At 40.3% G+C, this 57282-nt stretch carries 66 protein-coding genes and 2 pseudogenes (2 of these 68 only partly in view); 16 read left to right on the forward strand and 52 right to left on the reverse strand.

Annotated elements, in window-relative coordinates:
- The 5 genes from ACS125_RS01630 to ACS125_RS01650 all read right to left on the reverse strand — a co-directional run.
- A protein-coding gene (locus tag ACS125_RS01630; RefSeq protein WP_443270201.1) for a TRAP transporter large permease subunit crosses the window boundary here: on the reverse strand, positions 1–1068 show its start. 1128 nt of this gene lie to the left of the window's left edge; only the first 1068 of its 2196 coding nucleotides appear in the window; the start codon lies at positions 1066–1068; its stop codon lies beyond the left edge, outside the window.
- A 178-nt stretch (positions 1069–1246) separates the two neighbouring features.
- A complete protein-coding gene (gene rrtA / locus ACS125_RS01635; RefSeq protein ID WP_004789598.1) occupies positions 1247–1822 on the reverse strand; it encodes a rhombosortase in 576 nt (191 codons plus the stop codon).
- A gap of 83 nt (positions 1823–1905) precedes the next feature.
- Entirely contained in the window at positions 1906–2994 is a 1089-nt protein-coding gene (locus tag ACS125_RS01640) for a hypothetical protein (protein ID WP_004789599.1), read from the reverse strand.
- A gap of 769 nt (positions 2995–3763) precedes the next feature.
- Entirely contained in the window at positions 3764–4153 is a 390-nt protein-coding gene (locus tag ACS125_RS01645) for a hypothetical protein (protein WP_151963920.1), read from the reverse strand.
- A 6-nt stretch (positions 4154–4159) separates the two neighbouring features.
- Positions 4160–4417 (reverse strand): FAD assembly factor SdhE, encoded by a 258-nt coding sequence (locus ACS125_RS01650; RefSeq protein WP_005301304.1) that lies wholly within the window; start codon positions 4415–4417, stop codon positions 4160–4162.
- Between the two features lie 189 nt (positions 4418–4606).
- On the opposite strand from ACS125_RS01650, the gene ACS125_RS01655 reads away from it, so the two are divergent.
- Positions 4607–5779: an acyl-CoA dehydrogenase family protein gene (locus ACS125_RS01655; protein ID WP_151963919.1), complete on the forward strand. Its 1173-nt coding sequence runs from the start codon at positions 4607–4609 to the stop codon at positions 5777–5779.
- A 51-nt stretch (positions 5780–5830) separates the two neighbouring features.
- On the opposite strand, the gene ACS125_RS01660 is transcribed toward ACS125_RS01655, so the two are convergent.
- The 30 genes and pseudogenes from ACS125_RS01660 to ACS125_RS01805 form a co-directional block, all read right to left on the reverse strand.
- On the reverse strand, positions 5831–7321 hold the full coding sequence (locus ACS125_RS01660) for a flavin-containing monooxygenase (RefSeq protein WP_151963918.1): 1491 nt from the start codon (positions 7319–7321) through the stop codon (positions 5831–5833).
- Between the two features lie 181 nt (positions 7322–7502).
- Entirely contained in the window at positions 7503–7880 is a 378-nt protein-coding gene (rplQ, locus tag ACS125_RS01665) for a 50S ribosomal protein L17 (RefSeq protein ID WP_002049717.1), read from the reverse strand.
- An 18-nt stretch (positions 7881–7898) separates the two neighbouring features.
- Positions 7899–8906, reverse strand: coding sequence for a DNA-directed RNA polymerase subunit alpha (locus ACS125_RS01670; RefSeq protein ID WP_003653641.1), 1008 nt, complete (start codon positions 8904–8906; stop codon positions 7899–7901).
- 17 nt (positions 8907–8923) lie between these two features.
- Complete coding sequence (gene rpsD / locus ACS125_RS01675; RefSeq protein WP_005301294.1) at positions 8924–9550, reverse strand: 30S ribosomal protein S4; 627 nt, start codon at positions 9548–9550, stop codon at positions 8924–8926.
- A 12-nt stretch (positions 9551–9562) separates the two neighbouring features.
- Positions 9563–9949, reverse strand: a complete 387-nt coding sequence (rpsK, locus tag ACS125_RS01680) for a 30S ribosomal protein S11 (RefSeq protein ID WP_001040166.1) — start codon at positions 9947–9949, stop codon at positions 9563–9565.
- 19 nt (positions 9950–9968) lie between these two features.
- Positions 9969–10325, reverse strand: a complete 357-nt coding sequence (rpsM, locus tag ACS125_RS01685) for a 30S ribosomal protein S13 (RefSeq protein ID WP_004789609.1) — start codon at positions 10323–10325, stop codon at positions 9969–9971.
- A gap of 105 nt (positions 10326–10430) precedes the next feature.
- Positions 10431–10547, reverse strand: coding sequence for a 50S ribosomal protein L36 (gene rpmJ / locus ACS125_RS01690; protein WP_000867907.1), 117 nt, complete (start codon positions 10545–10547; stop codon positions 10431–10433).
- A 20-nt stretch (positions 10548–10567) separates the two neighbouring features.
- Positions 10568–11887, reverse strand: coding sequence for a preprotein translocase subunit SecY (gene secY / locus ACS125_RS01695; protein ID WP_171056864.1), 1320 nt, complete (start codon positions 11885–11887; stop codon positions 10568–10570).
- 45 nt (positions 11888–11932) lie between these two features.
- Entirely contained in the window at positions 11933–12373 is a 441-nt protein-coding gene (gene rplO, locus ACS125_RS01700) for a 50S ribosomal protein L15 (protein ID WP_004789613.1), read from the reverse strand.
- Between the two features lie 3 nt (positions 12374–12376).
- A complete protein-coding gene (rpmD, locus tag ACS125_RS01705; protein ID WP_000849088.1) occupies positions 12377–12553 on the reverse strand; it encodes a 50S ribosomal protein L30 in 177 nt (58 codons plus the stop codon).
- 6 nt (positions 12554–12559) lie between these two features.
- Positions 12560–13057, reverse strand: a complete 498-nt coding sequence (gene rpsE, locus ACS125_RS01710; RefSeq protein ID WP_003653653.1) for a 30S ribosomal protein S5 — start codon at positions 13055–13057, stop codon at positions 12560–12562.
- 2 nt (positions 13058–13059) lie between these two features.
- A complete protein-coding gene (gene rplR, locus ACS125_RS01715) occupies positions 13060–13410 on the reverse strand; it encodes a 50S ribosomal protein L18 (RefSeq protein WP_003653654.1) in 351 nt (116 codons plus the stop codon).
- A 14-nt stretch (positions 13411–13424) separates the two neighbouring features.
- The gene (gene rplF / locus ACS125_RS01720) at positions 13425–13958 is read right to left on the reverse strand and encodes a 50S ribosomal protein L6 (RefSeq protein WP_005301272.1); all 534 of its coding nucleotides are present in this window, start codon (positions 13956–13958) and stop codon (positions 13425–13427) included.
- Positions 13959–13971: 13 nt separating this feature from the next.
- A complete protein-coding gene (rpsH, locus tag ACS125_RS01725; RefSeq protein WP_004789617.1) occupies positions 13972–14367 on the reverse strand; it encodes a 30S ribosomal protein S8 in 396 nt (131 codons plus the stop codon).
- Between the two features lie 11 nt (positions 14368–14378).
- Positions 14379–14684, reverse strand: a complete 306-nt coding sequence (rpsN, locus tag ACS125_RS01730) for a 30S ribosomal protein S14 (protein ID WP_004789619.1) — start codon at positions 14682–14684, stop codon at positions 14379–14381.
- Between the two features lie 9 nt (positions 14685–14693).
- Positions 14694–15230, reverse strand: a complete 537-nt coding sequence (gene rplE / locus ACS125_RS01735) for a 50S ribosomal protein L5 (protein WP_004789621.1) — start codon at positions 15228–15230, stop codon at positions 14694–14696.
- A 15-nt stretch (positions 15231–15245) separates the two neighbouring features.
- Positions 15246–15563: a 50S ribosomal protein L24 gene (rplX, locus tag ACS125_RS01740; RefSeq protein ID WP_002116820.1), complete on the reverse strand. Its 318-nt coding sequence runs from the start codon at positions 15561–15563 to the stop codon at positions 15246–15248.
- 9 nt (positions 15564–15572) lie between these two features.
- Positions 15573–15941 carry a 50S ribosomal protein L14 gene (rplN, locus tag ACS125_RS01745; protein ID WP_001982634.1) on the reverse strand — a complete coding sequence of 123 codons (369 nt, stop codon included), beginning with the start codon at positions 15939–15941 and terminating at the stop codon, positions 15573–15575.
- A 92-nt stretch (positions 15942–16033) separates the two neighbouring features.
- Complete coding sequence (gene rpsQ / locus ACS125_RS01750; protein ID WP_151963917.1) at positions 16034–16291, reverse strand: 30S ribosomal protein S17; 258 nt, start codon at positions 16289–16291, stop codon at positions 16034–16036.
- A complete protein-coding gene (rpmC, locus tag ACS125_RS01755; RefSeq protein ID WP_000849928.1) occupies positions 16288–16485 on the reverse strand; it encodes a 50S ribosomal protein L29 in 198 nt (65 codons plus the stop codon). The genes rpsQ and rpmC overlap by 4 nt, the downstream gene beginning before the upstream one ends.
- Complete coding sequence (rplP, locus tag ACS125_RS01760; protein ID WP_002049688.1) at positions 16485–16898, reverse strand: 50S ribosomal protein L16; 414 nt, start codon at positions 16896–16898, stop codon at positions 16485–16487. The genes rpmC and rplP overlap by 1 nt, the downstream gene beginning before the upstream one ends.
- Positions 16838–17654: pseudogene (gene rpsC / locus ACS125_RS01765) on the reverse strand (30S ribosomal protein S3). Before rpsC ends, rplP begins: the two are co-directional and overlap by 61 nt.
- 1 nt (position 17655) lies before the next feature.
- Positions 17656–17985 carry a 50S ribosomal protein L22 gene (rplV, locus tag ACS125_RS01770; RefSeq protein ID WP_004639524.1) on the reverse strand — a complete coding sequence of 110 codons (330 nt, stop codon included), beginning with the start codon at positions 17983–17985 and terminating at the stop codon, positions 17656–17658.
- Positions 17986–17996: 11 nt separating this feature from the next.
- Entirely contained in the window at positions 17997–18272 is a 276-nt protein-coding gene (rpsS, locus tag ACS125_RS01775; protein WP_001138119.1) for a 30S ribosomal protein S19, read from the reverse strand.
- 13 nt (positions 18273–18285) lie between these two features.
- Positions 18286–19110 (reverse strand): 50S ribosomal protein L2, encoded by an 825-nt coding sequence (gene rplB, locus ACS125_RS01780; protein ID WP_004789629.1) that lies wholly within the window; start codon positions 19108–19110, stop codon positions 18286–18288.
- A gap of 11 nt (positions 19111–19121) precedes the next feature.
- A complete protein-coding gene (gene rplW / locus ACS125_RS01785; protein ID WP_003653662.1) occupies positions 19122–19442 on the reverse strand; it encodes a 50S ribosomal protein L23 in 321 nt (106 codons plus the stop codon).
- Complete coding sequence (gene rplD, locus ACS125_RS01790; RefSeq protein WP_003653663.1) at positions 19439–20041, reverse strand: 50S ribosomal protein L4; 603 nt, start codon at positions 20039–20041, stop codon at positions 19439–19441. Before rplD ends, rplW begins: the two co-directional genes overlap by 4 nt.
- An 11-nt stretch (positions 20042–20052) precedes the next feature.
- Positions 20053–20691, reverse strand: a complete 639-nt coding sequence (rplC, locus tag ACS125_RS01795) for a 50S ribosomal protein L3 (protein WP_004639526.1) — start codon at positions 20689–20691, stop codon at positions 20053–20055.
- 58 nt (positions 20692–20749) lie between these two features.
- Entirely contained in the window at positions 20750–21061 is a 312-nt protein-coding gene (gene rpsJ / locus ACS125_RS01800; protein ID WP_000070912.1) for a 30S ribosomal protein S10, read from the reverse strand.
- Between the two features lie 252 nt (positions 21062–21313).
- A complete protein-coding gene (locus ACS125_RS01805; RefSeq protein WP_174738808.1) occupies positions 21314–22042 on the reverse strand; it encodes a type 1 glutamine amidotransferase in 729 nt (242 codons plus the stop codon).
- A gap of 168 nt (positions 22043–22210) precedes the next feature.
- Here ACS125_RS01805 and ACS125_RS01810 point away from each other — a divergent pair, with 168 nt between their 5' ends.
- The 7 genes and pseudogenes from ACS125_RS01810 to ACS125_RS01840 all read left to right on the forward strand — a co-directional run bounded on the left by ACS125_RS01810 (position 22211) and on the right by ACS125_RS01840 (position 28376).
- On the forward strand, positions 22211–23401 hold the full coding sequence (locus ACS125_RS01810; RefSeq protein WP_443270229.1) for a PLP-dependent transferase: 1191 nt from the start codon (positions 22211–22213) through the stop codon (positions 23399–23401).
- A 43-nt stretch (positions 23402–23444) separates the two neighbouring features.
- Complete coding sequence (locus ACS125_RS01815) at positions 23445–24992, forward strand: helicase HerA-like domain-containing protein (protein WP_004789637.1); 1548 nt, start codon at positions 23445–23447, stop codon at positions 24990–24992.
- 30 nt (positions 24993–25022) lie between these two features.
- Positions 25023–25135: pseudogene (locus tag ACS125_RS01820) on the forward strand (hypothetical protein); the annotation flags it as partial.
- Between the two features lie 2 nt (positions 25136–25137).
- Positions 25138–25902, forward strand: coding sequence for a globin domain-containing protein (locus ACS125_RS01825; RefSeq protein ID WP_111855010.1), 765 nt, complete (start codon positions 25138–25140; stop codon positions 25900–25902).
- An 85-nt stretch (positions 25903–25987) separates the two neighbouring features.
- Positions 25988–26425, forward strand: coding sequence for an RrF2 family transcriptional regulator (locus ACS125_RS01830; protein WP_005301222.1), 438 nt, complete (start codon positions 25988–25990; stop codon positions 26423–26425).
- A gap of 100 nt (positions 26426–26525) precedes the next feature.
- Complete coding sequence (gene yihA, locus ACS125_RS01835) at positions 26526–27302, forward strand: ribosome biogenesis GTP-binding protein YihA/YsxC (protein ID WP_004789642.1); 777 nt, start codon at positions 26526–26528, stop codon at positions 27300–27302.
- A 123-nt stretch (positions 27303–27425) separates the two neighbouring features.
- Positions 27426–28376, forward strand: a complete 951-nt coding sequence (locus ACS125_RS01840; RefSeq protein ID WP_174738811.1) for a metal-dependent hydrolase — start codon at positions 27426–27428, stop codon at positions 28374–28376.
- A 44-nt stretch (positions 28377–28420) separates the two neighbouring features.
- Here ACS125_RS01840 and ACS125_RS01845 read toward each other — a convergent pair whose 3' ends face one another.
- On the reverse strand, positions 28421–29686 hold the full coding sequence (locus ACS125_RS01845; RefSeq protein ID WP_151963948.1) for a dicarboxylate/amino acid:cation symporter: 1266 nt from the start codon (positions 29684–29686) through the stop codon (positions 28421–28423).
- Between the two features lie 108 nt (positions 29687–29794).
- The gene (locus tag ACS125_RS01850) at positions 29795–30667 is read right to left on the reverse strand and encodes an acyl-CoA thioesterase (RefSeq protein ID WP_003653674.1); all 873 of its coding nucleotides are present in this window, start codon (positions 30665–30667) and stop codon (positions 29795–29797) included.
- Positions 30668–30943: 276 nt separating this feature from the next.
- Between ACS125_RS01850 and plsB the strand changes: the two genes are divergently transcribed.
- Entirely contained in the window at positions 30944–33511 is a 2568-nt protein-coding gene (gene plsB, locus ACS125_RS01855; RefSeq protein WP_151963914.1) for a glycerol-3-phosphate 1-O-acyltransferase PlsB, read from the forward strand.
- A gap of 46 nt (positions 33512–33557) precedes the next feature.
- On the opposite strand, the gene ACS125_RS01860 is transcribed toward plsB, so the two are convergent.
- Together ACS125_RS01860 and ACS125_RS01865 are read right to left on the reverse strand one after the other, a co-directional pair.
- A complete protein-coding gene (locus ACS125_RS01860) occupies positions 33558–34541 on the reverse strand; it encodes a putative solute-binding protein (protein ID WP_004789649.1) in 984 nt (327 codons plus the stop codon).
- 79 nt (positions 34542–34620) lie between these two features.
- Positions 34621–35436, reverse strand: coding sequence for an NAD-dependent epimerase/dehydratase family protein (locus tag ACS125_RS01865; RefSeq protein ID WP_443270234.1), 816 nt, complete (start codon positions 35434–35436; stop codon positions 34621–34623).
- Positions 35437–35456: 20 nt separating this feature from the next.
- On the opposite strand from ACS125_RS01865, the gene recG reads away from it, so the two are divergent.
- Both recG and ACS125_RS01875 read left to right on the forward strand, forming a co-directional pair.
- Positions 35457–37502 carry an ATP-dependent DNA helicase RecG gene (gene recG, locus ACS125_RS01870; RefSeq protein WP_004789653.1) on the forward strand — a complete coding sequence of 682 codons (2046 nt, stop codon included), beginning with the start codon at positions 35457–35459 and terminating at the stop codon, positions 37500–37502.
- Positions 37495–38124, forward strand: coding sequence for a ComF family protein (locus ACS125_RS01875; RefSeq protein ID WP_443270236.1), 630 nt, complete (start codon positions 37495–37497; stop codon positions 38122–38124). Before recG ends, ACS125_RS01875 begins: the two co-directional genes overlap by 8 nt.
- Positions 38125–38129: 5 nt before the next feature.
- Here the strand turns inward: ACS125_RS01875 and ACS125_RS01880 are convergent, their stop codons facing one another.
- Positions 38130–38528, reverse strand: a complete 399-nt coding sequence (locus ACS125_RS01880; RefSeq protein WP_174740511.1) for an NUDIX hydrolase — start codon at positions 38526–38528, stop codon at positions 38130–38132.
- A gap of 14 nt (positions 38529–38542) precedes the next feature.
- A complete protein-coding gene (locus tag ACS125_RS01885; protein WP_005301199.1) occupies positions 38543–39124 on the reverse strand; it encodes an LOG family protein in 582 nt (193 codons plus the stop codon).
- A 158-nt stretch (positions 39125–39282) separates the two neighbouring features.
- Here ACS125_RS01885 and ACS125_RS01890 point away from each other — a divergent pair, with 158 nt between their 5' ends.
- Positions 39283–40296, forward strand: coding sequence for a CorA family divalent cation transporter (locus ACS125_RS01890; protein WP_004789661.1), 1014 nt, complete (start codon positions 39283–39285; stop codon positions 40294–40296).
- A gap of 72 nt (positions 40297–40368) precedes the next feature.
- Here ACS125_RS01890 and ACS125_RS01895 read toward each other — a convergent pair whose 3' ends face one another.
- The 9 genes from ACS125_RS01895 to dxs form a co-directional block, all read right to left on the reverse strand.
- Entirely contained in the window at positions 40369–40656 is a 288-nt protein-coding gene (locus ACS125_RS01895; protein WP_004789663.1) for an STAS domain-containing protein, read from the reverse strand.
- A gap of 10 nt (positions 40657–40666) precedes the next feature.
- The gene (locus tag ACS125_RS01900) at positions 40667–41308 is read right to left on the reverse strand and encodes an ABC transporter substrate-binding protein (RefSeq protein WP_312824246.1); all 642 of its coding nucleotides are present in this window, start codon (positions 41306–41308) and stop codon (positions 40667–40669) included.
- A gap of 26 nt (positions 41309–41334) precedes the next feature.
- Positions 41335–42018, reverse strand: a complete 684-nt coding sequence (gene mlaD, locus ACS125_RS01905; protein ID WP_307012173.1) for an outer membrane lipid asymmetry maintenance protein MlaD — start codon at positions 42016–42018, stop codon at positions 41335–41337.
- Positions 42018–42797 carry a lipid asymmetry maintenance ABC transporter permease subunit MlaE gene (gene mlaE / locus ACS125_RS01910; RefSeq protein WP_004789669.1) on the reverse strand — a complete coding sequence of 260 codons (780 nt, stop codon included), beginning with the start codon at positions 42795–42797 and terminating at the stop codon, positions 42018–42020. The genes mlaD and mlaE overlap by 1 nt, the downstream gene beginning before the upstream one ends.
- Positions 42794–43612, reverse strand: coding sequence for an ABC transporter ATP-binding protein (locus ACS125_RS01915; RefSeq protein WP_217487347.1), 819 nt, complete (start codon positions 43610–43612; stop codon positions 42794–42796). The genes mlaE and ACS125_RS01915 overlap by 4 nt, the downstream gene beginning before the upstream one ends.
- A 90-nt stretch (positions 43613–43702) precedes the next feature.
- Positions 43703–43912, reverse strand: coding sequence for a hypothetical protein (locus ACS125_RS01920; RefSeq protein ID WP_443270242.1), 210 nt, complete (start codon positions 43910–43912; stop codon positions 43703–43705).
- A 107-nt stretch (positions 43913–44019) separates the two neighbouring features.
- Positions 44020–45957: a DEAD/DEAH box helicase gene (locus ACS125_RS01925; RefSeq protein ID WP_116772709.1), complete on the reverse strand. Its 1938-nt coding sequence runs from the start codon at positions 45955–45957 to the stop codon at positions 44020–44022.
- Positions 45958–46365: 408 nt separating this feature from the next.
- Positions 46366–47196, reverse strand: a complete 831-nt coding sequence (locus ACS125_RS01930) for an inositol monophosphatase family protein (RefSeq protein ID WP_004789677.1) — start codon at positions 47194–47196, stop codon at positions 46366–46368.
- Positions 47197–47313: 117 nt separating this feature from the next.
- Positions 47314–49218 (reverse strand): 1-deoxy-D-xylulose-5-phosphate synthase, encoded by a 1905-nt coding sequence (gene dxs, locus ACS125_RS01935; RefSeq protein WP_151963908.1) that lies wholly within the window; start codon positions 49216–49218, stop codon positions 47314–47316.
- Between the two features lie 303 nt (positions 49219–49521).
- Between dxs and ribA the strand changes: the two genes are divergently transcribed.
- The 3 genes from ribA (at position 49522) to aroE (ending at position 52170) form a co-directional block, all read left to right on the forward strand.
- Positions 49522–50124: a GTP cyclohydrolase II gene (gene ribA / locus ACS125_RS01940; RefSeq protein ID WP_004789681.1), complete on the forward strand. Its 603-nt coding sequence runs from the start codon at positions 49522–49524 to the stop codon at positions 50122–50124.
- 126 nt (positions 50125–50250) lie between these two features.
- Positions 50251–51201, forward strand: coding sequence for an oxygen-dependent coproporphyrinogen oxidase (gene hemF / locus ACS125_RS01945; protein ID WP_443270246.1), 951 nt, complete (start codon positions 50251–50253; stop codon positions 51199–51201).
- A gap of 180 nt (positions 51202–51381) precedes the next feature.
- On the forward strand, positions 51382–52170 hold the full coding sequence (gene aroE / locus ACS125_RS01950; protein ID WP_443270248.1) for a shikimate dehydrogenase: 789 nt from the start codon (positions 51382–51384) through the stop codon (positions 52168–52170).
- 47 nt (positions 52171–52217) lie between these two features.
- Here aroE and ACS125_RS01955 read toward each other — a convergent pair whose 3' ends face one another.
- On the reverse strand, positions 52218–54560 hold the full coding sequence (locus ACS125_RS01955; RefSeq protein ID WP_443270250.1) for a hypothetical protein: 2343 nt from the start codon (positions 54558–54560) through the stop codon (positions 52218–52220).
- 257 nt (positions 54561–54817) lie between these two features.
- Between ACS125_RS01955 and ACS125_RS01960 the strand changes: the two genes are divergently transcribed.
- On the forward strand, positions 54818–56641 hold the full coding sequence (locus ACS125_RS01960) for an acyl-CoA dehydrogenase C-terminal domain-containing protein (RefSeq protein ID WP_004789687.1): 1824 nt from the start codon (positions 54818–54820) through the stop codon (positions 56639–56641).
- 66 nt (positions 56642–56707) lie between these two features.
- Here ACS125_RS01960 and ACS125_RS01965 read toward each other — a convergent pair whose 3' ends face one another.
- Positions 56708–57282, reverse strand: partial view of a hypothetical protein gene (locus ACS125_RS01965; RefSeq protein WP_443270253.1) — the 3' portion only. 73 nt of this gene lie beyond the right edge of the window; the window shows 575 of its 648 coding nt (coding positions 74–648); its start codon lies beyond the right edge, outside the window; it ends in the stop codon at positions 56708–56710.

Below are 57282 nucleotides of genomic sequence, written 5' to 3' on the forward strand. Positions count from 1 at the left end.
CGCAGCTGCAATTAGAATCAACCATGTTAAAGTTTCTGGTGCCAAATTCCATGGGCGAAGCACATTAAGGAACAAGTCCATAACGCGTGTTTGAGTTAAAAGCATACCTGCCCAAATAAACAAGGCAAGGTTTAAGAAAATACCTGAGAATTCAACCAATAAACCAAGGTAAATCCCTTGCCCCATTGGATAATCCATAAAGAATGTGAATACTATGCCCGTAATCAAAGCCATGTAAGCATATAAAGGCACACTTAGTAGAGCTAAGCCAATATTACCGCCTTCACGTTTTGGTGGAGGTGAAATAAATAATTGATAAAGACTAATCAAAGTCAGAACAACAAATAAAATCATCCATATCCAGTAAATAGTTACTGTTTCATAGGTAGGTGTCACCCCAGAATTGATAACTGAACGATACTGGCTAATTACAGAGAAACTGAGTAGAGCATTAGCAACCACCATAAAGATGGAATAGACTTTATAATCTATTTTTGTTGCCGGATTACGTAAGCCAATATGGTGAAATTTTAACGATGCGGTAATCGCAGAAATTAGAACCATAAAAATCAGTAAAATTGCTCGATTTTCTGTACCAAATTTAAAAATACCAAAGAAGCCTGTTTCGATGGCGCGATAAGTACGTACCCCTGGGTTAGCTTCGATATATTTAATTGTCTTGTCATACGCCTGATATTTCTCATCACATTGTTGCTGCGCTGCGAGAAGCGATGCACGGACATCACTTTCTGAAGCTGCACCAAAGAAACTCGAAAAATCGTCAGATGCATTCGCTTTCATTTGTTCTTTGACTTGAGCATCGATATTTGGATGTCGATCACAAGTCGGTTTTTCAGGTTCAGCACGCAAAAATGAATATTGCATGCCTATCGCAGGATCACCATAAAGACGTTCCCCGATACGTAATAATTGCCCGTGGATCATCTCCCCGGTACCAATGATTAGTGTCATTAATAGTAGAATGAGGATAACGAATGTTGAGATCCATTCGTTCCAGATATAACCCAACAGACCTAATCCAGATCTTTTTTCTTGATGTTCTTGCATAAATATTCCAATTTTGTTCTCCCAAAAACCTGAAAAACAGGAGTTTGAGTCATGCAATTTTCTTGGTCAGGGGTTAATTCCTTCCCCCTTCTACCAATCCCTTTATTCAACGATCAAATTTGCATCAAACTTTATTAATAAAGAATGACTAAAATCACTTTTTTAACAGTTTGTATTGTCAATATTTCTTTTTTAATCTTTGAGCAAGCCAATAGCAGCCCCCAAAGATTGCTCCACCAATTGCTCCATATAAGTGAGCTTCAGTTAAAACTGGGCTCCCTATTAACTGGGCAGTTCCTGTTTGCCCAAAAGTATTTTCCCATATCAGTTTTGCAATAATTAATCCTAAGACCAGAAAAGCAAAATTCCGTTCTTTACGATATTGCAAATAAACTAAAGCAACTGCTGTATAGAGCCCATGTAAAACACCTGACAAACCAGCATATGCCTCGATATAAGGTAAATAAAAATAGAAGACCAAGCTAATGAAAGGTGGCAACAGTAAAAGTAGACTTAAAAGATGCCACGCTTTGGTGTGCGGAAAAATAAACGGTAAACAGGCGAATGCCATCATATTTAAAAGGAAATGAATCCACCCAACGTGTACCCAATGTGCAGTCCATAAACGCCAGAATTCACCAAGTAAACTTTCCCGCCAATAAATAAAAGTATCAGGAAATACTTGTAGACATGCAGATATGGAAATGCACACTGCGACCAAAAGCACTTTATTATTCAGTACATGATCTTTCATGGCACACTCCTTGAAATTAAACTTCTTACAACTATTGTAGAACTTAACAATAGACTCGCAAGAAGTTAGTCTTCCAAATATGTTTACTGTGCTGCTGGTGGAGCAGATGAATCCGCAGGAGCTTCAGATGCGGCTCCGCCATCAAATAACTCATCTAGCTCTGCTGCACCTTCGTTCTTATCATCCCAGAAATGTGACATGCCATCATCTCCAGTACGCACACCAGTATGCTCAGTCCAGTAGCGGTCAGAAATACCGCGTACAATCAGACCTGCCATACTATCGATTAACTTAAAGTTCGGATTAACAGGCTTATCATCAGCTTGAGAAGCGGCATATGATCTTAATGCATCACGGATTTTTGCATCATCACCACTTGCTTGAGCAGCTACTGCATATAAAGCATGAGATAAGCGAACACCTTTTTGCTCGCCAATCTGCATTGACTGTTTTAGAGTTTGGTATGGATCAGGTTTCCCTTCATCTGCCCCAGGTAATAAAGTCCAGATAACAGCACGCGTTGCGTTAGGCGCTCCCCAAAATTTTTCATTATCTAGACAAACCATGCCACGCTCTACAATAGCGGCGATATCCTTTGGAACATTGACTGCGCCACCAGAGTTAATATCATTGGTCACAGCCTGAAGGCCACTAATCATTCCAAGTAAATAAACTGTTTGATCAGTATCACTACGCATTGTTGGACAAGAATCACCTAAATGGTATTTATATTTAGATTCCCAACGATCAGCAAACAACTTATAGCCTGTATATTGACGCTCAGCAGCAATTGCTGCCCAACGCTTTTGTGCAATACGTGCATCTTGAGCTTCAGTTACTTGCCCTGCTTTTGATGCACGCAAATAACGTAATTCCTGTTCTAATGCTTGATTCTCAGCACATACACCTGAAGCCGCATACATTAATACCGCAACACGCGTTGGATCTGCACCCATACCTTTAGTAGACATGATTGCTGGTGTTAAAGCACTACCAGTATTACAAACCATTTCAGCATCTTGCATTGCCAGAATAGGCGGAACGACGTGCTTTTCCGTAAAACCTAAAGCAACATTTGCTCCGGTTTTCACGACGTATGAACAACCTGATAAAACTGAAGCTGCAAGAAAACTCATCGCCAAACCTTGGCTTATTTTTTGGACTTTAGACATCTTCCTGTCCTCTATGTAATTTGTTTTTTCCTTTTCAGATGTACATTAGCAGATGCATATCTTGAATAAAAGAGTAATTACTCTAATTGTAGCGCTTATACTTTGACACACTTCACAGCAGATAAAATTGACAGTTTTTCAGGGAAACAGAAATTTTAGGCAAAAAAAAGTAGCATTGCGACGGTTCAGCACATGCTACTTATTAACTGAGATAAGCTTTTAACGGCTTATATTATTTTTGTTCTATATAATCCTTAAGTAAAGTTCCTGCTCTTCCTACTACCACAGCCATAACTACTGCAATTAACAGAAACATCCACATTGAAATCTCCATGAGAGACCTCCTTACTACAATCGCACCCAATTATAAACTGGACACTTGATGAAATTAATCGACTAACCAATTTAATAATTGACTGATCGACGACCTTGCATCCTCTGTCTCTTAACTTTGTTAAAATTAACTCTGTTAAGATGTTCCCTGAGTAAAGTTCCTGCTCTTCCGATCACCACTGCCAAAATGATGGCAATGACCAAGAACGACCATGTTGGCATCTCCATTTTGAGACCTCCGACACACTTTACGTTGGTGTTTGTACTTTAACCGATCAAATAGATACCCATAGGTGAAATTGTCAGACAATTGTATTTCCTTAGCTTTTTTCTATATTTTAATTAGACAATCCTGATCTCAAATAAAAAAATAAAGATTAAGTTATTGTTTTTTATAATTTTTAAATAAATATACAAATGTAGAATTGTCTAACAATTAATGAAGTTTCTGTAAGACTTTTAACTTTTTCCAATACTGTAAAGGAAGTTGATCAAACCAAATTATGGCTACCTTCGTAAGTGCCCCCTCAAAATAAACAATCATAAATAGCTGATAATCAATTATTTTATTAATTTCTACACGGTGAATCACTTTTTTAGGAAGATAAACAACTGACCAAGATTTTTGATCTAAATATGCAATTTGAGAAATTCGTGATTGTTTTAAAAACAATAGAAAACCAATAGATAAAAGGATCAGGCTAACTAGCCACCACATAGGTGATAACAACTGATAAAGTAGGATTGCTAAACTCAAGCCAATAAAAAGCTGAAATATTATCGAGAAACGACTATATTTCAGCTCAAAATTCAATTCTTTTATCAAAACAGTTTAGCCATGTACGTACTGTTTTAATTTATAAATAAATTCACGTAACTCTGTGCGTGGAGGTTCAGAAACTTCCATGAACCAATCTAGCAAATCTGGATCTTCTTGTTCCACTAATTCTGCAAATAAGGCCTTCTCTGCCGGATCCGCAGTTAGATAATAGTTTTTTACATAAGGGTCAAAATAGACGTCAATTTCTTTTAAGCCGCGGCGTGCTCGATAAATTACTTTACGTTCTTCCAAGGTCATTTCGTCAGACATTTATTTCCCCATCTGCGTTGATAGTGCGCCTAGTTTACCTGATCACATTCCAAAGATCGCTAAAAATATCAAATTGACCAAATTTATCATCTTGTCCTCATAATTGAGCATTCATCACATTGTTCGCTATGAAATGCTTCCGTATGTTTAAGGAAATAACATCACACCTGAACCAAGGAAGAAATACAAATGCAATCTGGTGCCATCCGTCCTATTCCAAATATGTTACCGAGAAAACTATTTAACGAAGAGCATGAAGCTTTCCGCGAGACAGTACGTAAATTCTATGAAAAGGAAGTTGTTCCCAATATTGAAAAATATGAAAAACAGCAACATGTTGATCGAGACCTTTGGAATAAGGCCGGAGAATTAGGTCTTCTTTGCACCACAATGCCAGAGCAATATGGTGGGTCTGGAGTAGACCGTTTGTACAGCATGATCTTAATCGAAGAACAAGCTTATGCTATGGACTCAAGTACGGGCTTCTCTTTGCATTCAGATATCGTTGCCAATTATGTAAATAACTTTGGTAATGAAGAACAAAAACAAAAGTGGCTACCGAAAATGGCAACCGGAGAAGTGGTCACGGCTATTGCCATGACTGAGCCTGGTACTGGTTCTGATTTACAAGCAGTGAGAACCACCGCTGTACTTGATGGTGATGATTATGTCATTAATGGTTCTAAAATTTTCATTACCAATGGCTACTTATGTGACATGGTCGTGGTTGTTTGTAAAACGGGTAATAACGACAAAGGTTCAGCGAACTTATCACTCATTATTGTTGAAGCAGACAGAGCTGGTTTTAGCAAAGGTAAGCCTCTTAATAAAATTGGAATGAAAGGCCAAGATACGTGCGAATTATTTTTTGATAATGTTCGTGTTCCTAAAGAAAATCTCTTAGGTATGGAAGGCATGGGCTTTTTCATGCTCATGAAAGAATTGGCTTGGGAACGAATGCTAGTCGCTATTATTTGTCAGGCAGGCGCTGAAGCTGCATTTGCACATACTGTCCAATATACAAAAGATCGTAAAGCATTTGGCAAACCTGTTAGTGCATTTCAAAATACGCGTTTTAAACTTGCTGAACTGAGAACAGAAATAGATTTCTGCCGTACCTATCTAGATCGTTGTATGGAATTACAACTTGAAGAAAAATTGAGTGTGGAAGCGGCCGCAGCTGCTAAATATAAAATTTCAGACATGTTCTCAAAAGTTGTAGATGAATGTCTTCAATTACATGGCGGTTATGGTTACATGCTTGAATATCCAATTGCACGTGCCTACATAGATCACCGAGCAAATCGAATTTATGCAGGTACCAATGAAATTATGAAAGAATTAATTTCTAGAACACTTTAATAAATTCAATATAAAAGGGGCATTACGCCCCTTTTATTTATCTAATATCTATTAAGATACTAGTTTTGGCTTACGCTCATTTGCTTCTGAACGTTTATGAAAATGTAGAACACCATCTTCAAATTTTGAATTTTTTAGCGACTTTCTATCTTCTAAATAGTTATTAGTAACTTGCCATGGAGCATGCTTACCTTGTTTTGGAAGTTCATGTGCCGCACGACTGATATAACCTGAAGATAATTTACCCATTACAGTATCTTCTTCCATTTCAGTCTTATCACCAGACGGAACTACTTCATCATAACTATTTTTGTCCATATAGTTTAACAAGCGACAAATATATTCCGCAGCGATATCGACCTTAAGCGTCCATGATGCATTTACATAGCCAATAATCATGGCCATATTTGGTACATCACTCAACATCACGCCGTTATAAAGCATATGTTCAGATGAATTAAGAGCTTTACCATCAATAGTAGCCTGAACCCCACCCATAATTTGCACTTGCAAACCAGTTGCAGAAATCACAATATCTGCATCAAGATGTTTACCAGATTTAAGTAAAATACCTTTTTCAGTAAATTTCTCAACTTGATCTGTTTCTACACTGGCTTTGCCTTCACGCAAAATCTTAAATAAGTCACCATCTGGTACAACACATAGACGTTGATCCCAAGGATTGTATGAAGGTGTAAAATGCTTCATATCAACTTTACCCTTTAACTGCACTTCAATTGCTTTTAAGAGTAAACGACGTACAGTCTTTGGATGCTTCTGAGACAATGCATAAATAGCGCGCTGCATACCAATATTACGTGCACGGGTAAATTTATACGCCGCTTCTTCTGACATAAATTTACGCGTTTTTTCATAAATAAAGTCGATAGACGGTACACTAGCAATATACGTTGGTGAACGCTGCAACATCGTTACATGACCAGCTCCACCTTTCGCCATTGCTGGTACTAAAGTAATCGCTGTTGCGCCACTACCAATAATAACGACCTTTTTACCTGTGTAATCTAAATTTTCAGGCCAATGCTGCGGGTGAATAAGTTGCCCTTTAAATGCTTCTTGATTTGGGAAAGAAGGTGCATATCCTTGATCATAGTTATAGTAACCAGTACACCCTACAACAAAATTAGCAATCCAAGTCTGTTGTTTTTTCTTGCCATCTTCGATTACAACCTGCCATTTCTTTGATTCAGAATCATAATTAGCAGAAAGTACACGATGACCAAAGTGAATTTTTTCTTTTAATTTATATTCATCAATAACTTCGCCTAGATATCCTTTAATAGAAGCACCATCAGCTAATACATTCGCTTTACACCACGGCTTAAAATTAAAACCAAATGTGGACATATCTGAGTCTGAGCGAATACCTGGATAACGGAAAAGATCCCATGTTCCACCAAAAGATTCACGACGCTCTAAAATTTCAAATTGGCGTTGTGGAGAATTTTTTGATAAGTGGGCAGCAACTCCAATTCCTGAGATACCTGCGCCAATGATTAAAATATCAACTTGCTTTTCCATTTTATTTTTATACCCATTGTTGAGAATATAAGTTTATTAAAGCACAATTTTGACAATACACAATGTCAAGTTTGACCGTTTATCCGTTTTTTTATGTCACTTGAGGACATTTTTATAATTTTACTACTTATCAAAAATAAAAAAGACCGGTATAAAACCGGTCTTTTTTGAATAAAATCAATTATTCAGCTGAAGTATTCACTTCACGATCTACTAGCTCAACGTAAGCCATCGGTGCTGCATCACCAGCACGGAAGCCCGCTTTAAGAACACGTAGATAACCGCCGTTACGTTCTTTGTAACGAGGGCCGAGTACGGTAAATAATTTACCTACAGTTGCAGCATTACGAGTACGAGCAAATGCTAAACGACGATTTGCTACAGTATCGTTTTTTGCTAGAGTGATTAAAGGCTCAGCAACACGACGTAATTCTTTAGCTTTAGGAACAGTTGTTTTGATCAACTCGTGTTCAAATAAAGAATTAGCCAAGTTTTGGAACATCGCTTTACGATGGCTGCTTGTACGGCCTAATTTCACACCACTATTACGATGACGCATGGTGATAGTCCTACTTAATTAACGGCTACGATAGGCAAAACGGTCGTCCATACGAAGACTAGCTGGTGGCCAGTTTTCAAGACGCATACCGAGTTGTAAGCCTTTCGATGCCAAAACATCTTTGATCTCTGTTAACGATTTTTTACCAAGGTTAGGAGTTTTTAACAACTCAACTTCAGTACGTTGAACAAGATCACCAATGTAGTAAATATTTTCTGCTTTCAAACAGTTAGCAGAACGAACAGTAAGCTCTAGATCATCTACTGGGCGAAGCAAGATTGGGTCAACTTCTTCACGAGGCTCTTGAGCAACTGGAGTTTGGTCTTTCTGAAGATCAACAAAAATTGCAATTTGTTGTTGCAAGATTGTTGCCGCTTTGCGGATTGCTTCTTCAGGATCAACCGTTCCATTTGTCTCGAGGTCGATTACCAGTTTATCTAAATCGGTACGTTGTTCTACACGCGCATTTTCAACGGTGTAAGAAACACGCTTAATCGGGCTATAAGAAGCATCTAATTGCAAACGACCAACAGGACGTGTTTCACCTTCAGGGAAACGAGAATCAGATGTTTCATAACCACGACCTTGAGCAACCTTCAAGCGCATTTTTAATGAGCCTGAAGCACTCAAAGTACCGATCAAATGTTCTGGGTTAACCACTTCAACATTATGAGGTAAACGAAGGTCAGCAGCAGTAATTTCGCCAGGACCTTGTTTCTCTAATGTTAAATATGCTTCATTTTGATCGAACAGCTTAATAGACAATCCTTTTAGGTTCAGCAAGAGCTCGACGATGTCCTGCTGCAAGCCTTCTAAAGTACTGTACTCGTGCTCGACACCTTCTATCTCCACTTCAACCACAGCAGCGCCAGGTAAAGAAGACAATAGAATGCGACGTAAAGCATTACCTAGAGTATGGCCAAAACCACGCTCTAAAGGTTCTAGAATCACTTTTGCCGAGGTCCCGCTAACCGCTTCGACCTTGATCGCTTGCGGAGTTAGAAACTCGTTTGCAGTACGCGTCATTATTGCTACCTCAAGGATTATTTAGAATACAATTCTACAATCAAGCTTTCATTGATTTCAGCAGGTAAATCAGCACGATCTGGTGCAGCTTTAAACGTACCTTCAAGCTTAGAATGATCAACATCGATCCAAGCTGGAATACCACGTTGTGCAGCTAACTCAATCGCGTTTTTAATACGCAATTGTTGTTTAGCACCTTCGTGAACCGCAATTACATCACCAGCTTTAACTTGAATAGATGCGATGTTTACACGACGACCATTCAAAGTAATGCTACGGTGACTTACTAACTGACGAGCTTCTGCACGTGTAGAACCAAAACCCATGCGATAAACAACGTTATCAAGACGGCTTTCAAGCAATTTCAACAAGTTCTCACCTGTTGCGCCTTTAACACGAGCTGCTTCTTTATAGTAGTTACTAAATTGACGTTCTAACACACCGTAAATACGACGGACTTTTTGTTTTTCACGTAATTGTAGTGAATACTCAGATTGCTTACCACCGCGTGCCTGACCATGTTGACCAGGTGCTTTGTTAGCTTTTTTAGTTTTGACGTCAAAAGGTTTAACGCCAGATTTAAGTTGCAGGTCTGTCCCTTCGCGGCGAGAGAGTTTGCATTTTGGACCAATATAACGAGCCATGAATGTTTCTCCTTACACGCGACGTTTTTTAGGTGGACGGCAACCGTTGTGAGGAATTGGCGTCACATCGGTAATGCTGTTAATTTTATAACCCACTGCGCCTAATGCACGAACCGCAGACTCACGACCTGGACCAGGACCTTTTACAAGGACATCCAGATTTTTCAAACCGTAATCCAAAGCTGCTTTACCAGCAACTTCAGCAGCTACCTGAGCAGCAAACGGAGTTGATTTACGTGAACCACGGAAGCCTTGTCCACCAGAGGTGGCCCAAGCCAATGCATTACCTTGACGATCAGTAATCGTAACAATGGTGTTATTAAAAGACGCGTGAATGTGTGCAACACCTTCAGAGACGGTACGAGTGACCTTCTTGCGTGTGCGAGTATCTTTAGCCATCTTTTAGCTTCCAGAAATCTTACTTTTTAATCGGTTTGCGCGGACCTTTACGGGTACGTGCGTTAGTTTTGGTGCGTTGACCACGGACAGGCAAGCTGCGACGATGGCGAAGGCCGCGATAGCAACCCAAATCCATTAAACGTTTAATGTTCATGGAAATTTCGCGACGTAAGTCACCTTCGGTAGGAACCTTAGCAACTTCTGCACGAATCGCATCAAGCTGAGCATCGTCCAACTCACGGATCTTAGTAGTTTCAGTAATACCAACTGTAGCTAAGATATTCTTAGCAGTATGGCGACCGACACCAAAGATGTAAGTGAGGGAGATAACAGCATGCTTGTTATCCGGAATGTTTACACCGGCAATACGAGCCATTCACTTTCTCCAAAAAGGCAGTAGAGATAATCAACCGCCCCACAAAATCTTGAGGGGCGGATATTAACCCAATTCGCCTACTGAAATCAACAGGTCTTGATTAGATTAACCTTGACGCTGCTTATGACGAGGTTCTGCGCTACAAATTACGCGAATAACCCCATTACGACGGATAACTTTACAGCTACCACAAATTTTCTTTACAGAAGCTTGTACTTTCATGATGAAACCTCTAAGTGCGCTTATCCCTTAGGATGAGCAGTCGTTTTTCTCATTAATGTTTGATTATCATATTGATGAGATGTTAAGTGCGCTTGTAGCTGAGCCATAAAGTCCATAACAACGACAACTACGATTAGTAATGATGTACCACCCAAAGAGAATGGAATACCAAAAGAACTTTGTAGAATCATTGGCATTAAACAAATGACCGTAATATAAATCGCACCAATAAACGTCAAACGATTAAGAATATGATCTAAGTAACGAGCAGTTTGCTCACCTGGGCGAATACCAGGCACATAAGCTCCGCTGCGTTTTAGATTTTCTGATACTTCCTTAGGGCTAAATACTAAAGCCGTATAAAAGTAACAGAAAAAGATAATTAACGCACCAAAGAGCACCAAATACAAAGGCTGTCCAGGCGACAATACTAAAGCTAAATCTTGTAAGCTACGCTTAATTAATCCAGCATTTGCATCTGCACTTCCCACCCATTGACCAAGACTCGCTGGGAACAATAGTAAAGAACTTGCAAAAATCGCAGGAATCACACCAGCCATATTAATTTTTAATGGTAAATGTGTCTGCTGTGCTGTAAATATACGACGACCTTGTTGCTTTTGTGCATAATTCACTGGAATACGACGTTGTGCTTTTTCAATAAACACAATGGCAGCCAGCACACCTACAGACAAAAGACCAAAGATCACAAGACCAATTAAGCTTGTCTGACCATTATCTACTGATGAAACTGATTGCATAATTAATTTAGGCAAACCAGAAACAATACCAGCAAAAATAATCATTGAGATACCGTTACCAATACCTCTTTCAGTGATTTGTTCACCTAGCCACATTAAGAACATAGTTCCAGCGACAAGTGAAGTAACTGCTGGTATATAAAACTCAAGACCAACTGACAGAGTAATACCCTGACCAATCAAACCTGCGCACATACCAACTGCCTGAACCACTGCAAGCAATAACGTACCCTGACGCGTATATTGATTAATTTTACGCTTACCTTGCTCACCTTCCTTTTTCAAGGCTTCTAGTGAAGGAATTACCGTAGACATTAACTGCACAATAATTGATGCAGAAATGTAAGGCATAATTCCTAAAGCAAGAATAGACATTCGCTCTAAAGCACCGCCAGAAAACATATTGAATAGCCCAAGAATAGTTCCTTGGTTCGCATGAAATAAATTTTCTAACGCAGCATTATTAATGCCTGGTACTGGAATATGCGCTCCTAGTCGAAAGACCAGCAATGCACCGATTAGAAAACTCATCCGGCGAATAATTTCACGATATTTCACGTGAAATGGCTGACCTTTCATCATGTTGACATGACCTGAAGAACTAGGAGACATAGACACTCGAGATTACTCCTCGACTTTGCCGCCAGCTGCTTCAATTGCAGCTTTAGCGCCTTTAGTCAATGCAACACCTTGAACAGTGAATGCACGAGTGATTTCACCAGAAAGTACGATACGAGCACGAACTTGGTCACGACGAACAACATTCGCAGCTTTCAAAGTTTCTAGGCTAACGATGTCGCCTTCAACTTTGCTTAACTCAGATAAACGTACTTCAGCAGTTTTTAAAGCGATTTGGCTAGTGAAACCGAATTTAGGTAAACGACGATAAATCGCTGTTTGACCGCCTTCAAAGCCTGGACGAACGCCACCACTTTTACGTGATTTTTGACCTTTGACACCACGGCCACCAGTCTTACCAACGCCAGAACCGATACCACGGCCTAAACGACGGTTTTCACGTTTTGCACCTTCCGCAGGCGCAAGCTCATTTAAACGCAGAGTCATGGCTTATTCCTCTACACTAACCATATAGTAGACTTTGTTGATCATACCGCGGTTAGAAGGCGTATCTTGCACTTCTACAGTATGACCAATACGACGCAGACCTAAACCTTGTAAGCAAAGCTTGTGATTTTTCAAGCGATGTGAAGAAGATTTAGTCTGGGTAACTTTAATCGTTTTCATGATTGATTACCCTTGAATTTCTGCTACTGATTTACCACGTTTCGCAGCGACTTTCTCAGGAGAAGTCATATCACGCAAACCTTTGAAAGTTGCGTTTACTACGTTTGCAGCATTAGTAGAACCATAACATTTAGCAAGTACGTTATGCACGCCCGCAGCTTCTAGAACGGCACGCATTGCGCCACCAGCGATTACGCCAGTACCTTCAGAAGCAGGTTGCATGTATACACGGCTTGCGCCATGACGAGCATTCACAGGGTGTTGTAAAGTAGTACCTGCAAGGTCTACAGTAATCATGTTGCGACGTGCAGCTTCAAGTGCTTTAGAAATAGCAGCTGGAACTTCACGTGCTTTACCACGACCAAAACCAACACGACCATTACCATCACCCACAACAGTTAATGCTGTGAAAGAGAAGATACGACCGCCCTTAACAACTTTGGCTACACGATCAACGGCAACCAGCTTTTCAACAAGACCTTCGTTTTGTTCAACTTTAGCCATGATTAGAACTCCAAGCCGTTTTCACGAGCAGCATCAGCCAAGGCTTTGATACGACCATGATATTTAAAACCAGAACGGTCAAATGCAACTTTAGTTACACCAGCTGCTTTCGCGCGCTCTGCGATTAAAGCACCTACTTTAGTAGCAGCATCTACATTACCTGTAGTACCGCTACGTAAAGATGCATCCAAAGTTGAAGCTTGTGCTAAAACTTTGCCACCATCTGCTGAAATAACTTGAGCATAGATGTGACGCGGAGTGCGGTTTACACACAAACGAGTCGCACCCAATGCACGGATGTGCAAGCGTGTGCTTTTCGCACGACGCAAACGGGTTTGTTTCTTTTCGTTCATAAGAACCTCGCGCCTTATTTCTTCTTAGCTTCTTTACGAAGAATGACTTCATCCGAATAGCGAACACCTTTACCTTTATATGGTTCAGGAGCACGATACGCACGGATTTCTGCCGCTACTTGACCTAACAACTGCTTGTTTGCTGATTTCAAAATGATTTCAGTTGCAGTTGGAGTTTCCGCTGTTACACTTTCAGGTAAAGCGTAGTCAATTGGGTGTGAGTAACCAAGGTTAAGGTTTACAACAGTACCCTTAACCGCAGCTTTATAACCAACACCAACTAGCTGCAACTTACGTTCGAAGCCTTCACTAACCCCTTTTACAAGGTTATTCAATACAGCGCGAGCAGTACCAGCTTGCATCCAAGCATCTTTCGATTCTTTAACTGGAGCAAGTTGAAGTTTACCTTCTTCCTGTTTTAGCTCGACCAGCGCATGCAGGTTGAAAGACAACGTACCTTTGCTGCCTTTCACTTCGACCTGCCGGCCGTTCTGAGTAACTGTTACACCATTCGGTACAGTTACTGGGGCTTTAGCCACACGAGACATGAGGAATCACCTATTAAGAAACAAAAGCAATAACTTCACCACCAACGCCCGCAGCACGTGCAGCGCGATCAGTCATGATGCCTTTGCTTGTAGAAACAATTGCAATACCTAAACCTTGCTTAACGCTTGGAAGTTTATCTTTACCACGGTATTGGCGAAGACCTGGACGGCTTACGCGCTTAACCATTTCGATAACTGGTTTGCCTTCGAAATATTTTAAAGTAATTGTCAAAGTAGATTTTGTCTCTTCTTGAGCAACTTCTACGTTTGAAACATAACCTTCTTGTTGAAGTACGTTTGCAATTGCAACTTTCAACTTAGAAGAAGGCATAGAAACAGTTTGTTTCTTAGCCATTTGTGCGTTACGAACACGTGTTAGCATGTCGGCAACGGTATCTTGCATACTCATTTAGTCGCTCCTTACCAGCTTGCCTTAACAACGCCTGGTACATCACCCTGCATTACTGTGTCACGTAATTTGTTACGGCTTAAACCGAACTTACGGAAGTAACCATGAGGACGACCAGTTAAACCACAACGGTTACGAAGACGTACCGGAGATGCATTACGTGGCAACGCTTGTAACTTTAACATCGCTTCGAAACGTTCTTCTTCACTTGCATTTACGTTTGCAATCGTAGCTTTTAATTCAGCACGTTTTGCAGCGTATTTAGCAACTGTTTTTTCGCGTTTCAATTCGCGATTAACCATACCTTTCTTAGCCATATCGACCTCTTATTTGAACGGGAAGCCGAATGCACGCATAAGCGCACGGCCTTCGTCATCGGTGCGAGCAGTCGTAGTAATAGTAATATCCATACCACGAATACGATCAATCTTATCGAAATCGATTTCAGGGAAAACGATTTGCTCTTTCAAACCCATTGAGTAGTTACCACGACCATCAAATGATTTCGAAGAGAAACCACGGAAGTCACGGATACGAGGGATTGCGATTGAGATCAAACGGTCCAAGAATTCGTACATTTGGTCGCCACGTAAAGTAACTTTACAACCAATCGGCCAACCGTCACGGATTTTAAAACCAGCGATAGATTTGCGAGCAAGTGTAATTACTGGTTTTTGACCAGCAATTAATTGCATGTCGACTACAGCGCCATCTAATAATTTCTTATCAGTTGCAGCTGCGCCTACACCCATGTTTAGGGTAATTTTTGTGATGCGTGGAATTTCCATCACGTTCTTAATGCTAAGTTCTTCTTTTAACTTTGCTTTAAGTTCATCATTGTAACGTGCTTTAAGTCTGGCCATTGCCTTTTCAACCTATTACTTCGCTACCGCCACTGATTCACCATTTGATTTATAAACGCGAGTTTTCACGCCATCAATCACTTGGTAACCAACACGGTCAGCCTTCTGGGTTGTAGCATTTAAAATTGCCACGTTTGAAATATGAAGCGAAGCTTCTTGAGTAACGATACCGCCTTCAGCGCCAGTTACACGATTCGGCTTTTGATGCTTCTTCACTAAGTTAAGGCCTTCAACCTTAACGCGGTCTTCAGAAACAGACAATACAGTACCCTGTTTGCCTTTTTCTTTACCTGCGATCACGATAACTTGATCGCCTTTTTTAATCTTAGCCATGATTGCCTCTTATAGAACTTCAGGAGCCAATGAAATGATTTTCATGAACTGTTCAGTACGAAGTTCACGAGTCACTGGTCCGAAGATACGAGTAGCAATCGGAGCTTTGTTGTTGTTCAGGATAACTGCAGCATTATCATCAAAACGGATCACAGAACCATCTGGACGACGAATGCCGAATTTAGTACGAACTACAACCGCATTCATCACGTCACCTTTTTTAACACGTGCGCGTGGGATTGCTTCTTTTACAGTAACTTTAATAATGTCGCCAACAGAAGCATAACGACGATGTGAACCACCAAGTACTTTAATACATTGTACGCGGCGAGCACCACTGTTGTCTGCTACGTCGAGCATAGTTTCGGTTTGAATCATTGCCCTACTCCAAAACCGAGCATCACCGGTCACAATTTCGAAAGGCTCAAAGAGTACTCGAAATTGACCGATGATGCAACAAGAACGTCGAATTACTCAGCAGCTGCTTCAACTACTTCCACTAAAGCCCAAGCTTTAGTTTTAGAAATTGGGCGGCTTTCTTTGATTGTCACAACATCACCAATTTTAGCGACATTGTTCTCATCATGAGCGTGTAACTTAGTTGAACGGCGAATTGACTTGCCATACAACGGGTGTTGAACGCGGCGTTCAATAAGAACAACAATAGATTTATCCATTTTGTCACTTACGACTTTGCCGGTTAACGTGCGGACTGTTTTTTCACTCATTGTCCGTTCCCCTGTTTTTCGGTAAGGAGTGTCTTAATACGAGCAATTGTCTTACGAGCAACTTGCACTTCGTGCGATTTACCCAACTGACCAGTTGCTTTCGCCATACGAAGACGGAATTGGTTAAGCTGTTGCTCATCAAGCAAAGCTTTCAACTCTTCTACCGACTTTTCACGTAAATCTTTAGTTTTCATTACATTACCGTCCGAGTCACGATAGTGGTTTTAAACGGAAGTTTAGCAGCAGCTAAAGCAAATGCTTCACGCGCTAATTCTTCGTTCACACCTTCAATTTCGTACAGGATCTTACCTGGTTGGATCTGGCAAACCCAGTATTCCACGCTACCCTTACCTTTACCCATACGCACTTCAAGAGGCTTTTGAGTAATTGGTTTATCCGGGAATACGCGAATAAAGATTTTACCACCACGCTTAATACGGCGGCTAATAGTACGACGTGCAGCTTCAATCTGACGCGCAGTCATACGACCACGTTCAGTTGCTTTGATTGCAATCGAACCAAATGATACTGTACTACCACGATGCGCTAGACCAGTATTACGGCCTTTGTGCACCTTACGGAATTTGGTACGTTTAGGTTGCAACATGGATTATTCTCCCTTGTCAGCAGCACGGTCACCGCGACGACCACGACGCTCTTGACCTTCACCACGACCACGACCACGTTTAGCTGGACGATCTTCAGCAGGAGCAGGGTTCATGACTTGTTTCATGCCACCTAAAATCTCGCCACGGAAAATCCAAACTTTAACACCAATCGTACCGTAAGTTGTTTCTGCACGCATAGTTGCATAGTCAATGTCTGCACGTAATGTATGCAAAGGTACACGACCTTCACGATACCATTCCGTACGAGCAATCTCTGCACCACCTAAACGGCCAGACACTTCAACTTTGATACCTTTAGCACCAGCACGCATAGTGTTTTGAACCGCACGCTTCATAGCACGACGGAACATTACACGCTTTTCTAATTGAGAAGCGATTGCTTCAGCAACTAAACGCGCATCTAAGTCTGGGCGATCAATTTCATTGATACTTACTTGCGCAGGAACACCCATAATGCTGGTAAGTTCGCGCTGTAATTTCTCAATATCTTCGCCTTTTTTACCGATTACGATACCAGGACGAGCTGTGCTAATTGTTACTTTAGCAGCGCCTGATGGACGTTCGATAAGAATGTTGCTGATCATCGCATTCTTAAGTTTTTTAGTTAAAAACTCACGAACTTGAAGATCTTTAAGCAAGTATTCAGCGTATTGTTTCGGATTCGCATACCAGTTAGCGTTATGACGTTTCACAACACCTAGGCGGATACCGATTGGATGAACCTTCTGACCCATATCAAACCCCTACCTTAACGGTGATGTGACAAGTACGCTTCGTAATACGATCTGCACGGCCTTTAGCACGTGGCATAATACGTTTAAGGCTAACACCTTCATCAACGTAAATCGTAGAAACTTTAAGATCGTCAACATCTAAACTGTTATTGTGTTCAGCGTTTGCAATCGCAGATTCCAATGCTTTTTTTACTAAAACAGCAGCTTTTTTATTGCTGAAGTTTAAGATATTCAAAGCATGCGCAACAGATTTGCCGCGAATAAGATCTGCAACCAAACGTGCCTTTTGTGCCGAGATAGCGGCACCGCGTAATTTAGCAGTTACTTCCATCATGACACCTATTAACGTTTAGACTTCTTGTCAACACCGTGACCACGATAGGTACGAGTTGGCGCGAATTCACCGAGTTTATGACCAACCATATGCTCAGTAACAATTACTGGAACGTGATTACGACCATTATGAACAGAAATTGTTAAACCAACAAAATCTGGAAGGATCATCGAACGACGAGACCAAGTTTTAATCGGCTTGCGAGAGTTACTAGCAACAGCCGCTTCAACCTTAGCGAACAAGTGCGCATCGACGAATGGGCCTTTTTTCAGAGAACGAGGCATTAGTCAGATTCCTTTACTTGACGCGACGGTCGCGAATAATCATCTTAGTCGTACGCTTATTGGTACGTGTCTTGTACCCTTTAGCTTTTTGACCCCATGGGCTTACAGGTTGAATACCTTTGTTACGCCCTTCACCACCACCGTGCGGGTGATCAACTGGGTTCATCGCCATACCACGTACGGTAGGACGAACACCACGCCAGCGCGCAGCACCAGCTTTACCCAATGAACGAAGGTTGTTTTCTTGGTTAGAAACTTCACCAATTACAGCGCGGCATTCAACATGAATTTTACGCATTTCGCCTGAACGAAGACGAACAATCGCGTAAGAACCATCACGACCCAATAACTGAACAGAAGCACCAGCAGAACGCGCTAATTGCGCACCCTTACCAATTTTAAGTTCAACGTTATGAAGTGTAGAACCGATAGGCATATTACGAAGTGGCAAGCAGTTACCTGGACGAATTGGAGCATCGTTACCAGATTGTACTTTATCGCCAGCACGTAAGCCTTTAGGAGCAATGATATAACGACGCTCACCATCAGCATATTTCAACAAAGCAATATGTGCTGTACGATTAGGATCGTATTCAATGCGCTCTACAACAGCTGGGATGCTGTCTTTATTACGCTTAAAGTCAACGATACGATAGTGTTGCTTATGACCACCACCAACGTGACGAGTTGTAATGTGACCGTTATTATTACGACCACCAGTACGTTTTTTTGCTTCAACCAACGGTGAGTAAGGCGCGCCTTTGTGAAGGTGGTCATGAACCACTTTCTCTACAAAGCGACGTCCTGGAGACGTTGGCTTACATTTTTGAATCGGCATAATTTTCGTCCTTATTCCGCTGCGCTTTCAGCGGTATCGCCCAAGTCAGCCATTTCAACATCTTGGCCAGCTTTCAGGGTGACGTATGCTTTTTTAACATCAGAACGACGTCCTAATGTTTTACCAAAGCGCTTAGTTTTACCTTTAGTAATAGTAGTGTTAACTTTAACAACTTCTACACCAAAAAGTTTTTCAACTGCTTTTTTAACTTCAAGTTTAGTAGCATTAATATCTACTTTAAATACTTGAACGCCAACAGTATCACCTAAAACTTGTGCCTTTTCTGAGAAGACTGGTCCTTTAAGGACTTGATAGATACGTTCGTTGTTCATCCGAGTTCTACCTCAATTTTCTTAGCAGCAGCTACAGACATCACAACTTTATCAAACGCGATCAAGCTTACAGGATCGATTGCAGTAGCATCCACCACATCTACATGCGGAAGGTTGCGTGCTGCAAGATATAAGTTCTCATCTACAGCTTCAGTAACGATCAATGCACGAGCGGCATTTAAATCGCCAAGCTTTGCAAGCAATTCTTTAGTTTTTGGAGCTGCAATAGCAAACTCTTCAACTAATACAAGACGATCTTGGCGAACAAGTTCAGCTAAGATACATTGCATTGCACCGCGATACATTTTACGGTTTACTTTTTGAGACCAATCTTGTGGACGAGCAGCAAAAGTTTTACCACCACCAACCCAGATTGGGCTACGAGTAGAACCCGCACGAGCACGACCAGTACCTTTTTGACGGAATGGTTTTTTACCACCGCCAGAAACGTCTGCACGTGACTTCTGAGCACGAGTACCTTGACGACCACCTGCTAAGTAAGCAGTAACAACTTGGTGTACAAGAGCTTCGTTAAATTCACGTCCGAAAGCAACTTCAGACAATTCAACAGCAGAGCCGGAAACAGTTTTCAAATTCACGGTATTTCCCCTCAGGCCTTGATGGTAGGACGTACAATCACGTCACCGCCAGTTGAACCAGGAATTGCACCTTTAACAACTAAAACAGAACGTTCAGCGTCAATAGATACGATTTCAAGACCTTGTACTGTTACGCGTTCATCACCTAAGTGACCAGCCATTTTTTTGCCTTTGAACACGCGACCAGGAGTTTGGTTTTGACCTGTAGAACCTAATACACGGTGAGAAACTGAGTTACCGTGAGTAGCGTCTTGGGTACGGAAGTTCCAACGTTTAACACCACCTTGGAAACCTTTACCTTTTGATTGACCAGTTACGTCAACTACTTGACCAACTGTGAACAAATCAACACCAATAGTACCGCCAACTTCACGACCTTCAAGCTCAGCTTCAGTAACACGGAACTCTTTAACTAAACGACCAGCAGCAACACCAGCTTTCGCAAAGTGACCTTTCTGAGCGTTAGTTACGCGAGATTCGCGACGTTCACCAGTAGTTACTTGAACAGCTTGATAACCATCAGTTTCAAGTGTTTTGATTTGCGTAATGCGGTTTGGATCGACTTCGATGACTGTAACAGGTACAGAAACACCTGCATCTGTAAAGATGCGAGTCATACCACATTTGCGACCGACTAAACCAATAGCCATGTGCATAAACCTCTAAAAAAGCGGCCTAATTAACTTAAAAGTTAATCAACCGAAAGCCTTAACCCAAAGCGATCTGAACATCAACACCAGCCGCAAGATCTAATTTCATCAATGCATCAACAGTTTTATCTGTAGGTTGAACGATATCGATCAAACGTTTGTAGGTGCGGATTTCGTACTGGTCACGCGCATCTTTGTTAACGTGCGGTGAAGTAAGAACGTTGAAGCGTTCGATGCGAGTAGGCATCGGAATTGGACCACAAACTTGTGCGCCAGTACGCTTAGCGGTTTCTACGATCTCTTGAGCAGATTGATCAATCAGACGATGATCAAAAGACTTCAAACGGATACGAATTCTCTGGTTAGACATACCAGTAAACTCCAAGCCAAACATATAAAGAATCACCTTTGACGCATCTCACCCATTGGTAAGTGTCAAAGGCAGTGAAAATCACTAAGGTCATGATCGATGCCACGACTGTAATGCACATTTACCACTTTCTTCGCAGTAAATGCCCCTCCTATTGAGGGTCGCTCATTATAACGATTGTTTAAGTCTTATGCAATTCTCTTTTTCTATTTTCTCCACAAAACCTGCTTTGATCGAGTATTGGGAGCTAGACTAAGCACTTATTACAAATTCAATCGCTTTATTTAGAAGTTGATTACCTTGTTCAAATTTTTGTGCTTCGGAAGAATATAGTTCACGCGTAGATTGAACATATTCTCCATCAAAAATAGAAAGCTCTTCTTCATCTTCAAGTAAAAGCGCTAGAGCGGATGGTGTCATCTCTGGATGAAACTGAAAACCCAGTACATTTTTTCCAATCTGATACATCTGATTACGACAAGCCACACTTTCAGCCAAGTGTATAGCACCTTTAGGTATTTCAAATGTCTCGCTATGCCACTGCATTACCTTTATCTTCTCTGGTAATGGGAAGCTTTCTTGAGGTAAATTTGCAACTCTCTGAACTGTTGACCATCCAAGTTCCTGATAGCGATTACGGCTTACCGCAGCCCCTAACGCATTAGCAATTAACTGCCCCCCTAAACAAAGACCAATAGCTGGCTTTCCCGCTGCCAAATAACGACGCAACCATCTTTTTTCTATCTTTAGCCACGGGAAGTTTGCCTCATCATTTACACTCATAGTGCCGCCCATGACCAATAACAAGTCAACCTCATCAATTCGAGGTAAAGCTTCTATTTCAAGTGACCGATCAACCGGAAGTGCAAAAAACTCTGTAGAGCTAATTGTCGCGTGGTGGGCTTTTAAAAATGAATAACAACTTCCAAATCCCTCACCCGCGATATGTTGAAAATAGTGAACACGTAAATGCGACTTCATGCGCTTAAACCTATTGTTGTTAGAATGTTGTAGTGGTCTTTGCAAAAATAAAGCCAAGTTTTTATTTTATGAGCCTACTGTAACGAAACGTCTTATAAAACTTCGTAAATCTAGCGAAGAATCTAAATTTCTCTTAATCTAACTTTATTATTGAAAATGCAAAGCACTATGAAAAAGCATAACGACTTCCAGACTCGCCTCATTCATGCACAAAGAAAGGCCCCGCAATTTATTGAAACAGTACAACCACCCTTATTTCGTGCATCTACTATTATTTTTAAATCAACTTCGCACCTTTTTGATCGCCACTGGACGGATGATTACGATTATAGCTATGGGACACACGGCACCCCCACCACCTTCACCTTAGGCGACAATATTGCGCAAATTGAAGGTGGATTGCATTGTTTGCTTGCACCAAGTGGCTTATCAGCAATTAATGTTGTGAACTCAGCATTTTTAAGCACTAATGATGAAGTATGGGTACCAGACAACATTTATGGACCAAACCTTGAGCATTTAAATCATCTGCAAAATCAATATGGCGTTATTGTCAAAGTGTACAACCCTATTAATGCCTCAAGCTTTCAACCAACTGAAAGAAGCAAACTGTTGTGGTTAGAGGCAGCAGGCTCAGTTACTCTAGAATTTCCTGATCTTAAGAATCTAGTCAAAAAAGCCAAAAAACACGGTGTATTAACAGCCCTAGATAACACTTGGGGAGCTGGGCTTGCGTTTAATGCTTTTAATTTTTCTGATGAACATCTATCAGTCGATTTAACCGTGCATGCACTCACCAAATATCCAAGTGGCGGCGGTGACATCTTAATGGGTAGCATTGTAACTCGTGATGAGAAACTTCATCACCGCCTGTTCCGTACGCATGCCATTTTAGGTATTGCAGTTTCAGGAGATGATGCAGCTCAAGTCCAACGTAGTCTTGCTCATATGTCTTTACGCTATGAACAACAATCAGCTAATGCTCAAACTTTACTTAAATGGCTAAAAGACCAATCCCAATTTGCACAAGTTCTACATCCAAGTGATGAGGCTGCCCCAGGCCATCAATATTGGCAAGAAATCTGCATAGATTGTCAAAGTGCTGGTCTAGTCAGTGTTATTTTCAAACCTGAATATGACATTACAGCCGTACGTCGTTTCTGCGATGCCTTAGCATTATTTAAGCTCGGTTTTAGCTGGGGAGGGCCTGTTAGTCTGATTATGCTTTATGATTTGAAAATGATGAGAAAACTTGAGAATACACATTTACAACAAGGATCATTGGTTCGCTTCTGTATAGGACTAGAAGATCCACAAGATTTAATACAAGATATCGAAAATGCACTGAAACAACTGTAAAAACGACAAGATCATAGTGACTCGAACCACAGGATAAAAATATATGGGTACACCGATTGTTATTGCTAAAAATATTAATGACACATCCAAAGAAATTGTTTTGCTTTCCCAGTTTGCTAACCGCCATGGACTTATTGCAGGCGCCACGGGTACAGGTAAAACAGTTACGTTAAAAGTTCTAGCAGAGAGTTTTTCTCGAATTGGTGTACCGGTATTTCTTGCCGATGCTAAAGGTGATGTTTCGAGTCTCGCAAAAGCGGGAGAAGCTTCAGATAAATTTAATGAACGACTAAAACTTTTACAAATTGATAGCGTTCCTTTCGCAGCAAATCCTGTCGTTTTTTGGGACTTATTTGGCCAACAAGGCCACCCTATTCGCACTACCGTTTCTGAAATTGGGCCAATTTTATTGGCTCGCATGCTCAATTTAAATGATACTCAAGAGGGTGTGCTATCTGCTGTATTCCGAATTGCAGATGACCAAGGTCTACTATTAGTAGATTTTAAAGATTTAAAAGCCATGATCACTTTCGTGAGTGAACATGCAGCCGAGTTTAAAGCAGAATATGGCAATTTATCTCCAGCAAGCCTAGGCGCTATTCAGCGTAATTTACTCGCCCTTGCCGACCAAGGTGGAGAGCAATTTTTTGGTGAACCTGCTTTAAATATTTTAGATTTTATTCAAACCGATGCAAATGGGCATGGCTACATTAATATTCTTGCGGCTGACAAGCTCATGAATACACCTAAGCTATATGCCACTTTCCTTTTATGGATGCTTTCAGAACTATTTGAACAGCTTCCAGAAGTCGGTGATATGGATAAACCTAAACTTGTGTTTTTCTTTGATGAAGCTCACTTATTATTTGACAATGCCAGCCAAGCACTCCAAGACAAAATTGAACAAGTTGTACGTTTAATTCGTTCTAAAGGAGTAGGCATCTATTTCATTACCCAAAATCCACTCGATTTACCTGAAAGTGTTCTAGGTCAACTTGGTAATCGCGTTCAACATGCCCTACGCGCATTTACCCCTAAAGATCAGAAAGCGGTAAAAACCGCAGCAGATACTTTCCGAGCCAATCCAAACTTTAAAGTTGATGAAGCGATTACTGAACTTGGTGTTGGTGAGGCACTCATTAGCTGCCTAGATGAGCAAGGTACTCCACAAATTGTTGAGCGTGGTTGGGTCATGCCTCCTTACTCTGCATTTACACCAATCACTCCAGAAGAGCGTCAAGCTTTAATCTCACAAAGTATTATTGCTGGAGTTTATGAGCAGGTTGTAGATCGTGATAGCGCCTATGAAATGCTACAAAATAAAGTGGCTGAACGCGAACAGCAGCAACAAAATGCCGAACTTGCCAAACAACAAGCGAAAGAGCAAGAAACCCTAGCCAAACAGCAGGCGAAAGAGCAGGAAAGATTGGCACGTGATCAATTAAAAGAGGAAGAACGAGCAGCACGTGAAAGAGCCAAACTCACCCAAGATATTGTTGGAACTTTTGCAAAAAGTGCTGCGCGCAGTTTAGGAGGAAGTACAGGTCAAAAACTTGTTCGAGGCCTACTCGGCTCTTTATTTGGTAAATAAAAAATATTTAATAACATAACGTTAATTTAAGGGGATTTTATATCCCCTAATTTTTTTATGGTTTTTATCGAAAAGCTATTGCCATTACTTTTTTAAAGATGTATTTTAAATACATCTTATATAGCCAGATAAATAAGGTCTAGCCATGACTCCACAACAAATTGAACTTGTTAAATCTACTGTACCGGTTTTACGTGAACACGGCGTTACGCTGACTACATACTTTTATAAGCGTATGCTTAATAACAATCCCGAATTAAAAAATGTTTTTAACTTAGATGACCAAACTAGCTTACGTCAGCCGCGTGCGCTTGCAGCTGCGGTTCTTGCTTATGCAGAAAATATTGAGAACCCTACTGTTCTAGCTAAAGCTGTTGAACGTATCACTACTAAACATGTGAGCTTGGATATTCAGCCTGATCAATATGCAATTGTTGGTGACAACCTACTTCATTCAATTAGTGAAGTACTTAACGTGCCATTTGAATCAGAACTTATCGAAGCGTGGAAGCAAGCTTATCTACAATTGGCAGATATCTTGATTGGCGTTGAAAAACAAAAATATGAACAACTTGAGAGCTTAAAAGGTGGATGGGCTGGCTGGCGTCCATTTGAAATTACACAAATTGACCCTCTTGAATCTGGCAAACGTTTCACTTTAAAAGCAACTGATCATGAGGACGTACTAACTAGTCCTGCAAACGCTTTTATTTCGGTAAAAGTACAAGTGCCAGAGCAACAACTTGAACAGCCGAAAGCTTTTAAATTTACAGAAGCTCAAGAAAACAACTCATATCACTTTGAAGTTCAGCCTGAAGAAAACCATACTGAATTTTCAGTTTCAAATATCTTGCTTGAGCATTATAGAGTTGGTGATCAAGTACAGGTTTCAGCTCCTTTAACGCTGTAATGTAAAAACCTCTTGCCTGAAAGTTTTCTTATTTAAACTTTCAGGCTAAGATGATCATCCTTTTTCTCTTCCATTTTTGGTGATCATGCAGCTTAATAAATTTACCGATTATGCATTACGAATATTAATGTATGTTGCACGCCCAAGTGATGCACCCTACACGATTGCAGAAATCGCGAAAGATTTGCATGTTTCACAAAACCATCTGGTTAAAGTTGTTCACTTTATGGGCAAACAAGAATGGATTATTACCATTCGTGGAAAAGGCGGTGGAATTCGCTTAAACCCAGATGCACTTAACTCCAATTTGGGTTCAATTGTTCGAATATTACAAGGTGATAATCAAATCGTTGAATGCAATACACCACCGTGTGTATTACGCAGTCACTGTGGTTTAAAAGGTATTTTAGATCAAGCTCTAGAGAGCTTTTATCAAAGCCTAGACCAATACACACTCGGAGAAGTTTTGCAGCAATCAAAATCTGCTCCTGCCAACTCCCCTATTGCCTTTTTAGAAATCTAACTTCTATTGATTTTCATAAGTTGATTTATTGAAAATTAGCAAGAATACCCAAGCTCCTTTATACTAGGCGCGAGCCCTCTCATTTAAAAAGTTATTTTTTATGCGTCGTAGTGAAAAATCGAAAGACACCAAAGCCAGACTCGCACCCAAGCAAAAGATCAGCTATGAAAAAGCACCAGATCCGGCGATCACAGCCTATGCTGTGCAATCACTAAACTGGTTACGCCAAGCTGAGTTTCTAATGAGTGCACCTAAATTGGCACTTTGTGTTGAAGATAGTGGCTACGAAATTGCTTTTGCAGGACGCTCAAATGCTGGTAAGTCTAGTGCTATTAATGCATTAACTAATCAGAAACAACTTGCCCGTGCTTCTAAAAAGCCTGGTCGTACTCAGATGATTAACTTCTTTAGTCTAGGTAATCCTGATCAGCGTTTAGTCGATCTTCCAGGTTACGGTTATGCAGCTGTACCTGAAGATATGAAAAAGGTGTGGCAAAAGGAATTAGAAAACTATCTAATTCACCGTAAAAGCTTACAAGGCTTAGTCTTACTTATGGATATTCGCCATCCTCTACAGCATTTTGACATGATGATGCTAGAGTGGGCTTATTCGCGTCATCTATTTGTTCATATTCTCTTAACGAAAGCAGACAAACTTAATCGTGGTCCTGCAAATAAAGTATTGCTTGAAGTTAAACAACAACTTAAAAAAATGAAGCTTGATTTTTCCATTCAGCTTTTCTCTTCACTTAACAAATTAGGTTTGGAAGAGCTTGCAAGTGTCATGGGTGGACGTCTGCATTTTACGCTTGATCAACAACCAGAATTTGATGTCGATTCAATCCCTGAAGCTACAGATGAAGATGCAGAAAGCTAAATTGTCATAACAGATACAATTTTTTCATTAAATTTATACTCAATTGTCCCCTATTGCTAAACACAAATGTAGGGGCTTTTTTTATACTCGTTATAACTTCATCGAGTTAAAAATCAGGACTAAATGATGAAATTGTTATCTTTTTTGAAGAACAAGGCTTTAGGTTCTTCTATTGATTATAAAATTCTTCCACGTAAAGTGAAATTTGACTGGAAAGATACCCCTGTCGACTGGATTCCTAATCAGCCTTTCGCAAGTTATTTTATTAATGAAATTAATAATATTTTGCCCGCTGGAGAGTTCTGGTTTTGCCGTTTGTACAACAAGGTTTTACCGCAAATCACAGATGAAAAACTCAAGCAGGATGTACAAGCATTTATCCGTCAGGAAGCTATGCATGCCAATGCACATACTTCTGCAAACAAAGAATATTTAAACGTACGTAATATTGATATCCAGAGAAATCTGGACATTATGAACTATTTATTTACGACAGCTTTGGCAGATAAGCCTTTTGATAAAGAAGTTCCAAATTTCTTACAAGGCCAATGGGATTTATTCCGTTTAGGCGTTGTTGCCACTGTTGAACATATGACCTGTGTATTAGGTAAATATGCTCTATACAACAAGCGTTGGGAAGAATTAGGCGCTGACCCTGAAATGGTCGATCTTGTGAAATGGCATGGTTCAGAAGAAATTGAACACCGTACAGTAGCCTTTGATTTATATCGTCATCTTGGGGGTGGCTATATTCCACGCTACTATTTAAGCCTTGCAGTGATTGTACTGGTACTTGGTTTATGGGTAGACGGCGCTGCACATATTATGAAACAAGATCCACGCTTTTCAGATGCCGCTAAATCTAGATTTTTCCCAGTGTGGGTTGCTTTAGAATGGCTTAAGATTAGTCGCAAAGACAACCAAGTGCTACCAAATCCATTCTGGCTAATTGCCCAGCAGATTGATTACCTTATGCCTTGGTATGATCCAGTCAAAGAAGGTAGCACTGAAGATGCGGTTAGCTATTTATCGCAATCTCCAGCAGCAAAAAGAGCAGAACTTCAAGCCGCTTAAAAACAAAAAAGCAGGATTTAAAATCCTGCTTTTTTATTAAGAGATTAAACACTGATATCTTTATCTTTCGTATAACGATCTACAACCACACTAATCATCATATCCCCTTGCACATTTACTACCGTTCTTACCGTATCTAATAGGCGATCAATTGGCAGTAAAATGGCAATTGCTTCAGCTGGTAGACCTACCGATTGTAAAACCATAATCATAGTCACCATGCCAGCACTCGGGATTCCAGGTGCACCTAGCGATGCAATCATTGCTGTTAAACACACGATAATTTGCTGTGTGAGATTTAAGTCCAAGCCCACCAAATTTGCTACAAAGAGTGCAGCTGCTGCTTCGTATAAAGCGGTACCATCCATGTTTAACTGAGTACCAAGTGGAATAACAAATCCCGCTGTTTGAGGACGTACCCCTAAGTTTTCTTGCGCACACTTCATGCTAAGTGGCATCGTGGCAGAGCTAGAACTCGTTGCAAATGCTGTAATTAACGCTGTACGTGTCCCTTTGAAAAAAGTCCAAGGGCTCATACGACCAAAAATCCAAAGCAGTAGTGGTAAAACAACAGCACCATGAAAAATAGTTGTGCCTGTTACAACGGCTGCAAACTCAGCCAAACGACTTAATACTGAAATGTCTTCAGTTGCCATTAACTTTGCTAATAAAGCAAAAATACCCAAAGGTGCCAGCTTCATCACCCAGCCAACGAGCAGCATCATCATTTCAAAGAACTGGTGGCTCAATACACGAATACTTTTGAAACGCTCACCACCCTGCACCAAAGCAACGCCGATGAATAAAGCAAAGACCACAACAGCCAAAACGTTACCATCACTAAATGCTTTAAATGGATTGATTAAAGTATTTTGAATAAAATTAGTGAAAAAACTTGCTGGGTTTAAACTATCTGGTGCTTGATAATTTTGCATAGATGTCTGAAAAATAGAAATATCTATGCCACGTCCAACCTCAAATAAATGAGCGCAACTAATACCTAAAATTAGGGCTAAAGTCGTTGTAGTTAAACAGCATAAAAATGTGATTTTCCAGACTGGCCCTAACTGTCCGCCCGCTTGTAGGTTTGATACCCCCACAACAATCGAACTAAAGATTAAAGGCACCAAAAGCATTTTAAGAAGCCCGATAAAAACACTACTTAATATTCCAAGCCCATATAAACTATGTTTTACAAAAGCTGTGTCTGGATACATGGTGAGTAGGAAACCAAAGGCTAAACCTAAAATGGCGGCAATTAGAATTTGTGTATTTAAGTTCATATCAGCATTATTTTTTTCAGTTGGCAATCCTGTTGCAAATATGACATGAGCTCGCTTTTCATACGAGCAATTTTTTGTCACATCGTTCCCATTAAAAATAAAAAAGCCATCTAATTAGATGGCTATTCAAGAGATCTATTGAGTTTCAATTTCCCGCAAACGAATTAAACCTTCTTGTACGGTACTGCATACAAGTTGGCCATTTTGCCACATACGACCAAAATTAAGACCTCTTGAAGCCGCACTCACTGTGGCTTCCATGTCATAAAGCATCCACTCATCAGCACGAAGTGGGCGGTGGAAATAAATTGCATGATCAATACTTGCACATTGCAAACTTGGAGAAATATAACTTAAACCATGCGGTCTTAAAGCCGTTGTCATTAAGGTAAAGTCTGAATAAAACGCAACAATTGCTTGATGCAAGGCAATATCATCTAATTGTTTTGGAATACGGTCATGGGTGCGGATATAGTGGGCATTATAGGGAGCTTCAGGTTGGGGCTGAAACGGGTTTACCGGATCAATTGGGCGAATTTCTACATGACGCTCACGCATGAAACTAGCACGAACATTTTCAGGTACAAAGTTTAAAATACCCTGTTTTAACTCATTTTCAGATTTAAGCGTTTCCGGTGCAGGATACTCAGGTTCTTGATGTTGATAGTTCAAACCTTCTTCTGGATTGGCAAAAGACACCATCGCTGAAAATATAACGCGTCCATGCTGAATCGCCCGAACTTGACGACTTACAAAGCTTTTTCCATCTCGTAAACGGTCTACTTCATAGATAATTGGGGCATTAATATCGCCACCATACAAAAAATATGCATGTAAAGAATGCGCTGGACGATCAGTTGTATAAGATGCTGCACGTAAAGCCTGACCCAAAACCTGCCCACCAAAGACGCGTTTACCGACAAGATTACGGCTCATGCCACGGTAAATATTTTCTTCTAGCTTTTCTAAAGTGAGCAGCTCGACTAGTTCTTGGGTTAACGCATTCATGAGAGATACCTTCATATTTCAGGTAAAAAATCGTATTAAAGGACAGATGTGTAGAATCTATTGTGCCATAAAAAACTATTTGAACATGGAACAATCAGTCAACTTCTGATGAACATTGCTCATATAACAGCTAAAAATACGATTTTTAACGATAAAATATGCCAAAAGCATTATAATTTATAAGCTATCAGCATATTGTTTTTTTTAATAAATGCCTCAAAATAATTACCCTCCGCATTTGGTGCTGGGATTTGTCTTTAAGAAGTAGGAGTTCTTATGTCCAAGAGTGGGTTTGGTCAAATGTATCGTCGGCTTTCGAGTAAAATACTTGACCTCGTGGTAACACCACATGTTCTTGGGGAAGTTCCTACTGAACCAGTATCAGAAACAACAGAAGCAGAGACCGACCGCCAAAAAGTGGTGTGCTATGTCTTACAAAACCACTCTCGAAGCAATGCTTTGGTGGTTGATGGAGAAACGCGTCGTTTAAATTTAAAACCTGCATTAGACCCATTAGTTGTTGGATCTCATCAGGAAAAAGCATCAGTTTTATTTTTACAACACAATGATGAAAATAATTTACTGAATCCTCCTCCTCATGCTTTTCCACCACGTTTAATAAAACTGATTGAAGTCTTAAAAGAAAATCCTGAACTTGATATAGAACTTGTTCCAGTTACTGTTCTATGGGGCCGCTCACCAGATAAAGAAGACTCTTGGTTTAAGCTATTATTTTCAGATACATGGGCTACACCGAGCACAGTTAAGCAATTAGTGAACATTGGCTTACATGGCCGCCAATCTTACTTAGAATTTCATGAACCACAATCGTTACGTGAACTGGTTGATTATGCTCAACAGCATTATCCAAACCTTTCACCAGCAACTTATATTGTAAGTACGTTAAATGATTATTTAGATCGTCAACGTGAAGTGGTCTTAGGCCCCGATTTATCCGATCGCCGTAATGTCATGCAGTCAGTTGTCAAATCTCGTGATGTTCAAGAAGCAATCCGCCGTGAAAGTATTCGCGGGAAAGTCAGTATGCTCGAAGCTGAACGTCGCGCAATTGGTTATGTCAATGAAATCGTGTCGGATTATTCACACTCAGCAGTCCGCTTTGCCGATCTTGCTTTAACGCGCTTATGGACCCAGCTTTATGACGGCGTAGATGTGCATAACTTCAGTACCGTTCGTGAACTGGCAAAAGATTATGAAGTGGTTTACACACCTTGTCACCGCAGCCATATTGACTACTTATTATTGTCTTATGTGATTTATAGACGTGGCCTTATGGTTCCGTATATTGCTGCGGGTGATAACCTGAACTTGCCTTTCGTTGGTCAGCTTTTACGCGGGGGCGGCGCATTCTTTATTCGTCGTTCTTTCCGTGGTAATGGCCTTTATACAACAGTATTTAAAGAATATTTATATAGTATTTTGTCACGTAACACGCCACTTGAGTACTTTATTGAAGGTGGACGTTCGCGTACAGGACGCCTATTACCGCCTAAGACTGGCATGCTTGCCATGACAGTTCATAGTCATTTACGTGGTCGTACAAAGCCAATTGTATTTGTACCCACCTACATTGGTTATGAACGCCTAATGGAAGGCTCGACCTACGTAGGCGAAATGCAAGGTAAACCGAAAGAAGCTGAATCAATTTTTGGTATTGTGAAAACCTTACGAAAAATTGAACGTATTTTCGGTAAAGTCCACGTGAACTTTGGTGAACCTGTTTTCCTTGATGATCTGCTTAAACAACATAATGCAGAAAATGTTTTTATCGAGAAAAATGACGACCCAATTCCTCAAGCAGTTTCAGATGCAGTAAATAGCTCTGCACATGCAATTTTAGAAAATATTAACCGAGCTGTGGTGATTAACCCTGTCTCTTTACTTTCTATTATTTTGCTTGCAACCCCAAAGCATACGCTTGATGAAGAAATTTGTATTAAGCAGCTTGAAGCTTACCGCAATCTGGCATCGAACTTCCCATATGACCAACGCATGGAAGTAACACCGCTTTCTGGTAAAGAAATTATTGCGTATGGTTTAAAGCTTAAACTCATTAAACGAGTTCAGCATGCACTAGGCGATATTATTGCGATTGAAGATAATCAAGCTGTTCTTCTGACCTATTTCCGTAATAACATTTTGCACGCCTTTGTCTTACCTTCATTGGTTGCATCACTTGTTGAACATAATGGAAAAATTAGCCGTTCAGATTTAACCAATGTTATCTACACGCTCTATCCATTCTTGAAAGCTGAGTTATTCCTTAAATGGAAGAGTAGCGAACTTAAAGAACAAATTGAGCAATATGCAAATGCATTGGTTCAATCAAACCTTATTCAGCAAGATGATGAAGGCAATTTAATTAGCTCTGCACCAAACACTGAAGAGCATAATCAGCTTGTTGTTTTAGCTATGCCTGTTAAGCAAAGTCTTGAGCGTTACTACATGACGCTTGCGCTCATTACTCAACGTGGTTCAGGTAATATTTCTGCTAAACAGGTTGAAGAATTAAGTCATTTACTCGGACAACGTCTGTCAGTTCTATATGAATTTAATTCACCAGAGTTCTTTGACAAAGCTTTATTCCAAAGCTTCCTAAAAGTACTTACACAGCAAAATTACATTCGTACCAACGACCAAGGCCAAATCGAGTTTGATGATAATTTCCGTCAAATGGCTGCTGGCGCACAGTTGGTTCTTGATGAAGTAACCTTACAAATGTTGCAACACATCACCACCTTTAGCGACGAAGAGTTAAAAGATGCGCTTGAAGCTATGGCATCTCAACAAGCAAAACGACGTTTAAAACGTAAGAAAGCTTAAGATTTTTAGTCAAAATAAAAGGCAACTTCGGTTGCCTTTTATTTTATTAGCGCATTGGGCATTCAAAATAGCGTGGATCATCTATACAACGTAGTCGCTTCATGAGTTGAACAAAATAGGCATCGTAATAACCTGAAAGGACATACTGATTACGTATTTTGGCAACCATAACGTCATAACTTTGCTTCTCATAAAAAGAGACATCTACCCAATAATAAGCAGGTAGATGATTTTCCCACTGGGTTGCACGGTTAGTCAGCAATTGGCTATTTTGAACAAACCACCCTCGAATTTTTCGACCAAAATTAGCCGGATAAGCTTGTGGCTTAATAATTAAATTAACGCCAAAATATGCCAAAGGAAAATTAATGACTTGAACATCGGGTCCAAATTCTTTTTGTAAATTATACGGCAATAACCCATACACTGGGGCTGGGACAATATCGATTTTGTCTTGCTTAAACTGCATAATCGCATTAGATAAATCAACATAAACTGGCTGAGCACCTACACTTCGTACCAAGGCTTGTTGTGGTGGATTATTTGGTAACACGCCGATACGCTGATTTCTTAATTGAGCAACTCTAGAGAGTTTCTTATTTTTTAGAACCATATAGGCCGTGCCAATAGGAATCATCCCTACCGCCTCATAATCCTTAGAAATTAATCTTTTTTCGACTGTTGGATGATTCAAAAGCTGTAATAAGCTTTTCGCGGTACGATTATTAGGAATAAGCCCGATACCTGCGGTACTTCCCATAAACTGGTTATAACGATAAGTATTAAAATTAGATGCCGCTAAACCTGAACATTTACCTTCATCAAAAGCTTGTATGGCCTGTTGTTCTTTTTGATAGGTCACCACTTTAAATTTGACTTGATATTGCTGAGCATATAACCGAATGTCATTTAAACGACGTGTAATATCCCCTTGGGAACCAATCGGATCATATGCACACCACACCTGATCCTCGGCCCAACTCGCAACAGCTGTTACGCTCAAAATAAGAGCTAAACAAATTTTTTTCACTTTCAACCTTTTTATCTTTATCGGCAATTTGACTGCCTCATCAGGTATTTCTGTTCTTATTTAAAGTTTAATCAAAATTTTATTTAGTGCTATGAACATTTAAACATAATAAATAGTCATTAAAGCAAATTGGATGCTCTAATTGAAAACCCGTTGCAGGCAAATGTTTCGCATAAATTCTTTTACCTGAGATTTGGTTTGATTCTAACGTTAACTCGGGTAACCCCAATTGTTTTTGGAACCACACGATAACTTCATGCAAAGGCAATGGTTGGTTATTAGTCACAATATAGCTGGTTTGATGATTTTCATAGTCCGCCATAAAAGCCAAAAATCTTGCTAAATCATCAATATGTATTCGATTGCTATAATGTATATTTGGATAACTTTGACTATTTTCAGCCATTTTCTTTAAACGGGCAACTGAAGTTCCATAAATCCCAGTTGGACGAACAATTACACATTGGGCTGGATAATATTTTTGCCAAAGGCGTTCCATATTACGCAATATATAGCCTTGTGCGTCATTTGGTTGAATTTCACTAAAATCATCAATGATCTCCCCTGCATTTTCACCATATACCCGTGTAGACGACACTACGATTATTTTTTTTATTGGATGTATTTTTAATGCATCTCGAATCGGTTCAATACTATCGACATAAGTATGTTGGTAGCCTTCAACCGTACTCTCGTTTGGAGAAAGTAAAATATATACGACATCTACAGGTTCAATTTTACTTAAATCAAGTTTAAAGATATCTTGGACAAGATGTGTTGCGTAACTATCCGTTTTTACACTACGGCTGATTGTGGTAATTTGATGTTCTTTCTCAAATAGTTGTTTAGCAACACGCTGAGATGTTTTACCATAACCGATAAATAATATATGCATAGAAAACTCGTTGAGGGGACATGACTTCAGTCCATCAGTTACAAGGCGTTGGATCGGCTTCAGCAGCCCTACTCGAAAAACTAAATATTTTTACCACAGATGATTTACTGTTTCATCTGCCACGTGATTATGAAGACCGCAGTACGATTATTGCAATGAATCAACTTGTGGTTGGGCGTAGCTATTTACTTGAAGGTGAAGTCAGGTCAATTGATTTTCCTCCGGGAAAAAGAAAATCTATGGCAGCCTTGGTTCAAGATGAATTCGGTAAAGTTACCTTACGCTTTTATCATATTTATAAAAACCTGACTGACAAAATAAAACCGGGTCATCGCTTACGTATTTTTGGTGAAGTTCGTGTCGGCGCTCGCGGCCTTGAGATGTATCATCCTGAAATTCAACTCATTCATGAACATACACCTCTACCAAAAACTCAGCTTACAGCAATTTACCCAAGTACGGATGGGCTAACTCAACCTAAACTGCGTGAATATGTAAAACAAGCTTTAAAGCATCATAGTGATGCCTTACCAGAGCTGCTCCCCAAAAAATATACTAATGGCTATGCGCTTAAAGAGGCTTTGTATTACATTCATGAGCCTCCTGTTGATGCCAACATGCTCCAGTTGGCTCAAGGTTCACACCCAGCCCAACAACGGCTTATTTTTGAAGAGCTGGTTGCACACCAAATTAGTTTACTTAATCGCCGTGCTTATATTCGTCAAATTGCATCTCCTGCTTTCTCAAGCAGTAAAATATTAGCTAAAAAGCTTTTAGAAGCTTTACCTTTTCAAATGACCAATGCACAAAAACGTGTATCTAAAGAAATTCTAAATGACTTAAAACAACACCAACCTATGCTGCGCCTAGTACAAGGTGACGTTGGAGCTGGAAAAACCTTGGTTGCAGCTGTAGCGGCTTGCCATGCTTTAGAAGCTGATTGGCAAGTTGCATTAATGGCCCCAACTGAGATTCTTGCAGAACAGCACTATTTGAATTTTAAACGTTGGTTTGAACCATTGGGTATTACAGTTGCGTGGTTATCTGGCAAACAAAAAGGCAAAGCCCGTGCCCAAGCAGAACAACAGATTAAAGAAGGCCACGCAGAACTTATTGTCGGTACACATGCCTTATTTCAAGACAATGTTGGCTTCGCTAAATTAGGGTTAGTAATTATTGATGAACAACATCGTTTTGGTGTAGATCAACGCTTAGCTTTACGTAATAAAGGTGCAGAGCAATTCACCCCGCACCAACTCGTCATGACAGCCACTCCTATTCCAAGAACACTGGCAATGAGTGCCTATGGGGACTTAGACACATCAATTATTGATGAGTTGCCTCCAGGCCGTACTCCAATTCAAACCGTTACGATTCCACTTGATCGTCGCGAAGAAGTACTTCAACGAATTGCTTCGAATTGTAGAGATGGGAAACAGGCATATTGGGTGTGTACACTGGTTGAACAGTCTGAAACTTTAGATGCTCAAGCCGCCGAAGCTACCTATCAAGAAATGAAAGAACGCTTTCCTGAACTTAACATTGGCTTAGTGCATGGCAAAATGAAAGCTGACGAAAAACAGTCGGTCATGCAAGCGTTCAAAAATAATGAGTTACAGCTTCTTATCGCAACCACGGTCATTGAAGTTGGGGTAGATGTTCCCAACTCTTCTATTATGGTCATTGAAAATGCCGAACGTTTAGGGCTTTCTCAGTTACACCAATTACGGGGTCGCGTAGGTCGAGGTGCTCAAGCCAGCTTTTGCGTCCTATTATATAAAACGCCTCTTTCTCAAAATGGGCAAGAAAGACTTTCTATTTTAAGAGAAAGTAATGATGGCTTTGTGATCGCGGAAAAAGATCTGGAATTACGCGGACCAGGTGAATTACTAGGTACGAAACAAACTGGGGATATGGGGTTTAGAGTTGCTCGTTTAGAGCGAGATGATCACTTACTCAGTCAAGCTCATTATGTAGCTCAGCAAGTCTTAAAAGATTATCCAGAACAAGCAGATGCATTATTAAAACGTTGGCTTCCAGAAGCGCCTCGCTACGCGTATGTTTAGTTTCTTAAATCCACAGCATCTTATTCAACTATTTTCGCCTTGCTCATTGTGCGAGTTAGGTGCACGAGAAAAACATTCACTTTGTAAAGACTGTTGGGAACAGCTGCCTTGGCTTAAACAAACGATTCAACGTAATAATCAATCTGTTCTTGTGGCCTGTGACTATGCTTATCCAGTTAGCAGAATCATTCAGCAGTTTAAATATGAACAAAAATTACATTATGAAATTTTGTTAGGTGAAATTTTACAACAACTCAAATTTCCCAAAGTACAAGCTATCGTACCTATGCCTATTTCAAATCAACGTTTAATCGAACGTGGTTTTAATCAGTCATTGTTACTTGCAAACATCTTAAGTAAACAATTAAAAATACCTGTTTGGCAGCCAGTACAACGTCTTGCTGAACATTCGCAAAAAGGACTTTCTCGACTGGAACGCTTTGAGAACATTGAGCAACAATTTATTGCGCTTACTCAAGAAAAACGGCGTTATCGCCGTGTTCTTATTATTGATGACGTAATAACTACTGGAAGCTCTATTCATGCGCTCAGTCAAGCACTTAAACAATTAGGCTGCACATCTATCCATGCTGCTTGTCTAGCGGCAACTTTAACCAGTTAAAACGATTAAACTGTAGATAAATGCTGCTCACACCAAGGAATAACAATTTCACGGGTTAATGGTGCAAGGTGTGTTTCTGAATCATTTAAATTCACCCATTTCATTTCTGCAATTTCTGCTGCGATTTTAGGCGCCTGATCGAGCTGAACAAGATATAAATGACTGACCAGAATATGATCTGGTTCATTCGCCGCTGCCGTTTCGAAACGACCAAGAAACTGCTCAATTATACAAGAACTTCCAACTTCTTCTAAGATTTCTCGCTGCATTGTAATCTCTGGCGCCTCATTAGGTTCCAGTTTGCCACCCACTTGCATAAAAGCATGAGTATTACGCTTTCTCACGAGCAACAATTGATTTTGCTCGTTCAAGATCACTGCAGCAGCGACCGTAATTGTTTTCACTTAATTAACCTCGTTTATGGTTGAACATCTGCATTTGTCCATTTTGGAGCAGGAGGCTGATATTGCTCAAATTGTTGAAGAATATCTTCAATTTTGTCTGATGCGATCAATTTATCAACGAATCGTGCTTGGCTAAATCCATTATCTACCGTCCCTTGAATCATTTTAAGTAAATCTTCATAAAAGCCAGCTACATTTAAGAAAGCACATGGCTTTTGATGAATACCTAATTGCGCCCACGTCCATTGTTCAAAGATTTCTTCCAATGTACCCGCACCCCCAGGTAAAGCAATAAAACCATCGGAGAGATCCGCCATTTTGGTTTTTCGCTCATGCATATTTTCGACCACATATAATTTGGTTAAGCCCGGATGAGCTAACTCACGATCGACCAAAGCACGAGGAATCACGCCAATGACTTGTCCACCTGCCTGCAAGGCACTATCAGCAACAACGCCCATTAAGCCTGAGCGACCGCCGCCATAAACCAAGGTCTTACCTTGTTTTGCAATAGCCTCACCAGTAATTTTGGCAATTTGTTGGAAAATTGGGTTTGAACCAAGAGATGAACCACAGAAAATACAAATTGAATTCATAGTGTAAAAAACCGTTTTATTGAACTGTCATGCTGACAAACTAAACTATCGATAGAGTTTTTTTTTGCAAAATAGCGTATTGGCAAGTGTTTTTCGGCAAATCCTTGTCTAAAATACACCCATCCATTTCCATCAGACTGCGTGAGGAAAAAAGACACATGCTTGAAGCCTTTTATGCCACAGAACGCGGAAGTCTGGAAGATGCCACCATCAATGGTGGATTTGATCTACATCCCGAATTAGTCTGGCTTGATCTTATTGCACCCTCGCAAGAAGAGCAACAATGGGTGCTAGATGCCTATGACCAAAATTTACCTACACTAAAATCGCTTGAAGATATTTCATCCTCAGCACGATTCTACCGTGATGATGATGGTATTTTGCATATCAGTACTTATTTTTTAACGAAAAATAAAAACTATCAAGTGGATGGTGATGCAGAAGATTCATCACACATCTTAGCGATGGTACAAACGGTCGCATTTATTTTGCATAAAGACCGCCTCTTTACGATGCGGGGAGAAAAATTAGTTGCGTTTCGTGCCTTTCGTGCGCGTGCTCGCCGAAATGACTACGACATGGACTATAAAGATCCAACATGGATTTTATTAGGTCTTCTTGAAGCAAAACTCGATGAGCTTGCGGATATCTTAGAAGATATCCACAAAGATTTAGAAAAATACTCGACAGAGGTTCTTAACAATCACCAACGTGAACAAATTCTAGATCTAGATGACATGATTACGCGCCTAGCTCAACAAGAAGACATGCTAGGAAAAGCTCAGCTCTGTTTAATTGATTTACGACGTGTACTTACTTTTTTATCACGTCCTCGGGCATTAGGTAGTCATATTTACGATGCTGATATTCGAGAATTGAGTGAAGATGTCCGCTCACTCGTAGAACATGATGCTTTCTTATTCCAAAAAGTACGATTCTTGCTTGATACAACGTCTGGATTCATTAATACCGAACAGAATGATACGATCCGTCGATTCTCGATCTTGCCAAGTATGTTAGCTCCTCCAATGCTTATTGCCAGCATCTATGGGATGAACACAGATGTATTGCCTTTTGCACATGGTACAACTAGTTTCATCATCGTTTTATTAATTATTATCGGTTTCTTTATTGGCCCTATTATTTATTTCCGCTGGAAAAAATGGATTTAGGCTTTGTAATAAAATGCTAGTCCAAAGCATAAAAAAGCACCTAAATATAGGTGCTTTTTTACATCTAGAACATCAGATCAAATGTAGATCTTCCTGCAAATGGCAGGCTTGAATGATCTTCAGCATTTTTTCGGGTACATTTTTAAAATGCAAACCAGCTTTTTGTGGAGTCACTCGTAACCATTGAACTAAAACAGCCAACGCCAAGGTGCTACCATGTTCAAGCTCTGTTAAATCTACCACCAGAGGAAAGCTTTGCTGCTTCTTGATGATAGCTAAACCTGCTTGATACTGTTGTTCCGCATTTTCAAAATCAATTTTTCCCGAAACAACCAATTGTTGGTTGAGATACTGAACCACTCTTCACCTACTATTTTTGTTTGTTCTGATTAACAGCAGCGTCTGCATCCGGTTGGAAGGTTGCAATTGCTTTATTCAAATCGCCACCATTACGTTTCACTGTTGCAGCAAACTGATTACGGAACTGTAATCCCAAATCAATACCAGAAACATTGATATTACGGATTTTCCATTGAGTACCTTTATCAGCTAACTGGAAAGATACAGGAATTTTGTCACCGTTATGACTGAAGTCCAATGTCACTACTGGGTTTTTACCCGCAGTTGCCTTGTAAGGGCGCATGGTATAGCTTTGGTTCGTATATTTAGCAAATGCACTACCGTAATTTTCAATTAAAGTATTACGGAAGTTAGTCTCGAACTGAGCACGCTGCGCTGCTGTACTATACTGATTTGTTGCATAAGTACCCATTACAATGCGAGTAAATGCTTGTGAATCAACATACGGGTCTAAATTCTGACGTACAATACTCTTCACTAATGCTGGATTACTTTGCAATTTTGCATGATCAGCTTTCAAACGAGTAATCAAACCATCAGCAACACGCTTGATAAAATCAGGTGGTGCTTCTGAAGGTGCAGCAAATGCTGTACCCACAATCATGGTAGACAAAAGACTTGCTGTCAGGGTTTGTTTAAACAACGTATTCACCAGGAACCACTCCTTCAAATAATCTTTTACTCAACAAATGAGGCTTGTGCACTATCTTTATCAGTGCTTGCAGGAGCACTCGCTTCTGTTGAGCCTGAACTGGCAGCAACTTTACCAGCCCCACCACCAGTAATAAATTTACTAATTAAATCTTCTAAATCCATAGTTCCTTGAGTGTTTGAAATCGTGTCACCTCGTTTCAAGTAGTTCACACCACCACCAGGTACAACTTTCAAATATTTCTCACCCAACAAACCATTGGTTGCTACCATTATATAAGCATCTTCATCAATACTTGTGATGGAGGTCATGTTACTGGTCAGTTGCTGTTCCATTGCTTTTTGTTGCTCTGGAGAAGCCTGAGTATAATCTGAGCTATAACGCAACTCTTCCAGCGCATTCTTCTGAACTTCTTTTAATTGTTCAGGATTGAAACTTGTCAACTTTCCATCTAAACCAAATGTTACGGTAGCCAAACGCGTAACTGGATCAAGTGTAATTGAATCAACACGACCAATTGTAACACCACTCATTGTTACTTTAGCACGTGGCTTTAGCCCATTGACGTTATCAAATTGAGCCTTCATGGTATAACTATCACTTAAGTTCGTACCAACAAGACCACTAACTTTCATTGCTAAAAAAAACAATGCAATACCGAAGATAATAACAAAGATACCAACGGCCAGTTCACTACTACGTGATTTCATTAAATCCCTCCGAACATGACCGCAGTCAACACGAAATCAAAACCTAAAACACATAATGAAGAATACACAACTGTCCGAGTCATTGCCGTTGCAATGCCTTCTGGTGTCGGATCACAGGCATAGCCTTGATAAACAGCGACCCATGTACAAATCAAAGCAAAAACAATACTTTTAATAATCGTGCCATTGAAAATGTCATGCCAGAAACGCACTGTATTTTGCATACCACTCCAGAAGGAGCCTTCATCAGCACCTAAAAAGTCAACACCGACCATCTTGCCACCAATAATACCAATGGCTGCAAATATCACAGTTAACATTGGCAAACTGACAATACCTGCCCAAAGACGTGGTGATACGATTTGCTTTAAAGGGTCAACACCAATCATTTCCATACTGGCAAGCTGTTCACTTTGCTTCATTGAACCAATTTCAGCAGTCAATGCAGAACCTGCTCGTCCTGCAAATAGCAAAGCAGCAACCACAGAAGCAAGCTCACGGAGTAGGGTTAACGAAATCGCTGTACCCAACATCGACTCAGCACCGAAAGTGACCAAAATGCTATACATCTGCAAGCCAAGAACCGCACCAATAAACAAACCAGAAACGGTAATAATAAGTAAGGACATCACACCTACGCGGTGCATTTGGTAACCAAAACGACCAAAACCACCCTTGGTAGGAAGTGAAAAAATAATCTGCAAGAGCATATGTGCCGCAGCACCAATGCCTCGAATCCGCTCAATAACGAGTCTACCTAACCAGGCAATCGTATTCATGGACGAACCTCGTTATTTAAATAAGCTTGATGACTAAACTGGTATTCAACTGGTCCTTCTGCCGAACCTGTTAAGAATTGGTGTACAAATGGAGAAGCATGTTTTTGCAACTCTTCAGGTGTACCCTCTCCCTGAATTTTTCCTTCAGCTACCACATAGATGTAGTCAGCAATCGATAATGTTTCTGCGACATCATGCGAAACAATAATTGTTGTTAAATCTAACGCTTCACGTAGTGAACGAATTAAACGAGTCAAAACACCTTTCACAATTGGGTCTTGACCAGCAAAAGGTTCATCGTACATGATTAAATCGGGATCAAGTGCAATCGCGCGAGCCAATGCTACACGACGATTCATACCACCTGAAAGTTCTGTCGGCATTAATTGTTCAGAACCACGCAAACCCACCGATTCAAGTTTTAATGCAACCAGTTCAGCAATCAGATTTTCGGGAAGCTTTGTGTGCGCTCGGATTGGAAACGCCACATTTTCATAAACGGACATATCCGTAAATAGAGCTCCACTCTGAAATAACATTCCCATACGTGCACGAGCGGAAAAAATTTCCTGACGAGACATTTTGGCAATATCTTTAGCGTCGAGTAAAACTTCCCCCCGATCTGGAACTAACTGTCCACCAATCAGACGTAATAAAGTTGTTTTACCTGTACCAGAAGGTCCCATAATGGCCGTAATCTGGCCTCGACGTATATTTAAACTAATATTGTCATAAATGACGCGTTCCCCTCGATTAAAACTCAAGTTCTTCACTTCAATGAGCGGCTGAGTCGAGAGAGGAGTTTTATTATTCATAATGGCAATCGTTCCTGCACTTTTATGCACGCATACTATAACACTGAAAATTAGCAAACTTGTTGTAATTTTGACAAAAGCAAAGCTAACTTACTTGAGAGAAGTCGAAGTAGTATGTTCGTAAAAAGAGGTCAATTCAGAAGCTTGGAATTGCTCAACAGAACTTCCATTTATAAAAGCATAGGCGAAGTAAACCCCATTACACAAAACGAGTGCAATAAAAAGATAAGGCAACCCATGCTTAGCCAGAAGGCTCTTCAACTGTGCCATTATTGTCTCTTTTCGCTTACTTTTACGCATTATTTAATAAAAAATTGAATCAATTCACATTTTGTTAGTTTATAACAAAACTGAAAAATAAAAAAGGCCAGTATTTTTACTGGCCTTTTTTTCAAACTAAATATTGATTAGCGGTCGAATTTACGACGCGGTGGTTTATCATCAAAACTACGACGCGGACGATCTTCACCACCAAAGCTACGTTTTGGGCGATCTTCACCGCCAAACGCTGGACGCTCACCACGTGGTTTATCATCGAAGCTACGACGTGGCTTATCACTAAAACCACCTTCACGACGTGGACGATCTGAGTTGAACTCGCGACGTGGACGATCTTCACCGCCGAACGCTGGACGCTCACCACGTGGTTTGTCATCAAAACTACGACGTGGACGATCTTCACCACCAAACGCTGGACGCTCGCCACGTGGTTTGTCATCAAAACTACGACGTGGACGATCTTCGCCACCGAAGCTACGTTTTGGACGGTCACCAAAACCACTTTCGCGGCGTGGTTTATAATCTACGCGATTACCACGGTTGTCATCATTCGAGTCAAAACGCGGTTTATCATTGAAACCACCTTCGCGACGCGGACGATCTGAACCAAACTCACGACGTGGACGATCTTCGAAACCACCTTCACGACGTGGACGGTCTGAATTGAACTCGCGACGCGGACGATCTTCACCACCAAATGCTGGACGCTCACCACGTGGTTTATCATCGAAGCTACGACGTGGACGGTCATCACGACCACCTTCACGGCGTTTGAAGTTGCTTTCGCCTTCAAAACGACGACCGCCACCGAAACCGCCGCCACCACGACGACCATCACGGCTACCGCCATTACCGCCACGACCACGACCACCGCCATCACGACCTGAACGAGCAGGAGGTGGAGATGGCTCTAAGCCTTCAATTTCAGAAACACTTAAACGCGCTTCTAAATATTCTTCAAGTGCACGAATCTTACCGCGTTCACGATAAGTCGCTAAAGTAATTGCTTGACCAGTACGACCAGCACGACCAGTACGACCAATACGGTGTACATAATCTTCATGCTTCATCGGAAGACCGAAGTTAATTACGTGAGAAATAGTCGGAACGTCAAGACCACGAGCAGCAACGTCAGTTGCAACTAAGATTTTTGCACGACCTTCACGAATACTACGTAAACGACGGTTACGAACTGTTTGTGGCATCGCACCATGAAGTGCAACTACAGAATGACCTGCTTCAGCAAGTTCTTCTGCCAACATATCTGTATCTTCTTGCGTACTAGCAAAAACAACAGCTTGATCTAAGTTTTCATCACTTAACCAATGTGTAAGTAATTTTTTCTTATGTTCAAAGCCATCAGTCCAATGCAATGTTTGCGTAATATCTGTATTGGTTGAATGACCTGTTTCAATTGCGATACGCATAGGATCTTTCATCATGCATGATGCAAGACGAATAATACGGTCAGCAAATGTTGCAGAGAACATTAATGTTTGTTTACGGTTAGCCGCTAATTCGCTAATTGCTTCTAAGTCTTCAGAGAAACCTAGGTCAAGCATACGGTCCGCTTCATCAACGATTAAAGCATCTACTTGATCTAATTTAATTTGACGACGATTTACCAAGTCAAGTAAACGACCAGGTGTTGCAACAACAACTTGCGCGCCTTTTAATTGTTGAATTTGTTTTGCAAATGGCATACCACCCATAATGGCAGCAATACGAACACCTTTCATGTGACGTACAAATGCAATTGCATCTTGACTTACTTGCTGAGCCAATTCACGAGTTGGTGAAATTACCAAGATATTCGGTTGAGTTACTGCTTTCATACGGTCTTTAAACGGTACAACAGTCTCTTGACCAGCTAAAGCATTTAATGTTGGGAGTAAGAATGCAGCAGTTTTACCAGAGCCAGTTTGGCTTGATACGAGAAGGTCTTTACCTTCTAAAGCAGCAGGAATTGCTTGTTCTTGCACAGGAGTCGGGGCAGTAAAACCTAAACCTTCAAGCGCTTGTTGTAAGGTTTCATGCAAAGAAAATTCGGCAAAAGTTTTGCTCATAGAGAGTTTCACCCTTGTGGGTGCTCCATTTTTAATAAATACAAAAAAATAGACATCGGCAAAAAGCGGCAAAGCAAAATTAGCTGAAACGTTTTTTCAGCAGCAATCCGAGTAACGACGATGTGGACTAAACGCACGCTTGATTACGGCCGAACCTGAAGAATCGCTGAGCGATTGGGGCGCAAGTAATGGTCCTCTCTATGGACAGCGTGCGCTTACAATGAATAGAACAGAATGTTCAGGTAATGAACGGAAATTTAAGTGCGTTGGCGGATTATAGCAGAAATAATTTAAAAGTCACCTATTTTAATCAACTTTGTTCATATTTCTTGAATTAACTCAATTTCACTCTTTATTTAAAACATAAAACCCTCTGATTACAGAGGGTTTTATTAATAATCAACCAAATTATTTTGCAGCTTTATCCCAAGCTGGAACAACTGTTTGCATTAAAGGTTTTAGCAATTTAAGCGAACATGCAAGTACTTGACCATTTTCAAGTGAATTATTACCACCACGTGCGTCAACAACTACACCGCCCGCTTCTTTAAGAATAAGTTCACCAGCAGCAATATCCCATGGCTTTAAGCCAAGCTCAAAGAAACCATCAAAACGACCTGCAGCAACATACGCTAAATCTAGAGCAGCTGAACCACCACGACGGATTTGTGCACCAGCTTCAGTAACAGCTAATAATGATGCGAAATGCTGCTCTGCATAAGATACGATTTCGCCAGCACGTTTAGCACGGTAAGGATGGCCTACTGCTAAGAATGTATTTTCTAAACTATCTTTTACATTTACACGAATACGGCGTTGATTCATAACTGCACCGCGACCACGGCTAGCAGAGAATAACTCATCACGCACTGGATCGTAGATTACGCCGTGTTGAGTAACGCCTTTATGCTGAACTGCAATAGAAATACAGAAATGAGGGAAACCATTAATAAAGTTTTGTGTGCCATCAAGCGGGTCAATTACCCAGCACCACTCTGCATCATGGCCTTTGCCTTCTTGTAAACCAAACTCTTCACCTAAGAAGCTATGGTTTTTATAACTTTTACGTAACGTATCAATCGCTAACTGTTCTAAATAACGATCTACACGTGTTACTGGGCCATCAATGCCTTTCTCTTCAACTTGTAAATCGAGTTTATGACGATTTTGATGCGCTTTTAAAAGCTCTTGACCAACTGTTTGAGCCGCACGCGCAGCCATAACCACCATAGGTTCCATTGAACACCCACTAGACAAATTTGAAGATTTTGACAAAGAATAATGCATAAAAGCGCAAATATTTTAGCAAATATATGCGCTTTTAGGGGGAAAATGTTTCAAAAATTTTATTAAGGGTTAAACAACCTGGTTTAACTTGAGCCAAACTTTCTCAATTGAGCTCAAAATACCCTTAGCGTCTAAACCACAGTCTTGCAACATTTGCCCGTGTGAAGCCTGTTGTAAGAACAAATCTGGTAAGCCTAAATTAATGATAGGTTTCACAATTTGTTCTTGAGCCATGAACTCATTTACCGCACTTCCGGCACCGCCCATAACGGCATGCTCTTCAACAGTGACAAATAAATGTGTGTGCTCAGCCAAATCACGAATAATTTTTTCATCAAGCGGTTTCACAAAACGCATATTTACAACACGCACCCCCACATCATGTTTTTGTGCGAATTGTTCAGCAGCTTCTATGGCAACCATAACGCGGCTACCAAATGCTAAAATTGTAATCTGTTCATCACAAGCAGATTTAATTTCAGCAACGATTTCAGCTTTTCCTAACTCAATAGCAGTCAACTCTTGCTGAATTTCAACACCTACACCTGCACCACGTGGGTAACGTACTGCCGCTGGTCCATTATAGACATAGGCTGTATGAAGCATCTGACGGCATTCATTTTCATCTTTTGGTGCCATGATGACCATATTTGGCACTGTACGCATGTATGCATAATCATATGCACCTGCGTGTGTTGGGCCATCTTCACCTACTAAACCAGCACGGTCGATCCCGAAAGTTACATCAAGGTTCTGTAATGCAACATCGTGAATAAGCTGATCGTAACCACGCTGTAAAAACGTTGAATAGATTGCAACAACAGGTTTTAAGCCTTCACAAGCCATTCCTGCTGCAAGTGTTACTGCATGTTGTTCAGCAATCGCAACATCAAAAAATCTCTGCGGAAATTCCTTAGCAAACTGAACCATACCTGAGCCTTCACACATGGCTGGTGTGATCGCAAGTAGACGCTCATCTTGTGCAGCTTCATCACATAACCACTGACCAAACACATCAGAATATTTAGGTGGTGTTTTACCTGCTGAGACTGCATTAATTTTGCTAATTGCATGGTAGGTAATCGGATCCGCTTCTGCTGGAGTGAAACCTTTACCCTTTTTAGTATAGACGTGGACTAAACGTGGTCCTTTACGCTTTTTGAGAGCATTAAATACTTGGGCCAGTTGATTTACGTCATGGCCATCGAATGGGCCAAAATAATCAAAACCAATTGCTTTAAATAAATTATCTGCCGCATCTGTTGCCGATTGATGCAAACGAGAGTTATAGGTCCATTTTGGATGTGGCTGAATGTAAGCCTCACCATGTTCATCTACATTTACTAAATGGCCTTTTTCCCAAATTGCAGCTAAATGTTTAGCAAAACCGCCTGTGCTACAAGAAATTGACATGTCATTGTCATTCAGCACAACAATTAAATCAGCATTATGTGCAACAGCGTCGTTCATGGCTTCAAATGCCATACCTGCTGTCATTGCACCATCACCGACAATACAAACCACTTCACATGGATCATTTTGATAACGACGTGCTAACGACATTCCTAAGCCAGCTGAAATTGCTGTTGATGAATGCCCGACGCCGAATGTATCAAAAACTGATTCTTCTCTGGCTGGAAATGCTGCTAAACCATTTTTAGAACGAATCGTGGTCATTTGCTCACGACGACCTGTCAGGACTTTATGCGGATACGCCTGATGTCCCACATCCCAAACTAATCGGTCATTTGGTGTATTAAAGCAATAATGCAGCGCAACCGTCAGCTCAACCACGCCGAGATTAGCACCGAAATGGCCACCACTCTGGCCTGCTGCATATAAAATATATTGACGCAACTCATCAGCCACTTGAACCAATTGGCTATGCTCGAGCTGACGTAATTGTTGAGGATGATCAATTGCATCTAACAATGGCGTAACAGGGCGTTGAGTTGGAATTTCGGTATACAACATATGTGGCAAAGCCTTTATAAGCCTGGCAAATCCTAAGCTGGGTCAAAATGGGTCGATCATACAATCGAATGAAGTCACCTTCAATCAGCCACATTTGCGAACGAGGTCATGCAAAGCAGTCTCTCATACATCATGGGTATGGTTGGCAGATTATCCTGAATAATCTGACTATTTATCAACTATTATCGTCATCTTTATACAAAAAAGAAAACCTTAGTGTGCAAAATGATTATGACAATTCGACCAATCTCCCAGCATTACGCTATACTTTAAACCGTTTTCGGTTAAAAGATGAGTTAATCTGTGCCTATAGAGTTCATTGCAACATCAAAACTCCCGACCGCTTTTGGTGAATTCAATATTTCTGTGTTTCAAGATCCAGTATCAGGTGAAGAACATGTGGCACTTTCTAAAGGGTTAGAAAATCCCCCTACAGGCCCTGTTTTGGTTCGTGTACATTCAGAATGTTTAACAGGTGATGCGTTTGCGTCATTGAAATGCGACTGTGGTCCTCAATTGCAGGCAACTCAAAAGCTCATCAACGAGGCAGGTCAAGGCGTTATTTTATATTTACGTCAAGAAGGCCGTGGTATTGGGCTTACAAATAAAATTCGCGCCTATGCTTTACAAGATCAAGGTCATGACACCGTAGATGCTAATTTACTTTTAAATTTACCTGCCGATGCACGTCGTTACGATATGTGTAGCATCATGCTAGATCATTTAGAAGTAAAAGAAGTTAAATTAATTACCAATAATCCTTTGAAAATTCAGGCACTCAAAGATCAAGGAATTAATGTTGTCGACCGTGTCCCATTAACGGTTGGGCGCAACCCTTTTAATGAACAATATTTAAAAACTAAACGTGAACGTATGGATCACCTTTACCAAAAAGATGATTTCTAAAAAAATTATAAATTTAAAAATAATTAGAAGGGATTTTTAAGACATTTCTTAAAAATCCCTTACTTTTTTTATGGTTTTGTGTTTTGATGTACCTATCTCCTATCTCAATCATCTTTGAGGGTCATTATGCAACATCCGACTTCCACAGATATTCAACGTGTCCGCGAATTTCTCCTCGATTTACAAGCCCGTATATGTGCTGGTTTAGAACAACAAGAAAAAGCTGGCGGCGGTACGAGTGAATTTATTATTGATGATTGGGAACGTCCTGAAGGTGGTGGTGGACGTTCACGCGTACTGCAAAATGGTACAGTGATTGAAAAAGGTGGTGTGATGTTCTCTCACATCAATATTAGTAAACTGCCCGCTTCTGCTACAGAAAGACACCCTCAAATTGCTGGCGCTAAGGCTCAAGCACTGGGCGTTTCGTTAGTGATTCACCCTAAAAACCCGAATATTCCGACTTCTCATGCCAATGTACGTTTATTCGTTGCAGAACCTGAAGGACAAGATCCAATTTGGTGGTTTGGCGGTGGTTTTGACTTAACTCCTTTTTATCCAGATGAGCAAGATGTTATCGATTGGCATCAAGCCGCATATGACCTATGTCAGCCTTTTGGTGACCATGTCTACGCTGAACATAAAAAATGGTGTGATGACTATTTCTATTTAAAACATCGTGATGAACAACGTGGTGTTGGTGGTTTATTTTTTGATGATCTCAATGGCTGGGATTTCGAAACTTGCTTTAAATATATTCAAGCTGTAGGTAATGGTTATTTAAATGCCATTCTGCCAATTTTTGAAAAACATCGTGAACAGCCGTATACAGAAGCTCAACGTGAGTTCCAAATTTACCGTCGCGGTAGATATGTCGAATACAACTTAGTATATGACCGCGGAACATTGTTTGGCTTACAAACAGGTGGACGTATCGAATCTATTTTAGTCAGCCTACCGAACCTTGCCGGTTGGTCGTATCGTCCAGAATGGGATGAAGATTCCCCAGAGAAACGTTTAACTGACTATTACCTAAAACCACGTGACTGGTTAAATCTAAAAGAAAAAGTTGCTTAATTTTTTGCTTTTTGGAGATTCTTTGGCTTCCACCCTAGAGAATCTCCTTTTTTATTTTCACTTTTCTGAGCCTCATTCAAATATTTTTTCTTATTCCAATTTGGCTTATAGTGAGGCCTGCTGAATATTCAGCACACGTTTTTAACTGCTTCATGCCATTTTAAAATTTTGGATATAAGAATGACCAAACAGTTTGCAGTAATTGGCAACCCAATCGAACAATCACGCTCTCCTGAATTGCATCATGCTTTCGCTCAAAAAACAGGTGTTGATCTCGACTACCAAAAACGTCTTGCCCCTCTTGATGGTTTTGAACCGAGTATGCGTAGTTTCTTTGCAAATGGTGGAAGTGGTATGAACGTTACCGTACCGTTTAAAGAACAAGCTTTTGCTTTGTGTGATGTGCTAACCGAACGTGCTCAAATTGCGAAAGCAGTGAATACATTATGGATGCAGAATGGCAAATTGCACGGCGATAATACTGATGGCCAAGGCTTAGTGGCCGCAATTCAAGCCTTAGACTGGAACCTAGAAAATACAAATATTTTAATTTTAGGAGCTGGGGGTGCAACTCGTGGTGTTATTTATCCACTGGTACAGGCTGGCGCTAAAAAGATAGTGATTGCAAACCGCACTCTCGCTCGTGCAGAGCAACTTGTAGATGACTTAAAAGCAGCAGTTCCTCAAGCTCAATTACAAGCAATTTCTCTAAGTGAGTTAGAAGGGAGTTTTGACATTTTAATTAATGCAACTTCTGCAAGCCTTTCAGGTGACGCACTACAACTACCAGAAACTTTAGAGTTCAAATATGCCTATGAAATGGCTTATGGCAAGCCATCTAGCTTCCTTGAGCAAGCTAAACAACGCAATGTGCCCTATTCAGAAGGTTTTGGAATGCTAGTTGGCCAAGCCATTGAAGCTTTCTATATCTGGAATGGTGTAAGACCTGAATTAAAAGATTTTCTATAAAACAAAAAAGAACCTACTTTAAGTAGGTTCTTTTTTTATCTCATCTATTATTTTTTAGCTGTAACCATCTGCTTATAAACATCTCGGAAAATCTCATAATCAATAAATTCATTATGTTCAGGTTTTAAATTCTGAATTGTTTTTTCCGTAAGTTGCTGTTTACGCGCAGCAGCATAAGCCTTACCTAAAATATCAGCTGTTTGTGACAACAATGGTTTTTCTTCAGCAGAAGCACCATTTTGTTGTTCAAATTTTAATTGATATTGTTTCGAGAAAAGCTGCTCAGGCTGCTTATATTGTTTCTGTAATTTTTGCCATGCTTCACGCCCTGCCTCACCTTGTATTGTCGTAATCACAATATGGTCTACAGCGCGACCTAAATCATTATCAAATTGCTCTTCTTGCTCAAGATGATGCTTTTTCTGCAATGTCTCAATACGCTCTAAAGCCTTACCTTGAGGATTATAAGTTTCTTCTTCAGAGAACCAGTAAGCATAAACTTCAGCAATTTCTTGCAACTGTTGAACTGAATAATAATGAATATATGACGGTTTTTCGGCAGTCAATTTTGCAATAAACACAGCCTTATACGTTTTGTCATAGGCACGTGTTGCATCATAAGTTTGGTTAGCCAACAGCGCCAGACTAGAATCTAAATCTTGTACATCGCTATGTAAGCCAACTGGATGTTCAGAAACATCACTCTGCCCAAGTTTTTCACTAAAGCCTTTTACAAAGTTTTCAAATAGCGAACCTTTACTTGCTTCAGCAACTGATTTAGCTTGTTTAAGCTGCTGCTGGTCAATTGAAGTGGCTTTACCATAATTTAAAATTTGCATGTCCATTTTAATATTAAAGCGATGATTAAACTCGGCTGGTGTATAGGCAACATCATAATCTGCGTTAACTAAACGGCCTTTTTCATCAAGTCCAACATCAACCGTAATTGGATTTCTTTGTTTTGGTAAAGCTTGTTCAATCTCAGCTTTATGTTTGATCCATAGTGCTTTAAATGCATCATCATTCACAAACTGGTTCTGATCATAAGCAGCAAAAGTTTGTTTTAGTGCAGCTTGACGAGCTTTCATCTGAGTTTTTTCGGTATTTACAGCGCTCTGATCAAGCACATTAATACCGTAAATTTGACAGTAATTAATATCACCTAAGGCAACTGGTTTTTTAAGAGCCTGTAATTCAACACACTGCTCTTCTGTAAGTGAAGCCACTTCTTCATCTTGTGTAGTGGGTTCAGCATCTGCCGCAGCAACGTCTTCGGCTTGAGCTGAATCAGAGGCTGCTTCTGCTGCTGCCCCATCTTGAGCTGCGCTTGCTTGTTCTTCATCACCTTCTTCAGAAGCCAATGTATTGCCAAAATGAGCATTAATAAGCGAATAAAGTTGCTGACTGACAGCCGCTACATCTTCAGAAGAAATCTTCTGCCCCTCAGCACCAGTCGCCTTTTTCTTAGCTTCTGAAGCAGCAAGTTCAGTTGCTATAGATTCAGCAATCTTTTGGTCATCAATCCCTAAAACATTTTTTTGCAAATATTTTTCATTGACTTGACCATAGAGTTCCGATTGCAGCAATAACTCTTCGACCGTATCTTTTAGACGAATTTTTTCTACAATTCCGGCTTTACGGTCAGCATCGGTAATGGGTAAACGCTGTAAATTTTGAGGTTCAGCCAAACGATAAGATACCGCGCTCGAAGCTTTCGCATATTCAACAAACTTCTTCATATCGACGTTTGTAAACAGATTTTTATATTTTGAAAAATCGACATACGCCAAGTTATTTTGATTATCTTTATTGACCAGATAAGGCATTAATCCGAAATAATTAACGTAAAATTTATAGTCCTTCAGATCAAGCACCATTGGCAATTTTGCCTGTACCAATAAGGTCGGTTTCTCATATCTTGCAGTGAGATTGAAAGACCCCATTTTTTGACGGTAATGAACTGAACCATCGTAACTAAATTGGAGATCATTTAATAAATTAATTAATACGGCATTTACTTTTTCTGAACGTGATTCGTCAGATACACCCGAAACAGATTGCTCATTTGCAATTGCGGCATAAAGCGCCTGCTTCTGTTTTTTATTCAAATTAGTCTTTTGTTCACGTAAATATTGATCTACTTTTTTTTGCACTCCAGCATCAAGCTGAGCCGTTTTCTCTACAGTACTGATTTTCTTAGGCTGATTTGGATCAACATTAACTTTAAAATGCCCACGGTAATCATAGCTTGGGTATTCATACATCGCATTCATACCCTGAATGACTTTTTGATCTAAGTTGGCAGATGCTACTGATGGACGTAGGTTATGCTGCGCACATGCGGTCAAACCCAAACTAAATAAACATAAACTGAGATATTTTAAATGCATAACCTTTTTTAAAACCTTATAGCTTTATCTTTTTAACAAAACTTGCTAAAAATATAAAAATTAGTTGTTTTTTCACATAAAAGTATAAGTCCTGAATGTAGCAGAAATTATAATTTCAGGTGTATTTATTTTCGACAAAATTCGCTTTTCTGACATTTCTTTCGGGTGCGATTAACATTGTATTTTTATCATGCGAGTGAATAATCAAATCATCGATACAGATAATCCCACAATGATTCAAAATTAGGATTAAAGCCATGCCAGCATATAAAGCTCCGCTACACGATATTCGCTTCTTAATGAATGAAGTATTAGATTACCCTGCTCACTATAAAACTTTATCAAATGGTGAAAATGCAGATCCAGATACCGTTGATATGATTCTTGAAGGTGCAGCAGATTATTGTGAAAACGTATTGTCGCCACTTAACCAATCTGGTGATGAAGAAGGTTGCCATTTTGACAACGGTGAAGTAAGAACACCTAAAGGCTTTAAAGAAGCTTATGACCAGTTCGTAATGGGCGGTTGGCAAGGTCTTTCTTATCCAGAAGAATTTGGTGGTCAAGGCCTACCAATGTCATTAAATCTGATTAAATCAGAAATGATGGGTACTGCAAACTGGTCATTTACGATGTACCCTGGCTTAAGTTCGGGTTGTATGAATACTATCTTGCAATTCGGTACTGATGAGCAAAAACAAACCTATATGCCTAAACTTGTTGAAGGAACTTGGAGCGGCACAATGTGCTTAACCGAGCCTCAATGTGGTACTGACTTGGGTCAAGTTAAAACTAAAGCTGAACCTCAAGCAGATGGCACTTATAAAATCTCTGGTACAAAAATCTTCATTTCTGCCGGTGAACATGACTTAACTGAAAATATTATTCACATCGTACTTGCACGTCTTCCAGATGCTCCTGCTGGTACTCGTGGTATTTCATTATTTATCGTACCTAAATTCATCCCTACTGCTGATGGCGGTGTTGGTGAGCGTAATACAGTCGCTTGTGGTTCAATCGAACACAAAATGGGGATCCGAGCTTCTGCTACTGCCGTGCTGAACTTTGATAATGCAACTGGTTATTTAATCGGTGAAGTGAACAAAGGCCTACATGCAATGTTTACCTTCATGAACACAGCACGTATTGGTACTGCTGTTCAAGGTATTGCACATGCCGAGTTATCTTATCAAGGTGCTTTACCTTATGCGAAAGACCGTATGTCTATGCGTGCGCTTTCTGGTAAGAAAGATCCAGATAAAGTTGCTGACGCAATCATTCATCATGCTGACGTACGCCGCTTGTTGTTGACTCAAAAAGCAATTGCTGAAGGTGGCCGTTCAATGATCTATCATGCTGCAAAACTTGCAGACAAAATGACAGATGCATTAACACGTGGCGACCAAGCTGCTTACGAAGACTATGATGATAAACTTGGTTTCTATACTCCGATTTTAAAAGGTTTCTTGACTGAGCTTGGTTTAGAAGCAGCAAATAACGGTATGCAAGTTTACGGCGGCCATGGCTATATCAAAGAATGGGGTATGGAACAAATCGCTCGTGATGCTCGTATTTCAACGTTATACGAAGGTACAACAGGCATTCAAGCACTTGACTTGATTGGTCGTAAAGTATTGCTTAGCTCAAAAGGCAAAGTGGTTCGTGACTACACTGCTGAAATCTTAAAATTCTGTGCTGCGCACGCACGTAATAAATATTTACGTCGTTTTGCTTGGGACTTAACTAAGCTTTGCGCTCAATGGAATACATTAACTGTTCGTATCATGCTTGCTGCACGTAAAGACCGTGACATTGTATCTTCTGCTTCTGTAGACTTTTTAATGTTCTCTGGTTATGTGATGATGGCTTACTTCTGGGCGCAACAAGCAGTCATTGCTTCTGAAAAACTTGAAGCAGGTGATGGTGCAGAAACGCCTGAATTCTATAAAGCTAAAATCAAAGTTGCAGACTTCTACTTTGACCGTATGTTGCCTCGTACTCAAGGCCATGCAGAGTCGATGGTAACAAGCTCTCGCACATTAACATCATTACCAGTTGAACACTTTAGCTTCGACTACTAATGATTTTTAAATAGAGAAACGAAAAGAGCGCAATTCATATTGCGCTCTTTTTTACTCAAGTAATATTTATTCTTTAGTTAATACATAAGCCTGATTTGGAACAAAATAGTTTTGCTCTAAAAATTCACGATTTTTACCATAATCGCTATAAAACAGCTTCTCTAGATTCATAACCAATCTTTTGTTTGAATCAAAATTAAAATAAAAATTAACTTTAGATAAAGGACATTGAATGGTTAACTCATGCTCTTTTTCGTCCACCTTCCAATTTAAAGAAGGACACAATTCATTTACAGCGGAACTTTTAGCCCCATCTTTACTTCCCACGCGGCCAAAATGGACAACATTCCAATAAGCCGATCCATTGGGTAATAAATTTAAAATGTACTCTGCTTCGCCCGACTCACAATCGGCAAAAGCATCCTCACATGAAATTCGGGTGTGATATCGCCCTACATATTGCAATAAGGTTCCGCTTAATTTTTTGGTTTGATCTAAATTTTCTTCAGGTAAGAAAGTACGCCCTGCCACATAATCTAATGTTTTTGTAGATGTACTATTTTTTATTAGATTTTCTTCATGCGTAGAATTAGAGCTGGCACTAGAGTGATCTTTTGAGTTGGCATGGTTTATATCGCAAG

It is taken from the genome of Acinetobacter sp. PFS20, assembly GCF_052261015.1.
In the GTDB taxonomy this organism is placed as follows: Bacteria; Pseudomonadota; Gammaproteobacteria; order Pseudomonadales; family Moraxellaceae; genus Acinetobacter.

Coding starts and splice junctions, on each gene's coding strand:
- rplC (WP_004639526.1), bottom strand. CDS start 20,691: ATGGCTATTGGTTTAGTCGGTCGCAAATGTGGTATGACTCGCATCTTT.
- rpsN (WP_004789619.1), bottom strand. CDS start 14,684: ATGGCTAAGAAAGGTATGGTTAATCGCGAATTGAAACGCGAAAAAACA.
- ACS125_RS01915 (WP_217487347.1), bottom strand. CDS start 43,612: ATGAATAATAAAACTCCTCTCTCGACTCAGCCGCTCATTGAAGTGAAG.
- ACS125_RS01825 (WP_111855010.1), top strand. CDS start 25,138: ATGACTCCACAACAAATTGAACTTGTTAAATCTACTGTACCGGTTTTA.
- rplR (WP_003653654.1), bottom strand. CDS start 13,410: ATGAACGAAAAGAAACAAACCCGTTTGCGTCGTGCGAAAAGCACACGC.
- rpmD (WP_000849088.1), bottom strand. CDS start 12,553: ATGAAAACGATTAAAGTTACCCAGACTAAATCTTCTTCACATCGCTTG.
- rpsK (WP_001040166.1), bottom strand. CDS start 9,949: ATGGCTAAAGATACTCGCACACGCAAGAAGGTCACTCGTACCGTCTCT.
- yihA (WP_004789642.1), top strand. CDS start 26,526: ATGCGTCGTAGTGAAAAATCGAAAGACACCAAAGCCAGACTCGCACCC.
- aroE (WP_443270248.1), top strand. CDS start 51,382: ATGACCAAACAGTTTGCAGTAATTGGCAACCCAATCGAACAATCACGC.
- ACS125_RS01660 (WP_151963918.1), bottom strand. CDS start 7,321: ATGGAAAAGCAAGTTGATATTTTAATCATTGGCGCAGGTATCTCAGGA.
- rpsQ (WP_151963917.1), bottom strand. CDS start 16,291: ATGAGTGAAAAAACAGTCCGCACGTTAACCGGCAAAGTCGTAAGTGAC.
- rrtA (WP_004789598.1), bottom strand. CDS start 1,822: ATGAAAGATCATGTACTGAATAATAAAGTGCTTTTGGTCGCAGTGTGC.
- rplF (WP_005301272.1), bottom strand. CDS start 13,958: ATGTCTCGTGTGGCTAAAGCCCCAGTAACTGTACCGAATGGTGTAACA.
- rplQ (WP_002049717.1), bottom strand. CDS start 7,880: ATGCGTCATCGTAATAGTGGTGTGAAATTAGGCCGTACAAGCAGCCAT.
- mlaD (WP_307012173.1), bottom strand. CDS start 42,018: ATGAAATCACGTAGTAGTGAACTGGCCGTTGGTATCTTTGTTATTATC.
- rplB (WP_004789629.1), bottom strand. CDS start 19,110: ATGCCGATTCAAAAATGTAAGCCAACGTCTCCAGGACGTCGCTTTGTA.
- rplV (WP_004639524.1), bottom strand. CDS start 17,985: ATGGAAGTAACTGCTAAATTACGCGGTGCCGCTATCTCGGCACAAAAG.
- rpsJ (WP_000070912.1), bottom strand. CDS start 21,061: ATGTCTAACCAGAGAATTCGTATCCGTTTGAAGTCTTTTGATCATCGT.
- ACS125_RS01655 (WP_151963919.1), top strand. CDS start 4,607: ATGCAATCTGGTGCCATCCGTCCTATTCCAAATATGTTACCGAGAAAA.
- ACS125_RS01850 (WP_003653674.1), bottom strand. CDS start 30,667: ATGAATGCGTTAACCCAAGAACTAGTCGAGCTGCTCACTTTAGAAAAG.
- rpmC (WP_000849928.1), bottom strand. CDS start 16,485: ATGAAAACTAAAGATTTACGTGAAAAGTCGGTAGAAGAGTTGAAAGCT.
- ACS125_RS01830 (WP_005301222.1), top strand. CDS start 25,988: ATGCAGCTTAATAAATTTACCGATTATGCATTACGAATATTAATGTAT.
- dxs (WP_151963908.1), bottom strand. CDS start 49,218: ATGTTGTATACCGAAATTCCAACTCAACGCCCTGTTACGCCATTGTTA.
- ACS125_RS01890 (WP_004789661.1), top strand. CDS start 39,283: ATGCTTGAAGCCTTTTATGCCACAGAACGCGGAAGTCTGGAAGATGCC.
- secY (WP_171056864.1), bottom strand. CDS start 11,887: ATGAAAGGTCAGCCATTTCACGTGAAATATCGTGAAATTATTCGCCGG.
- rpsM (WP_004789609.1), bottom strand. CDS start 10,325: ATGGCTCGTATTGCCGGTGTAAACATTCCGGATAACAAGCATGCTGTT.
- rpsS (WP_001138119.1), bottom strand. CDS start 18,272: ATGCCTCGTTCTCTGAAAAAAGGCCCATTCGTCGATGCGCACTTGTTC.
- rpsE (WP_003653653.1), bottom strand. CDS start 13,057: ATGGCTAAAGTTGAACAAAACGAAGGTCTTGTTGAAAAGCTGGTTGCC.
- ACS125_RS01920 (WP_443270242.1), bottom strand. CDS start 43,912: ATGCGTAAAAGTAAGCGAAAAGAGACAATAATGGCACAGTTGAAGAGC.
- ACS125_RS01815 (WP_004789637.1), top strand. CDS start 23,445: ATGGGTACACCGATTGTTATTGCTAAAAATATTAATGACACATCCAAA.
- ACS125_RS01840 (WP_174738811.1), top strand. CDS start 27,426: ATGATGAAATTGTTATCTTTTTTGAAGAACAAGGCTTTAGGTTCTTCT.
- ACS125_RS01885 (WP_005301199.1), bottom strand. CDS start 39,124: ATGAATTCAATTTGTATTTTCTGTGGTTCATCTCTTGGTTCAAACCCA.
- ACS125_RS01640 (WP_004789599.1), bottom strand. CDS start 2,994: ATGTCTAAAGTCCAAAAAATAAGCCAAGGTTTGGCGATGAGTTTTCTT.
- rpsH (WP_004789617.1), bottom strand. CDS start 14,367: ATGAGTATGCAAGATACCGTTGCCGACATGCTAACACGTGTTCGTAAC.
- ACS125_RS01865 (WP_443270234.1), bottom strand. CDS start 35,436: ATGCATATATTATTTATCGGTTATGGTAAAACATCTCAGCGTGTTGCT.
- rplN (WP_001982634.1), bottom strand. CDS start 15,941: ATGATTCAAACCGAAACTATGCTCGACGTAGCAGACAACAGTGGTGCT.
- rplW (WP_003653662.1), bottom strand. CDS start 19,442: ATGAACAACGAACGTATCTATCAAGTCCTTAAAGGACCAGTCTTCTCA.
- rplP (WP_002049688.1), bottom strand. CDS start 16,898: ATGTTGCAACCTAAACGTACCAAATTCCGTAAGGTGCACAAAGGCCGT.
- rplX (WP_002116820.1), bottom strand. CDS start 15,563: ATGGCTAAGATTAAAAAAGGCGATCAAGTTATCGTGATCGCAGGTAAA.
- ACS125_RS01925 (WP_116772709.1), bottom strand. CDS start 45,957: ATGAGCAAAACTTTTGCCGAATTTTCTTTGCATGAAACCTTACAACAA.
- ACS125_RS01875 (WP_443270236.1), top strand. CDS start 37,495: ATGTTTAGTTTCTTAAATCCACAGCATCTTATTCAACTATTTTCGCCT.
- mlaE (WP_004789669.1), bottom strand. CDS start 42,797: ATGAATACGATTGCCTGGTTAGGTAGACTCGTTATTGAGCGGATTCGA.
- recG (WP_004789653.1), top strand. CDS start 35,457: ATGACTTCAGTCCATCAGTTACAAGGCGTTGGATCGGCTTCAGCAGCC.
- ACS125_RS01670 (WP_003653641.1), bottom strand. CDS start 8,906: ATGACGCGTACTGCAAACGAGTTTCTAACTCCGCAAGCGATCAAGGTC.
- rplO (WP_004789613.1), bottom strand. CDS start 12,373: ATGACTCTGCGTTTAAATGAGCTTGCGCCTGCGGAAGGTGCAAAACGT.
- ACS125_RS01930 (WP_004789677.1), bottom strand. CDS start 47,196: ATGGAACCTATGGTGGTTATGGCTGCGCGTGCGGCTCAAACAGTTGGT.
- ACS125_RS01805 (WP_174738808.1), bottom strand. CDS start 22,042: ATGAAGTCGCATTTACGTGTTCACTATTTTCAACATATCGCGGGTGAG.
- plsB (WP_151963914.1), top strand. CDS start 30,944: ATGTCCAAGAGTGGGTTTGGTCAAATGTATCGTCGGCTTTCGAGTAAA.
- hemF (WP_443270246.1), top strand. CDS start 50,251: ATGCAACATCCGACTTCCACAGATATTCAACGTGTCCGCGAATTTCTC.
- rplE (WP_004789621.1), bottom strand. CDS start 15,230: ATGGCCAGACTTAAAGCACGTTACAATGATGAACTTAAAGCAAAGTTA.
- rpmJ (WP_000867907.1), bottom strand. CDS start 10,547: ATGAAAGTACAAGCTTCTGTAAAGAAAATTTGTGGTAGCTGTAAAGTT.
- ACS125_RS01810 (WP_443270229.1), top strand. CDS start 22,211: ATGAAAAAGCATAACGACTTCCAGACTCGCCTCATTCATGCACAAAGA.
- rpsD (WP_005301294.1), bottom strand. CDS start 9,550: ATGGCTCGTTATATTGGTCCAAAATGCAAACTCTCTCGCCGCGAAGGG.
- ACS125_RS01650 (WP_005301304.1), bottom strand. CDS start 4,417: ATGTCTGACGAAATGACCTTGGAAGAACGTAAAGTAATTTATCGAGCA.
- ACS125_RS01960 (WP_004789687.1), top strand. CDS start 54,818: ATGCCAGCATATAAAGCTCCGCTACACGATATTCGCTTCTTAATGAAT.
- ACS125_RS01955 (WP_443270250.1), bottom strand. CDS start 54,560: ATGCATTTAAAATATCTCAGTTTATGTTTATTTAGTTTGGGTTTGACC.